Raw genomic sequence first — 54,348 nt, 5'->3', positions numbered from 1 at the left:
GTTCGCGCGCCGGCGTACCGATCGGGCACCACGTCGAAGCGGGTCACGGTGGTGCTCACGGTGCGATAAATGCGGACCGAAGGGCTCGCCTCTCCGCTAGCGTCGCGGCGTGAAGATCGCGGTAGCCGGTGGCACCGGCCTGGTCGGAAGCAGGGTGGTCGAGCGGCTGCGCGCTCGTGGCGACGAGGTCGTCGTGCTGGCACGCTCCGAGGGCGTGGACCTCGTTGCCGGGAACGGCCTCGACGCAGCGCTCGCGGGTTGTGACGTCGTCATCGACGTCACGTCGGTCGTGGCGAAGAAGCCGGAGGAGTACGTCGCGTTCTTCGGCGCCGTGGCGCGCAACCTCCAGGCGGCGGGTGCCGTCGCCGGCGTTCGGCGGATCATCACGCTCTCCATCGTCGGGATCGACGGCCTCGGCGGTGCGGCGTTCGCCCACTACGAGGGCAAGAACGCCCAGGAGGCCGCGACCGAGGCCGGTCCGGTGCCGACGGTGATCCTGCGCGCGACGCAGTTCCACGGCTTCGCCGGCCAGCTGATCGACTGGGTCGCGAAGGCAGGGGTGCTGCCGTGCCCCAAGCAACCCGTCCAGACCGTCGATGTCGACGCGGTCGCCGACGAGCTCGTCGCGCTGGCCGGCGCGGAGTTCGAGGGTGACCGCGTGCGGGTCGACATCGCCGGCCCCGAGAAGCAGCTGCTCGCCGACCTGGTCCGACGTACCGCCCAGGCACGCGGCCAGAAGCTGCGCGTGCTACCGGTGTGGCTCCCCGGCGAGGCCGGCCGCAAGGTCCGCGGCGGGGCGCTCCAGGCGCCGCCCGGCGCGCTGATCGCGGGTGGCACGTTCGACGAGTGGCTCGCCCGCGAGTACGCCGGCACCGACTGACCGCCCTACGCGCGCTCCTCCGCGCGGTGCCCGCGGTCGCCGGAACACCCGGCACCCAGCCCGTGACCGCTGACGTCGAAGCGGAGCGCGCCCACGAACGCCCGGAGCTCCGGACCGGTCGCGGCCCTGAGGTCGCCGCGGGCGCTCCACGTCCAGATCGCGACCACACCGGCGCCCGGCACGTCGACGAACGTCATGTCGCCGACCGCCGGTCCGAACCTCGCGAACGCGGTGCCGGCGCGGAGCACGGGCGGCATCCGCAGCGGCAGCTCGCCGGGGACGAAGGGGATGTCATCGGACCTCTTCAGCCGCGGGACCAGGTCGCTCGTGACGCGCCAGCCGCGCAGGTCGCCGACGGTGACCGGGTCGACGTGGGTGTCGACGAGGTAGGGCCGATGCGCCAGCCACCGCGCCATCGGCCGGGCGGTGCGTCCTGCGGTCGGATCCCGCCGTCCGGCCTCGTCCACGACCGGGACCACGTTCTCGAGGATCGTGACGCCGGCGAGGTCCTGGACCTGGTTGAACCGGGCCACCTCGCCGCCGGCACCGGGCTCCACCCGCACGAGCACGGAGGAGGCCGGGAAGGTGACCGGCACGGCGAGGTGGGGGAGCGCGCCGGCCTCCAGCCGCACGACCGCCGCCGGCCGGGGCACCGGACCAGGCGGCTCCTCGTGCTGGGTGCGTGGGCCGACGGTGGTCCAGGCCAGCGCGCCGAGGGCGAGCGCGACGGCGGCCACGCCCGCGCCGAGCCGGGTCCGGTGACGCCGCACGAGGCTGCGCTCGGACCCCTCCGGCTCCGGACGTCCGATCTGCAGGATCTCCTCGTCCCCGCTCACCGTTACCTCCCGATGCGCGTCACCCAGTACGGCGTGGTCGCGTCCGGCGTCGTCGAGAACCGGGCGTTGGGCAGGTAGAGCGACCGGCCGAAGGCAGCGACGGTCGTCGGAACGTCGAAGTCCGGACTCGTGAGGGTCCGCACCACGCGGCCGCTGCGGCCGCTCCGGTCGAGGTGGACGACGTCGACCTCGTTGTCGAAGTTCCGGACGACGTACAGCGTGCGGCCGATGCGGAGCAGGCCGTCGCCGTCGGTGACCGACGCCCCGTGGAGGTCGACGACGGTCGCCACGCCGGTCCGCGGGCTCACCCGGTAGAGCAGGCCGCTCGTCGTGTGGACGACGAGCAGCGCCCGGCCGTTCGGGGTGTCAGTGATGCCGTTGGCGCCCAGGCCGGCGCCCTGGACCCAGTCGCCGCCGAGGGGAAGGGTGAAGGCGTGCGCGGCCGGCCTGCCGTGGCGGCCCAGCCGGACGCCGTAGAGCTGGGGCTGGTCGGAGTCGGTGAACCAGGCGACCCGACGGGTGAGCAGGACGTCGTTGACGAAGCTGCTGGCGGTCGTGAACTGGTACGTCGCCTCGACCGCGCCCGTGCGGCTGTCGACGACGCGGCCGCTGCCGGTCGGGCCGCCCGCGACGAAGAGCCGGCCGCGTCGGTCGATCTTGAGCCCGACCGAGGGCGTGCCCGGGCCCTGGCTGACCACTGCTCCCGTGCCCGTGCGCAGGTCGAGCCGGTAGACGTCGCCGTCCACGAGCGACCCCAGCCAGGCGGTCGGGCCGCGGCCGATCGTGATGCCCTCCGGCTGGAACCCGTCCGGCAGGTCCAGGTGGTCGGGGAACGTGGCGCCGGCGTGGCGGTCGTGGCGTGGCTGCGGTGACTGGTGGTGCTGGGCGTCGGCCGGCGAGACCAGCGCGAGGGCGAGCAGGCCGGCCAGGCCCGCGGCGCGGACGGAGAATCCCATCATGGAAGCTCCCGGGGGTGACGCGCCGACCCCGACCGCTGCGGTGCTCCGGTCGCGCCGACGCTGTGCTGGCTGGGTCGTCCGCCACGCTAGCCCCGGCCGGCGCGGAATGTCAGCGCGTCGTCACCCCATCCGGGTATCCACCGGCCGAGGGTCCTTGGTCCTCCGGTCGGCGACCAAGCGCCCTGGCCTCAGCTCGATCGGGACCCGTGAGGATGCGGTGCGGCAGGGTGCCGCTCGCTGGCGACCACCACCGGCCGACCGCTCGAGCTCTACCGGAACGCGCAGCCCGACCGCACGCCGCAGCGCTTGAGGACGAGCGCGGCCGGGCAGAACCCGGTGACGCTCGCCTGCAGCATGTTGAGCCCTGCGAACGTCGTCAGCAGCAGCCACCACGGGGAGACGGCCACCGTGAGGACGACGCTGGCGAGCGTGACCAGGCCGGCGATGAGCAGGACGCCCCGGTCGAGGTTGTAGCCGTTCATCGTCGCGCTCACCGTCCCAGCAGGCGGCCGAGGAAGCCGCCGCTCTGCTCGGACTTCGGGTGGCCGGGGCACCACTGGTCGGCGGGCACGGCGGCCTTGACGGAGGCGACGTGCTGGCCGCAACCGGCCCACGTGGTCTTGCCGCAGGTCTTGCAGCGGACGGGTCGACACATCTCGGTGTCTCCTTTCGAGAGGCGGGTCAGGAGGGCTGCTCGCCGGCCTCGAGGGCGTCGGCGAACTCGCAGAAGGCGTCGTAGGCGCGGGCGCCGTGGATGGTGGCGGGACCGCCGTGCATGAGGAACGTGACGCCGATGGCCTCGGCGGCCTCCTGGCGGGTGGCGCCGGCGCGTGCGGCGGCCTGGCCGTGGGAGGCGACGCAGCCGTCGCAGCCCTCCACGACGCCGATCGCCAGGGCGATGAGCTCCTTGGTCTTCCGGTCGAGCGCGCCGTCGGCGAAGGCGGCCTGGGAGAGCTCGCCGAAGCCGCGGTAGACGTCCGGGATGGCGTGCCGCAGGTTGCGGTGCAGCGGCGCGACCTCGCGCAGGACGGCCTTGCCGTGCGGTGATGCGTGGGTGTCGGTCATGGGGATGACTCCTTCGGGTGTCAGTGCGAGAAGCGGATGGTGGGCAGGACCCGGCGCAGCCAGGTCGGGGCGGCCCAGGCGGCGCGGCCGGTGAGCCGGAGCAGCACCGGCAGCAGCACGAGGCGGACGAGGAAGGCATCGAGCAGCACGGCGATGCCGAGGATCACGCCCATCTCCTTGGGCGGCAGCGGGCCCGAGAGCGAGAACGTGAAGAAGACGGCGACCATCACCGCGCCCGCGGCGAAGATCACGCGGCCCGAGTGGGCCACGGCGCCGACCATGGCCTCGCGCGGATCGCCCGACCTCTCCCAGTGCTCCTTGGCCGAGGCCAGCAGGAACACGGTGTAGTCCATCGCGATCGCGAAGATCATCGCGAAGAAGAACACCGGCGCCCAGGCGTCCAGGAAGCCCTGCGGCTCGAAGCCGAACAGGCCGGACAGGTGGCCCTCCTGGAAGACCAGCCGAGCGACGCCGAACGCCGCGGCGGTCGACAGCAGGCTGGCCAGCGTGCCGAGCAGCGCGATCAACGGCGCCTGCAGGGCGACGAGGAGCAGGAGGAAGCCGAGGCCGAGGATGATGCCGATCACCCAGGGCGTCGAGCTGTCCAGCTGCGCCTTGAGGTCGAGGTTCTCCACCGCGGCTCCGCCGACGAGCGCCCCGTCGGGCAGATCGGCACGGAGCCGATCGACCGTCTGCGCGAGCTCGGGGGCGGACGGGTCGACCTTCGGCATGGCCTGGACCAGCGCGTACGCCGACCCGTCGGCTGCCGGCGCCGGCGGCATCGCGGCGGCGATTCCAGGGTCGGCGGCGGCCACCTGCTGCGCCGCGCCTGCCGTGGCCGCCGGGGCGACGATCTGGAGCATGCCGGGCGCGCCGGGGCCGAACGCCTCCTGGACGCGGTCGTAACCGACTCGGGCGGGCGCGTCGGACGGCAGCACCTTGATCGACGGCATCGCGGTGTGCAGCCCGACGATCGGCGCGGCGAGCGCGACGAGAACGATCAGCGCCGCACCGCCGTACGCGATCGGACGTTGCCAGAGCCGCCGTCCCCACGCCTCGAACCGCGGGGACCGGTGCGCGCTGGTGCGCGACCACGGCAGCGCGAGCTTGTTGATCCGGTGGTCGAGCCTGCCCAGCACCAGCGGGAGCAGCGTGAGCGTGGCGGCGAGGACGAAGACGACGGCCAGCATGATGCCGCCGGCCATGGACCGGAACGACGGCGACGGCACGATCTCGACCGCCGACAGCGAGACGAGGACGGTCAGTCCGGAGAGCAGCACGGCCTTGCCGGCGGTGTCCATCGTCTCGGCGATGGCGCGCTCGCGGGTCGTGCCGGGCACGGCGCGGGCGGCGCGGAAGCGGACGACCAGGAAGAGCGCGTAGTCGATGCCGAGCGCGAGCGCGAACATCATGGCGAAGTTCATCGCCCAGATGGAGACCGGCACGAGCTGGTTGATGAGCACCAGCGAGCCGGCGGACGCGACCAGCCCGGCCAGGGTCAGCAGGAGGGGCAGCCCGGCCGCGACCAGGGCGCCGAAGGCGAGCACCAGGATGGCCAGCGTCACCGGCCACGAGATCATCTCGGACTTCATCATCGCCTCGAGGTTCGCGGCGTTGAAGTCCGCCCAGAGCTGCGAGGCTCCGGTGGGCGTGACCTCGATGCCGTCGCCGGACAGGCCGGTGAGCGGCTTCTTGAGGTCCACGGCAGCGCGCACCATGTCGTTGGTGTCGGCGCCGGCGCCACCGAGGACCACCGCGGTGCGGCCGTCCTGGCTGAGGGTCGCCCCCGGCTGGGGGGCGATCACCCCGCTGATCCGCGGGTCGCCCTGCAGTGTCGCGGTGACGTCGTCGATCACGCGCTGACCCGCGGGGGAGGAGAGCGGTGCGTCGTCGCTGTGGACGACGACCTGGAGTGCCGAGCTGGCGTTGCCGCCGAAGTGGGCCTGCGCGAGCTCGCGAGCCTTCACCGACTCCGAGCCGCTGGCCTGCCAGCCCGCACCGGAGAGCGCGTTCTCGACCTGGGGCGCGAACGCGCCGAGGCCGATCACGACGAGCAGCCAGATCACCGTGGTCGCGCGGGCGTGCCGCAACACCGCGAGGCCGAGGCGGCCCAGCAGTCCTGGCGTCGACGTCGCCGTGGTGATGGTCGTGGTGGTGGTCATTCTCATCTCCTCTCCTAACCTCCCGGGGGGATATGTCCACGGAGCCTACGTATCCCCCCGGGGGGATGTACAATCGACACCGACGAAAGGATCGAGATGACTGACTTCACGCTGACCGCGACCGTCCCGGCGCCCTACGACGCCACCGTCGACCGGGTGCGCGCGCTGCTGGCCGACGCCGGCTTCGGCGTCCTGACCGAGGTCGACCTGCAGGCGACACTGCGCGCCAAGCTCGAGGTGGAGATCCCGCCGCAGGTGATCCTCGGCGCGTGCCGCCCGCAGCTGGCGCACCAGGCCCTGCAGGCGGACCCGCGGCTCGCGACGATGCTGCCGTGCAACGTCGTGGTCGCAGCGGAGGGGAACGCGACCCGGGTCGAGGTGCTCGATCCGGCCGTCATGACGACCTTCAGCGACGCGCCCGGGCTCGCGACCGTCGCCGCCGAGGCGCGCGACCGGCTCTCCGGGATGATGAAGGCCCTGACCGCTGGACTGGAGGACACCGATGCGGCTCGAGCCTGACGAGACCAAGGCGATCATCACCCGCCTCAAGCGCGCCAACGGCCACCTGGCCGCCGTCATCCGGATGCTCGAGGACGGCACGGAGTGCGAGGACGCGCTGACCCAGCTCGCCGCCGTCAACAAGGCGATCAGCCGTGGTGGCTACGCGCTGGTCGCGACCGGCCTGGAGCGCTGCCTCACCGAGGGCGGTCCGGACAGCGTCGACACCAAGAAGATGGAGAAGCTCTTCCTCGCCCTGGCCTGAGCACCGCGGCGCCTCGGGCTGCGGGTCATTTGAGGCCGATTTGAGGTCTCGCCGGGGGACCGCTGGCCGGCGCGCGGCAGTAGCGTGGCGGGCATGGTGCGCCTCCTGCTCGTCGAGGACGACCCCGACATCAGGCGCACCCTCGCCCGTGGACTGGGTGAGCACGGCGCGACCGTGGTGCCCGTCGCCTCGGCCGTCGAGGCGATCAAGGCCGTGTCGAGCGAACGTCCCGATGCCGTCGTGCTCGACCTGGGCCTGCCGGACCTCGACGGCTCCGACGTACTGGCGCTCATCCGGGCCGGCAGCGACCTGCCGGTCGTGGTGGCGACCGCTCGCGACGACGAGCGCGAGATCGTGCGCCTGCTCGACGCGGGGGCGGACGACTACCTCATCAAGCCGTTCTCGGCCGCGCAGGTCATGGCCCGGGTGCGGGCGGTGCTGCGCCGCGCCACGCCGGTGGCCCAGCAGGACTCCCGAGTCGTCGTCGGTGACCTGGTGGTCGACCCGGTGTCCCGGACCGCCCTCCTCGAGGATCGCGAGCTGACGCTCAACCGCAAGGAGTTCGACCTGCTCTTCGCGCTGGCCTCCCGGTCCGGAGAGGTCGTGACGAAGCGGCAGCTGCTCGCGGAGGTCTGGCAGATGCCGTGGGGCGGCGCCGATAGGACCGTGGACGTCCACCTCTCGTGGCTGCGTCGCAAGCTGGGGGAGACGGCGGCCGCGCCGCGCTACCTGGTGAGCGTTCGAGGAGTCGGCGTGAAGCTCGTCGACCCGAAGGGCTCGTGAGTGCGATGAGCCTGCGCCAGCGGATCCTCACGCTGGCCGTGGGAGCCGCTGCCAGCGTGATGGTGCTCTTCGCGATCCCGCTGTGGCTGCTGCTCGACCGGTCGGCGGCAGAGGAGAACCGTGAGGGCGCGGTCGCCGCGGCCCGGGGCGTCGCCGACTACGTGAGTGCCGGAACCGCGCAACCCCAGACCCTCGAGGCGTACGTCGACCGGCTGAACGCGCGGAGCGAGCGGGCGCGGGTCGCCGTGCTCCTGCCCGACGGCACCCGGCTCGGCGCCGATCTGCCGGCCGGCGCGCCGCACGAGTCCGACCAGCGGGTGCCCGAGGAGCATGCTGACACCGATGACGACAACGGGCTGATGCCCGTGTCCGAGCCGGAGTTCCACGAGGTCGGCGGCGGCCAGCTGGTCAGCGTGCGAGCCACGACGTCCGACGGGCCGGTCGTCGTCCTCGCCTACAGCTCCGCCGAGGAGGAGCGCAGCCGCGCCGTGGATCGCATCCTGTGGCTCGGCGTCGCGGCGGCCGTGCTGCTCCTGTTCGCGGCGGCCGCCGCCGAGGTGGTGAGCCGCCGCCTGGTCCGCGACCTGGACGAGACGGCCGCGGCGGCCGATCGGCTCGGGGAGGGCGACCTCTCGGCGCGCGCACCCGAGGACCGGGTGGCGTCCGAGGTGCGCCGCGTCTCCGCCGCGCTCAACCGGCTCGCCGGCCGGATCGGCGACCTGCTCGCCGCCGAGCGCGAGACCGTCGCGGACCTCTCCCACCGGCTCCGGACGCCGCTCACGGCGGTCCGCCTCGACGTCGAGGCGCTGCCGCCGTCGGAGCGCACGGACGAGCTCGAGCTCCATCTCGACCAGCTCGAGCGCACCCTGACCGCCGTCATCAGGGCGGCCCGCCGCCCCGAGCGCGAAGGCGTCCGACCGCGCAGCGACGCGACCGAGGTCGTCCGCGAGCAGGTCGACTTCTGGCGCCCGCTCGCGGAGGACCAGGGGCGCACGGTGACGCTCGCGCTGCCGGACCACCCGGTGCAGGTGCACTGCTCGGCCGACGACCTGCGGGCGGCCGTGGACGCCCTGCTGGAGAACTCCATGGCGCACACGCCGGAGGGCGTGTCGATCTCGGTCCTCCTCGACGAGGGCAGCGGCCGGGGAGCACCGGTCCGGCTCGAGGTGCGCGACCAGGGGCCCGGCATCCCCGACGGCGCGGTGCACCGAGGGCGCAGCGACCGGGGCTCGACCGGGCTCGGGCTCGACATCGCGCGGGCGTGTGCCGAGGCGAGCGGCGGGAGCCTCGAGGTGGGCCGTGAGGACGGCTGGACGGTGGTCCGCCTGCTCCTCGGACGTTCCTGACGGCCCCTGACGGCCCCTGACGGCCCCTGACGGCCCCTGACGGAGCCGTGCGGCCGGTGCTGACGGGTGCGGCACAGGTCGATTTGACCTCGATTTGAGAGCCCGTTCCGGAACGTCTGAGCCGGTCGGCGGCACCGTGGACGGCATGTACGACACCCCTCGCCGTCGACTCCTCCGCCGAGCCCGCGTGGCCACCGCGGGGATCGTCGTCGCGGCGGCGGCCGGCACGGCGGCGCTGACCGCCGCGGCCTCGCACGCCACCGTCACCGGCGGCTCGGGCGGCTCGGGCGGCTCGGGCGGGTCTGGTGGCACGGCTGGCAACGGCGGTCCTGGCACCGGCGGCACGTCGGGGAGCTCGCCGTCCGGCAGCTCGACCACGCCGACGCCGAGCCGGCCCCAGCACTCCCACCGGGGCTCGTCGGCCGGCGGCAGCACCGGCGTGGTCCCCGCGCCGTCGAACAGCCAGCCCCAGAGCGGGACGCACGCGTCATGAGCGAGCGCAGCTGGCGCGACTGGTCCTGCACGGTGCGCGTGCTGGTCGGGCAGGGTGAGCCGGTCACGGAAGCGGTGGTGGACGATGCCGCCGCGATCGTGGCGACCCTGATGGCCGACGTCGACCGGGCGGCGAGCCGCTTCAGGGCGGACTCCGAGGTGCAGGTCGTCAACGACGCCGCGCCGCGGCTGCTGCCGGTCGGACCACTCGCGCTGACGCTCGTCGAAGCCGCCCTCGACGCGGCCCGGAGCACCGACGGAGCCGTCGATCCGACGGTCGGTCACCAGGTCGCGGCCTGCGGATACGACGACGACATCGACGTCGTCCGCCGCCGTGGGGCATGTCCGCCGTCGGCCGGCGTCGAGGGAGCGCCGGCCGACTGGCGGCGTGTCACGGTCGACCGGAGCCTCGGTCGCGTCGGTGTCGGTCGCGGGCTGCGCCTCGACCTCGGGGCGACGGCGAAGGCGTGGACGGCCGACGAGGCCGCCCGCCGGGTGGCCGCCCGGCATCGGTACCCGGCCCTGGTCGAGATCGGGGGAGACGTCGCGGTCGCCGGACCTGCCGACGCGCCCTGGCCGGTGCGGGTCGCCGAGGTCGCGGGCGGTCCTGGCGAGGTCGTCGGGGTCACCCACGGCGGCCTCGCCACCTCCTCGACGCTCGAGCGCCGTTGGCGTACCGCATCCGGCGACGCCCACCACGTCATCGACCCGCGCACCGGACGGCCCACGGACGGCCCGCTGCGCACGGCCGCCGTCTGGGCGCGCAGCTGCGTCCTCGCCAACACCTTCAGCACGGCCGCACTGGTCTGGGGAGCGGCCGCAGCCCTGCGGCTCGAGCGCGCCGGTGTGTCCGCCCGACTGGTGGACCGCAGCGGGAGCGTGCGGAGGGTCGGCACCTGGCCGGTCGAGGAGCGTGCCGCATGACGCTGTGGTTCCTCGCCCGGGCGGCGGGGTTCATGGCCCTGCTCGGCGCGACCACCGCGGTGTGCCTGGGTGCGATCGCCTCGGGCTCCTCGCCGGCGACGCGCCTGCGGCGCCGTGACACCCGGCTCCTGCTGCAGCTCGCGCACCGCTCCGCGGCCGTGGTGACCCTGGCCCTCCTGGCGCTCCACGCCGTGCTGCTGATCCTCGACCGCCACGTCGCGATCTCGGTGCCGGGCGCGCTCGTGCCGTTCACGGCCGGCTACCGCGGCCTGGCGGTCGGGCTGGGCACCCTGGCCGTCTACTGCTTCGCCGTGGTCGCGCTCAGCGGAGCCCTGCGGGGACGGCTCGCCGGCTCGGCGTGGGCCGTGCGGCGCTGGCGGCCGGTCCACGCGCTCGCCTACGCCGCCTGGCCGCTGGCGATGGCCCACGGCCTCCTGGCCGGCACCGACACGACCACGCGTTGGGCGTGGTGGCTCTACGCCGGCTCGGCACTGGCCGTCCTGGTGGCCGTCTGGACCCGCCTCAGCGCCGAGCAGCGACACTCGGGCGGACCGCTGGCGGTCCGCCGCCAGATGCTCCGGGTGCGCCGAGCCGCCGACCGGCAGCTCACGCACACCGGGAGGAGCTCATGACCGCCCTGCAGGCCCCGGCCACCCCGACGGCGTACGGCTCGGCGCGGCTCCTGGCCGGCGTCACCCATGGCGGTCGCGCCGAGCTCGCGCTGCACCGGACCCTGCACGGCCCGCAGCAGCACCGCACCCAGGGTGTCCTCGTCTCCGAGACGGCGACCGTGCGCCTGCTCGGTCGCGGCGGAGCGGCGTTCCCCGTGTCGACCAAGCTGGCCGCCATGCGGACCGGGTCGTCGGTCGAGGTGGTCGTGAACGGCTCGGAGAGCGAGCCCGCCAGCCACAAGGACCGCACGCTGATGACCGTCGCACCCCACCTCGTCATCGACGGAGCGCTCGTCGTCGCCCGCGCGCTGGGGACCCGCCGCGTCACGATCGCGGTGCACGACGCGGCCGCGCACGCATCGCTCGCGCAGGCCCTGCAGGAGCGGCGGCGACTCGAACCCCACCCCGAGCGGGTGGTGGTGCGGCTGCAGCAGGACCGCTTCGTCGCCGGCGAGGTGAGGGCCCTGCTCAACGGCCTCGAGGGACGGGCGGCCGTGCCGCCGGGGCGCCGCACGCTCCCGTCGGACCGCGGGCTGCACGGCGCGCCGACGTTCGCCAGCAACGCCGAGACGTTCGCACAGATCGCCCTGCTGGTCTCCCTCGGTGTCCGTGGCTTCACCGGGGTCGGCGACCCGCGCGAGCCGGGGACCACCCTGCTGACCGTGGCCGGCGATGTGCCCGTTCCCGGCGTCGTCGAGGTGCCGACGGGGCTGCCGCTCGACGCACTGCTCCGCCCCGACGGCGTCCACGGTCCGGTCCTCGTGGGTGGATACCACGGCCGCTGGATCGCCGACACCAGCGGACTGAGGGCGACCCGACCGCTGCTGCGCGAGGCCGGCGTCCCGCTCAACGCGGGCGTCATCGCCCGCCTCCCCGAGGGCGGCTGCGCCCTGGCCGAGGTGGCCGCCGTCAGCTCGTGGCTGGCGGCGCAGTCGGCCGGGCAGTGCGGGCCGTGCCTCTTCGGCACGCACGCCGTGGCCCAGGACGTCGCGGCGCTCCTGCGCGGGCGCCCCGCCCCCGACGTCACGGCGCGCCTGCGCGGCCTCGTCGGTCGTGGCGCCTGCGCCCACCCCGACGGCACGGCCGCGTTCGTGGGCAGCGCCCTGGCCAGCATGACCGAGGAGCTCCTCGTCCACGCCGAGCGCGGCGGCTGCGGTCGGCCCTACCTCGGCGTCCTGCCCCTGGACGGACTCCACTCATGAGGATCGAGGTGGACTGGACCCGCTGCGACGGCCACGGCATGTGTGCCCTCCTGCTGCCGGAGAACATCGGCTCCGACGCCGGCGGCTACCCGGTGCTCCACGACCGCACGGTGCCGCGGGAGACGATGCGGCACGCCCGTCGCGCCGTCGCCACCTGTCCGGCGCTCGCGCTGCGGCTCGAGCGTGAGTAGGGGCGGCGCGCCCTGACTCTGCGGCACGCTGGGCACGACTCTGCGGCACGCTGGGCACATGGCTGACTTCACGTTCGCGCCCCTCACGCCGGCGTCGCTCCTGGACCGCTCGGCGGCCGTGTTCGGCGAGCGGGTCGCGGTGGTCGACGGAGCCGTCCGGCTGACCTACGCCGACCTCGCCGACCGCTGTGGACGGCTGGCTAGCGCGCTCGCGCGGGCGGGGATCGAGCCGGGGGACCGGGTCGCCGCCCTGTGCGCGAACAGCCACGTGATGCTCGAGCTGCACCACGCCGTGCCGGCCCGAGGCGGCGTCCTCGTCTCGGTCAACATCCGGCTGAGCCGGGCCGAGATGCGCTACGTGCTCGAGCACTCGGGCGCGCGGCTGCTGGTGGCGACCGCCGAGCTCGCCGAGACGGCGCGGGCGCTCGCCGACGACCTCGGGATCGCGCTCGTCGTCGAGGATGCCTACGACGCCTGGCTGGACGCGGCCGACGCGGACCCCGCCGACCGGGTGGACGTCGACGAGCGCGACCTGCTCGCGCTCAACTACACCTCCGGCACGACCGGGCGGCCCAAGGGCGTGATGTACCACCACCGCGGCGCCTACCTGCAGGCCGTCGCCATGGCCTACCACGCCGGTCTCGGGCCGGGCGCCCGCTACCTGTGGACGCTGCCGATGTTCCACTGCAACGGCTGGTGCTTCACCTGGGCGGTCACCGGGGCCGGGGGGACCCACCTGTGCCTGCGGGCCGTCGACGCGGGCGAGATCTGGCGGCAGCTCCGCGAGGAGCGGGTGACTCACTTCAGCGGTGCGCCCACGGTCCTCGCCATGATCGCGGCCGACCCGGCCGCCGCGCCGCTCGACCACCGGGTGCACGTCGACGTCGGCGGTGCGCCCCCGTCGCCCGCCCTGATCGGGCGGCTCGGCCCGCTCGGCCTCGACGTGACCCACCTCTACGGGCTGACCGAGACGTTCGGGCCGGTCGCCATCAACGAGTGGCAGCCCGAGTGGGACGCCCTCGGGACGTCCGAGCGCGACCGGCTGCGGGCGCGCCAGGGCATCGGCAACCTGATCGCGCGGCCGCTCCGCGTGCTGGACGCCGACGGCGACGACGTACCGGCTGACGGCGAGACGGTCGGCGAGCTCGCCGCCCGGGGCAACGACGTCATGCTCGGCTACTACCGCGACGAGGAGGCGACCGCAGCGGTCACGCGGAGCGGCTGCTTCCTCACCGGCGACCTGGCGGTGATGCACCCGGACGGCTACGTCGAGATCCGCGACCGCCGCAAGGACGTCATCATCTCGGGCGGGGAGAACGTCGCCTCCGTCGAGGTCGAGCGCGTCCTCGACGAGCACCCGGCCGTGCTGGAGTGCGCGGTCGTCGGCGCGCCCGACGAGACGTGGGGCGAGGTGCCGGTCGCCTTCGTCACGCTCCGCGACGGCGTGGTCGTGGACGCCGACGAGCTCCGGGCGTTCGTGCGGGAGCGGATCGCCGGGTTCAAGGTGCCCCGACGGATCGAGTTCGCGGACCTGCCGAAGACCTCGACGGGGAAGGTCCAGAAGAACGTGCTGCGCAGCCGGGTCCGAGACTGACGTCACGACCATGAAGGTTCGGGCAGCGGGTACCGAGTCCTCATGACGAGCGATCTCGACGCCACGACCGACGACCTCTACACGACGATCCAGGAGCTCCTCCTGCAAGCGCAGGGCAGCGCCGGCGACGACCTGCCGGCCGGCGGCTTCGGCCAGCGGATCGCCTCCGTCCCGGACACCGCCATCGCGTCGGCGACCGGCCTGGAGCTCCCGGTCGTCCGCGAGTACCTCGACAACGCCGACGGCGCCAAGCTGGTCGTCGACCGCGACGGCGAGACACGGTCGGTGAAGGGGCTGCTCTAGCGGCCGCCGACTGACCTGAGGCTCGTACGCCGGCCCCCGGACGCCCCGCGCGTCGGGGGGCCGGCCCACGATCGGATCCGTGAACTCCACCGGCGCTCATTTCGTGCAACGGACGTACGCTGGAAAGTGAAACTCGTCCCGCTAGGGAGTCGCCGTGGACGTGGTGCTGAGCATTCTGGTGATCGCGGTCCTGCTCGCAGGAGTGGCCTTCGCGGCCACCGCCCGCGTCGTCAAGCAGATCGAGCGCGGGGTCGTCTTCCGGCTCGGCCGTGTGCTGCCGGAGGTGAGGGAGCCCGGCCTCACCGCGATCATCCCGGTCGTCGACCGGCTGAAGCGGGTCAACATGCAGGTCGTGACGATGACCGTGCCCGCCCAGGACGGCATCACGCGCGACAACGTGACCGTCCGGGTCGACGCCGTCGTCTACTACCGGGTGATGGACCCCGTGAAGGCTGTCATCGAGGTCCAGGACTACGCCCAGGCCATCGCGAAGGTCGCGCAGACCTCGCTCCGGTCGATCATCGGGAAGAGCGAGCTCGACGACCTGCTGTGCAACCGCGAGCAGCTCAATCAGGGCCTGGAGCTCATGCTCGACAGCCCCGCGATGCCGTGGGGCATCATGATCGACCGGGTCGAGATCAAGGACGTGGAGCTGCCCGAGTCGATGAAGCGCTCGATGTCGCGGCAGGCCGAGGCCGAGCGCGAGCGCCGGTCGCGCATCATCACCGCCGACGGCGAGTTCCAGGCGTCCCGCAAGCTGGCCGAGGCCGCCGACACCATGTCGGGGACGCCGGCCGCGCTCCAGCTGCGGCTGCTCCAGACGATGGTCGAGGTGGCCGCAGAGAAGAACTCGACACTGGTGCTGCCCTTCCCGGTGGAGATGCTGCGGTACTTCGAGGCCGTCGCGACCGGCGAGCCGGCCCCCGTACGCCCGAGCGTGCCGAGCGCGCGTGAGCCCGACGGGGCACCGGCGACCGATGACGGAGTCCGGCGTCCTGTCGAGCGAGGTCGTCGCGCCGACGCGTGACCTGATCCGGCTCGACACCACCAACCCTCCGGGCGACGAGACGCGGGCCGCCGCCCACCTGTGCAGCTACCCCCGCGACGCCGGCGTGGACTGCGAGCTCGTCGCGTACCAGGCCGGCCGCGCGTGCGGTCGCCATGGCGCAGCTCGCGCGAACGTCCACGAGCGGGTGCACGTCGACGATCCGCTGCTCGCGACCCGCTTCCACGTGTTCCTCGCGCGCCGGCTGCTCGGCGGTCCGGAGCGGTCGGGGCTCCGCCGCTCACGTTTGTCCGCGGTCCGAAGCGGTCACGGGCGGGGGTGAAGCTGTACGCCGACCTCCCGTCCCGTCGCACGACGCAGATCGTCGGCGACCTCCTGCTGGTCGTGTGGCTGGTCGTCTGGATCTGGCTGGCGGCGCAGGTGCACCACGCGACCGAGCGGCTGGCCGTTCCCGGGCGCCGGATCGACTCCTCCGCCGGGGACCTGGCCGCCCAGCTGCACCACGCGGCCGACTCGGTCGGCGGGCTGCCGGTGGTCGGGGACGACGCGAGCCGTCCCTTCAACGGTGCCGGCGCGGCCGCGGGTCGGCTGGCGCAGGCGGGGCGGAGCCAGGTCGATGCGGTCGACACGCTCGCGTTCTGGCTGGCCCTTGCCACCGCGCTGGTGCCGATCCTGCTCGTGGTGGCGTTCTACGTCCCGGCACGTGTGCGGTTCTTCCGGCGCGCGGCGGCGGGCCAGCGGCTCGTCGACTCGGCCGCCGACCTCGACCTGTTCGCGTTGCGCGCGCTGGCCAACCAGCCGCTGCACGTGCTGGCCCGGATCAGCGACGACCCCGCGGGGCGGTGGCGCGAGCGGGACGCCGAGGTGGTGCGCAGGCTGGCCACGCTGGAGCTGGCCGACGCGGGCCTCGCGCCGCCGCCGACGGAGTGACCGGCCGGCTCGAGACTCGCCGTGCGAGGTCCCGCCTGAGCCGTCTGCCGGCGAGCATCGTGAAGGGGAAGAAGGCGAATCCTGTCCGGCTGCCGAGCACGAGAGGGGTTCCAGCGATGAGCCATCCGAAGGTTCCGTCGAAGCCGACGCCGCGCCCGGTGCGCCCGCGCCCGGCGGTGGCCACCACCAAGCCGCGCATCCCCGGGTCGCACTGAGTCCGAAACCCCTCTGGTCGACGGCCCCCTCCTGCAGGCACGCTCGGTGGTGACAAGGCGATCCCCGCCCCACCCCGAGGAGTGAGCCATGAACAGCACCGCCACCGACCCCGAGACCGGCGCCACCGCCGCCACCTCGAAGGCCGACCTCAAGCTCGAAGCCGTCGTCATCCCCGTCGCCGACGTCGACCGGTCCAAGAAGTTCTACGAGGACCTCGGCTGGCGCCTCGACGCCGACTTCGGCTTCGACAACGGCTTCCGCGTCGTCCAGCTGACCCCGCCCGGATCACCGGCGTCGATCCAGTTCGGCACCCTGATCACCGGTCAGCAGCCGGGCACCGCCGAGGGCATCTACCTCGTCGTCTCCGACATCGAGACGGCCCACGACCAGCTGGTCGGCCTCGGCGCCGAGGTCAGCGACGTCTTCCACCCGGAGTCGCCGGGAGCGCAGTTCGGCCGGCTCGACGGCGGCCAGGCCGCCGGACCCGCCGACGACGGCGCGAGCTACGGCTCCTTCGCCACCTTCCGCGACCCCGACGGCAACACGTTCCTGCTCCAGCAGGTCACCGCCCGGATCCCCGGTCGCGTCGAGACCAGCAGCACCGAGTACGCGTCGGTGAGCGACCTGGTCGGTGCGCTGAAGCGGGCCGCGGCCGCGCACGGCGAGCACGAGGCCCGCACCGGCGAGGAGGACGCGAACTGGCCCGAGTGGTACGCCGCCTACATGGTCGCCGAGAACCACGGCACCGAGCTGCCGGTCTGATCGGACGCGTCGATGACGACCATCCACCTGCACGCCAACACGCGCGTCACCCCCGAGCAGTTCATCGCCGCGCTGACCGACTTCGGCCCCGGGCGCTCCCAGATCTTCGGCAACACCGATGACAAGGACCTCCAGGTCCACAGCGTCGGCGACCACCAGGCCGACGTGACGGAGGGGTCACGGGGCATCTGGGAGCGGCTCACCTACGACTGGTCGAACCCGGGTCACGTCGTGCTGAGGACGACCGACTCCAACACCTGGGGCCGGAGCTCCAGCCACGTCTACGACCTGACGAGGCGCCCCGACGGGACCACCGACATCGACTACACGGTCGTCCGTGAGGGCAAGAACCTCCGCGGCCGGCTGCTGGGCGCCGTGGTGGCCACCGTAGGTCGCAAGGTGTTGTCGAACGCGTTCGACGGCACCGTGAAGGCGATCGAGGCGCGGAACGGCCCCGCGTCCTGAGGACGTACCCTCGGTCGCGTGCCGATCCCCGAGTACGTCGCCGCGCTGCGCTCCGTCGTCGGCCCGGAGTTCGAGCTCTGGCTGCCCGGCGTGACCGCGGTCGTCGTACGGCCGGCGGACGAGCTGCTGCTCGTCCGCCGGGCCGACGACGGCAGCTGGGCACCCGTCACCGGGATCATCGACCCGGGGGAGGAGCCCGCGGTGGCCGCGCGTCGCGAGGCGCTGGAGGAGACCGGCGTCGAGATCAGCGTCGACCGGCTGGTCTCGGTCGCCGCGGGCGAGCGGATCGTGCACGCTAACGGCGACCGAGCGGTCTACCTCGACCTCACCTTCGCCTGCACGTGGCTGTCCGGTGAGGCGTACGTCGCCGACGACGAGTCGCTGGAGGTGGGGTGGTTCCGTCGCGACGCCCTGCCGCCGATGAGGCCGCACATGGCGGAGCGGATCGCCGCCGCCCTGTCGGGCGAGGCCACCGCCGACTTCCACGGCTGAAGGACGCTGATCACGGCAGCAGCAGGGCGGCGTCGCCGAACTCGTGCCACAGGTACCCGGCGTCGACCGCGGCGTCGTACGCACGCTGGGTGAGCTCGCGGCCGGCGACCGCCTCCACCAGGAGCAGGTGGGACGCGTGCGGGTCGTGCCAGCCGGTGACCAGCCCGTCGACGATCGCCGCCGGCCGCTCGGGCGTGACCACGCGCTCGGTCCAGCCGCGTCCGGCCCGGAGGGTCGTGCCGCGGCGACCGCGGTGCACGACCGCCGACTCGAGCGCTCGGGTGACGGTCGTGCCCACCGCGACGATGCGTCCGCCCGCGAGCTTGGTCTCCCGGACGATGCGGGCCGTCGTCGCGCTGACCTCGAACCACTCGGGCGCGGGCGCCTCGCCGGCCTCCTGCGAGGAGACCCCGGTGTGGAGGGTCACCGGTGCGACCTGGATGCCGCGGGCCACCAGCCCCGTCACGAGCTCCGGGGTGAAGGGCCGTGCGGCCGACGGCATCTCGGCGCTGCCCGGCCGGACGCCGAACACCGTCTGGTAGGCGGCGAGCGGGTAGCGACGGTCGAGGTAGCCGTAGGCGATCGGACGGCCGTGGTCGCGGAGCACCCCGCCCACGTCGCCGGCGACGCTCGCGCGCCACAGCCGGTTGCCGTGACCGGTGGGCGAGGAGACGCCTCCGGGGTACGGCGCCGTCAGGGTGAGGCGCAGGCCGCCGGCGGTCACCACGTCGCCCTCGGCGGCGTCGAGCACCGACCGGTGGGCGCCCGGTGCCGTGCGCAACTCGACCGCCCACGCGCCCTGGCCCAGCCGCTGGGCGAGGTGGAGCACGACCGGACCGCGGCCGAGGAGGGTGGCGTCCAGCTCGCGCGCCTCGGTGGCGGAGTCGTTGACGACCAGGAGGTCGCCCCGGGTGAGGTGGTCGGCGATCGCCCGGAAGCTCGTGTGGACGAGGCCGTCGCGACCTGCGACGAGCAGCCGCACCTCGTCGCGGGCGTAGCCGCGCCACTCGGCCGGCGCCGGCGCTGTCGTGTCGTCAGGGGCCGGGAAGTGGATGCCCGGCTGCTCGGCCAGCAGCGTCATCGAACGACCTCCGTGAGCTGGAGAGCCGGCTCGTCGATGGCTCGGTAGCGCCCCGGAGGTCGGTCGCCGGTCACGAGCGCCAGCAGCCGCGGCACCACGGTCTCGGGGAGCGGCCGGTCGGAGATGTCCTCGCCGGGGAAGGCGCGCTGGTGCATCGCCGTCCGCAGGTCGCCTGGGTCGACGGCGTAGGCCCGCAGGTCGTTCTCGGCGCCGATGGTGAGCACGAGGTGGTCCAGGGCGGCCTTCCCCGCGGCGTACGCGCCCCATGTCGGGTAGTGCTCCACGGCCGCGTCGCTGGAGATGCCGACGAGAGCGCCTGCGGAGGCCCGCAGCACCGGGAGGACCCGCCGGGTGAGCCCGAGCGGGGCGTAGAGGTTGGTCGCGAGCACCTCGGCCAGCTGGTCGGGCGTGACGTCGGCGAGCGGGCGCATCGGGCCGAGCTCGCTCGCGTTGTGGACGAGCAGGTCGAGGCGCCCCAGCCGGCCGACGGCCGCGGCGAGGTCGTTCTGGTGCGTGGGGTCTCGCACGTCTCCGTGGATCGCCGTGACGTCGGGCAGGGGAGCGGTGGCAGCGACGAGCGCGTCGGCGTGGCGGGCGTCGGTCACGACACGCCAGCCCCCACGGCTGAGCGCGCTGACCAGGGCCAGCCCGAGGCCGGCGGACCCGCCGGTCACGAGCGCGACAGGTGTTCCGTTGGTGGATGTCATGCGGCTAGCATTCAAGTTCAAGTGAACTTGAGATCAAGCGATGACGAGGAGACTTTGCCGATGGATGCCCAGGACCGCCTCCCGATGGGCGAGGTCGCGCGCCGCAGCGGGTTCGCCGCCTCGGCACTGCGCTACTACGAGAGCCAGGGGCTGATCGCCGCGACGCGGTCGTCGGGCGGGCAGCGCACGTTCGAGCGGAGCGTGCTGCGCCGGCTGGCGTTCATCCGCGCGGCGAGCAACGTCGGCCTGTCGCTGGAGGAGATCCGCGACGAGCTCGCCGCGCTGCCCGCCGAGCGCACGCCGACGAAGTCGGACTGGCACCGCATCTCGAAGCACTGGCGGGTGCGCCTCGACGAGCAGATCGCCGCCCTCGAGCGGCTGCGCGACGGGCTCGACTCCTGCATCGGCTGCGGCTGCCTGTCCCTCAAGCAGTGCGGGATCTCCAACCCCGGCGACGTCGCCGCCGTCGGTGGCGGCGCGGGTGCCGCTTACCTGCCGCGTCTGCTGCGCCGCGACCCACCGCGCCGGGACGCCGCCCGAGGCTCATCGCCGCGCTGACCCACCGACCCGGCGGATCGCCCACCAGGCCGTCAGGCCCGTGGCACCGACCGCCGTCAGGAGGACGGCTCCGCTCAGCAGGACGTACGTCGTCAGGTCGACCGCCGGCGGCTGCCAGCCGAGGAGCCCCAGGCTGACCCCGAGCACGGCGGGCAGGACGGCGACGGTTCCGACGAGCCACGCGAGCGCTCCGGTGAGGAGCGACTCGACCATCGTCATCCGCAGGAGCTGTCGGCGCGTGGTACCCGTCCGGTGCAGCAGCGCGAGCTCGGCGCGGCGTCCCGCTGTGGTGAGGACGAGCGAGTTGGCGGCGCCCAGGCCGACGAACACGAGGAGCAGGAGCAGCAGCACGGTCGAGAGGTGCTGCAGGGCGGCGTCGCTGTCGATCACCGTGGCGACGTACGCCTCGGGCGTTCCCACGGTCAGACCGAGCGCACGCAGCCGCTCGGCGGTCGCGGCCGGCGGCTGCGATGTGCTCACCAGAGCCACGGTGGCGGCCGGTGTCCCACCGACGGGCTCGGCCGTGGCCGGTCCGATCAGGTAGTCGCCCACGCCGAGCCCGCGGTCGAACACGGCGACGACGCGGAGCCGGCGATCGGTCCCGGCGTCGCGCACCTCCACCGTGTCGCCGAGGCCACGCCCGAGCTCGAACGCCGCGTCGGAGCTGATCGCCACGGTCCCGGCCTTCGCGAGGCCGGTCAGGGCGCCCCGCGTGACGCCCGGGTCGAAGAGCGTGCGCGACGCGTCGGCGGGGACGACCCGGACCCCCGTGGTCTCCCAGGCGAGGCTGTCCGGAAGGTCGTCGTCGTCCGTGCGGACCTGGATCCGGCGGTCGGCCAGCGGCACCACGCCGGTGACGCCGCGCAGCGCGATGAGGTCCGCCAGCCGGCCGGGCAGGGCAGCGCCGGTCACGACGAGGTCGGCCGTCAGGGCCGCCCGCAGCTGCTGCCGGCCGGCCTCGGCGACGGCGCCGTCGACGCTGGTCTGGACCGTGCCGGTCGCCAGGGCGAGGGCCAGGGGCGCGACGACCGTGGTCAGTCGCCGCGAGAAGCCGCGCAGGTTGTGCAGGGCGAGCCGGGTCGGGGCCGGCCGCCGGCCGCCGGTGAGCCGTTCGGTCCGGGCGAAGGCCTGCCCGACGAGCAGCGGCCCGGCCAGCGCTGTGGCGCCGACGAGGAGGAACGCCGAGGTCGCCGCCGAAGTGCCGCCGATCGTCCCGGGCACGACAAGGGGCGCGAAGGCGGCGGCGACGCCGGCCACCGCGGTGACCAGCGCCAGCAGCCGGCGGGTGGGCCCGATGGCGGCGTCCTCGGCCGCGCTCGCCCGGAGCGCGTCGGTGGCCGCTGTCCTGACGGTCTCGCGCGCCGCGAGGCGGCCGGCGAGCAGGGCGCTCGGCAGCAGGACGACCACCGCGGCCACGGCGGGCAGCGGGGACAGGCGCAGCGCGGAACCCGACCCGAGAACCCCCGCCTCCCGGAGCAGCGGCTCGAGCCGGGTCGCGACGACGACTCCGGGGATCGCGCCCAACGGGACCGCCAGCAGGGCGACGAGCACCACCTCACGCGAGACCTGCTGCCGGATCTGGCGCCGCGTCGCACCGACGGTGCGGAGCAGCGCGAACTCCCGTCGGCGCCCGCGGAGCGCGAGCGTCACCGTCGCGGCGACGACGAGGACGACCACGACCAGGGCGGTGCCCGTGTACGAGGCCGCGAGCGTGGTGAGGGTCCCGCCGTCGATGTCGGCACCGCCGCGCAGGCCCGACTCCGCGAGCACGCCGACGGTGGACAGGACCGCACCCGCCGCGGCGAGCGTGAGGGCGGTGCCGGTCAGCGCGGCGCGATGGGCGCGGGCTCCGGCGAGGGCGAGCGTCCACATCCCGCTCACCGCCCCAGGGCGAGCATGCGGCTGGCCACCTGCTCGACGGAGGGGGCGGCGAGGTCGTCGACGACGACGCCGTCGGCGAGGAAGACGACCCGCTCGGCGGCTGCGGCGACCACGCTGTCGTGCGTCACCAGGACGACGGTCTGCCCCAGCCGCACTGCGGTGTCTCGGAGCATCGCGAGCACCTGGGCGCCGGTCCGGGAGTCGAGGGCGCCGGTCGGCTCGTCGGCGAACACCACCGTGGGCCGCGTGACGAGCGCCCGTGCGATGGCCACCCGCTGGGCCTGGCCGCCCGACAGCTCGCCAGGCAGCCGCTGCTCGAGGCCGGCCAGGCCCAGGGAGCCCACCAGCTCGGTGCGCCATGCCGGATCCGCCGCGCGGCCGCCCAGGACCAGTGGGAGGTCGATGTTGGTCGCGACGTCGAGGTGGCCGATGAGGTTGTAGGCCTGGAAGACGAAGCCGACGTGGTCCCGGCGGAAGCGGGTGAGCCGGTCGGGGGAGAGTCCGGCGATGTCGTGGCCGCCGACCACGACGCGGCCGCGCGTCGGCACGTCGAGGCCGGCCGCGATGTTGAGCAGCGTGGACTTCCCGGAGCCGGACTGGCCCATCACCGCGGTCAGCGATCCGCGGCGGAGGTCGAGGGAGACGCCTCGCAACGCGGGAACCGGCGTCGGTCCCGGGTAGGTCTTGTGGACGTCGGCGAGCCGTACGGCGGTCTCGGTGCTCGTGTCGGCGAGGGTGTCGGTGTGCATGCCCACGACGCTAGGAAGTGCGCACCGTCCGGGACGAGCGCCGCAGGAACGCAGTCCGAGGGGTTGCATCCTTCGGAGGAGCCCGGCTCAGCGACGTACGTCGACCACGCCGTTCTGGTAGGCCCACACAGCGGCGTGCAGCCGCGACCGGACGCCGAGCTTGGGCATCATGCGGGCCAGGTGTGACTTCACCGTGGTCACCTCGACGACGAGCGCACGCGCGATCTCCTCGTTCGACATGCCCTGGGCCAGGTGGAGCAGGATCTCCAGCTCCCGTGGCGTGAGCAGCTCGCTCGCCCGCGCGGCCGTCACCGGCTGGGTTCGCCGTCGGCTGACCAGCTCGGCGAGGACCCGCTTGGTGAGGCCGTCGGCGAGGGTGCCGTTGCCGGCGGCCACCGAGCGGACGGCGCCGATGATCTGCTCGGGCTCGGCGTCCTTGAGGAGGAAGCCCGAGGCGCCGGCCTCGAGCGCGCCGAACAGGTACTCGTCGATGTCGAAGGTGGTGAGCACCAGCACCGGCACCGGGTCGGGCACGTCCGGCCCGCTCAGCTGCCGCGTCGCGGTGATGCCGTCGGTGCCCGGCATCCGGATGTCGAGGCAGGCGACGTCGGGCCGCAGGCGTCGGGCGGCCTCGACCGCCTGCTGCCCGTCGGTCACGGCGGCGACCACCTCGATGTCGGGCTCGCCGTCGAGGAGGGTGACGAGCCCGGTGCGGACGAGCGGTTGGTCGTCGGCCACGAGCACACGGATCATCGCGCGTCCTCCCCGGTCGTCACGGTGTCGAGGGTGGGGATCCGGAGCGAGACGAGCCAGCCGCCGTCCGGCGCCGGGCCGACGTCCAGCGCGGCCCCGGTCAGCTCGGCGCGCTCGCGCATGCCGACCAGGCCGAAGCCGCCACTCGGCTCCGGGTGCACGGGTTGCCGGTCGGACGCGTCGTTGCGGACGCTCACCACCACCGCGTCGGCCTCGCGCGCGTCGACGACGACCTCGCACCGGGCGCCCGGGGCGTGCCGGGCGGCGTTCGCCAGGGCCTCCTGCACCGTCCGGTACGCCGACAGCTGGGCGAGCGGTCCGATCCGGCTGCCGGGCGGCCCACCGTCGGAGTGCGGGTGCACGGTCAGGGTGACCTCCGTGCCGGTGCGACCCGCCGCATCGACCAGACCGGAGATCCCCGAGAGGGACTCCTCCCGCGCCATCGTCGCCTGGCTCTCCGCTCCGTCCTCCCGCAGCAGGCCGACGAGCCTGCGCATGTCGCGCAGCATCTCAGTGCTGTGCGTGCGCACCTCGCGGACGGCGCGCTTCGCGCCCTCCGGGTCGGTGTCGATCTGCCGTCCGATCGCGCCGGTCATGACCGCGATCCCCGACAGGTGGTGAGCGGCGATGTCGTGCAGCTCGCGGGCCATCGCCGTGCGCTCCTTCGCGACCGCGGCCTCGAGCAGCGCCGCGTGCTCACCGACCAGGGCCCGCGCCTGATCGGCGCGGGCCGTGCGCGCCTCTCGCCGAGCCCGGACGACGATGCCCACCACGACGGCCAGCGCCACGGTGCCGATGCCCTGGACGAGCCCGCCACCCACCGCGGCGCCGGTCGGGGTGCCGGAGTCCGTCTCCCCGAGAGCGGTTCCGAGGGCCACGAGCGCGGTCGCCCCGACGAGCCCCGGCCACGCTCCCTCCGTCGGCTCGGACAGGACCACCAGGAACGCCGCCACGAGGACCGCCACCGACGTCGCCCCGGTCGCACCCTGGAGCCCGACGAGCGCGGCCAGCGGCGCGCCGGCCGCGACGACCAGGAGGGCGACGGGGGAGACGCGCCGACCGAGCAGCACCGCTGCCTGGAGCGTGACGACCGCGAGGCCGGCCCACCAGCTCGGGTCGCCGAGGTCGGGCGCCTCGAGCTCTGCGTCGTCCACGGCGGCGAAGGGCACCGCGACGAGCACTGCGGCCGCCGTCAGCCAGCAGCCTCCCGCCACCCTCCACCGCACCGGCCCACTCTCTCACGGTCCCGGTGCGCGGACGGGTACTGAGCGGCGCCCTGACGGCGGTCCGGGTCGCCCGCCTGGACATCGTCGGCGTGATCACGCTCGGCATGTTCACCGCGCTCGGTGGGGGGATGATCCGTGACATCCTGCTCGATGCCCTGCCGCCGGCGACGTTCAGCGACTCGCGCTCCCGGGCGGTGGCAGCACTGGGCCCGGTGGCCTTCGTCTTCGGTCGCGGCTCGACCGGCTGGCCACTCCGATCCTGGGCCTCGACGCCGCCGGGCTCAGCCTGTTCGCCGTCAGCGGCGTGCTGAAGGGTCTCGACTTCGGTGTGGGGCCAGCCCAGGCCGTCATTCGCCGCGCTGGCGTGGCTCGGCCGGACCTGAGCGCGTGGTGCCGGGACCCTCCCGCCTGCGCACCCGTGGACATCGCGCTCGCGGTGGTGTGAGATCGGCACGGGACACCCGCTGTGGACTTGAGGAGCCGGGCATGACGCTTGGACTCGGAGGCCGACGGGCCGTCGTCACCGGCGCCAGCCGTCGGATCGGCCTGGCCGTCGCGTGCGCCAGCGTCACGCTCGACCTGTCCTCTCCCGTCGATCCGGCGGAGCGCATCGACGGCGACATGGTCACCACGTGGTGACCGGTGACGACCGCCCGTCCTATGTCGTCACCGGCGGCGCGCGCGGCGTCGGCCGCGCGATCGTCGACGTGCTGGCGCGGACGGGCCACGTGGTCGTTCTCGACCTGGCCGATGGGGTCGTGGGGGAGCGGGTCAGCCTCGTCAGCGGGGACGCCGGCGATCCTGCGGTCGCGGTGGCCGCCGCCGAGGCGGCCGAGGCGGTCGGGCCGCTGGCCGGCTGGGTCAACAACGCGGCCCTGTTCGGCGACGCGTCGCTGGATGCTGCGGACGCTCCTGAGGTCCTCCGGCTGATCACCTCCAACCTGGCCCTGGCCGTCACCGGCTGCCACGTGGCGGTCAACCACTACCTGGCGCACGGGCGGCCGGGGGCGATCGTCAACGTCTCCTCGCACCAGGCGCAGCGGCCGGTGCGAGGCGCGCTGCCCTACGCGACCGCCAAGGCGGCCGTCGAGGGGTTGACCCGTGCGGTCGCGGTCGACCACGGGCCGCAGGGGATCCGCACGAACGCGGTCGCGCTGGGGTCGATCGGCACCGAGCGGTACGACGCCTACCGCGCCGCCCACCCCGACGTCGATCGGCAGATGGCGGCCCTGCACCCGATCGGTCGGGTCGGAACGAGCGCCGAGGTGGCGGACGTGGTCGCGTTCCTGCTGTCACCCGAGGCGGGGTTCGTCAACGGCGCGGTGCTGCCCGTCGACGGCGGCCGGTCGGTCAACGGCGCTGACCCCGAGGCGATCTGAGGACGAGCCGTTCAGGCCTCGTCCGCCCAGTCGCCCAGGGACCAGTCCCGCACCTCGGGCATGTCCTGGAGGTGCTCGACGACGTACTGCTCGTGCCGGAGGAGCTGCTGCTCGCACCACGCCCTGAGCTCGCCCGCCCCGGCCGGGGTCCGCTGCGCCCGGTCGAGCGCGTCGATGACCAGGTGGTAGCGCGACGCGCGGTTGCGCACCACCATGTCGAACGGCGTCGTCGTCGTGCCCTCCTCGATGAACCCGCGCACGTGGAACCGGTCGGCGTCCGGGCGGCCGTGCACGAGCTGGTGGATGGCGCCGGGGTACCCGTGGAACGCGAACAGCACGTCGACGTGGTCGGTGAACAGCTCGCGGAACTGGGTGTCGTCCAGGCCGTGCGGGTGGATCTCGGGCCGCGGCAGCGACATGAGGTTGACCACGTTGACCACACGGGTGGAGAAGAGCGGCAGCCGCTCGCGGAGGATGTTGGCGGCCGCGACCGTCTCCATGGTGACGACGTCGCCGGCGCACGCGAGCACGATGTCGGGGTCCGAGCGCCCGTCCTCGGTGCCCGCCCACGACCAGACGCCGGCCCCCTGGGCGCAGTGCTCGACGGCCTCGTCGATCGTCAGCCACTGCAGCTGCGGCTGCTTGTCGATGACGACCAGGTTGACGCACGACCGCGACCGCATGCAGCGGTCGGAGACCGCCAGCAGCGTGTTGGCGTCCGGCGGCAGGTAGACCCGGCTGACCGTGCCGCGGTGGGTGATCACGTTCTGGATCAGGCCCGGGCCCTGGTGGCTGAACCCGTTGTGGTCCTGGCGCCACGCGGTCGAGGTCAGGAGGATGTTGAGGCTCGGCACCGGCGCCCGCCAGGGCAGGTGGTGCGCCTCCTGCAGCCACTTCGCGTGCTGGACGGTCTGTGACGCCGACACCATCGCGAAGGCCTCGTACGTCGCGAACCAGCCGTGCCGGCCGGTGAGGTTGTAGCCCTCGAGCCAGCCGTGGCAGGCGTGCTCCGAGAGCACCTCCATCACGCGCCCGTCCCGCGAGATCGCGACGTCCTCGTCCGTCACCCTCTCGAGGAACGCCCGGTCGGACACCTCGAAGACCGCGCCGAGGCGGTTGCTGTTGGTCTCGTCGGGACAGAACAGCCGGAACCGGTCGGGGTTGCGGGCATAGGTGTCGCGCATGAGCTCACCGAGCTTGCGCGTCGACTCCAGCCGCGTCCGGGCCGGCGCCTTCACCGATACCGCGTAGTCGCGGAAGTCCGGCAGGTCCAGGTCGGTCGCGAGCCGGCCCCCGTTTGCGTGCGGGCTGCCGCTCATCCGCAGGTCGCCGTCCGGGTTGATCGAGAGGACCTGCGCCACGGGCGCGCCGTTGTCGTCGAAGAGCTCCTCGGGCCGGTAGGAGCGCATCCAGTCCTCGAGGATCCGCAAGTGCTCCTTGTCGCCCTTGACCTTGGACACGGGAACCTGGTGGGACCGGAACGTGCCCGAGACCTGCACCCCGTCCACCACCTCCGGGCCGGTCCAGCCCTTCGGCGTGCGCAGGATGATCATCGGCCAGCGCGGGCGGGTGCCGTCCCAGTCACCACCGCGGGCGGCCGCCTGGATCGACCTGATCGACGCCCACGCCCGCGCGAGGGCCTCGGCGAAGCGGTGGTGCATGCCGGGCGTGTCGTCCCCCTCGACCTCGAGGACCTCGTAGCCGTGCCCCTCCATCAGCGCGCGGACCTCGGCCGGGTCCTTGCGGGCCAGCACCGTCGGGCCGGCGATCTTGGCCCCGTTGAGGTGGAGCACGGGCAGCACCGCACCGTCGTGGACCGGGCTCAGGAACGAGATCTGCTTCCACGACCCCTCGAGAGGCCCCGTCTCCGCCTCGCCGTCCCCGACCACGGCCAGCGCGATCAGGTCGGGGTTGTCCATCACCGCCCCGGCCGCGTGGATCAGGACGTAGCCGAGCTCACCGCCCTCGTGGATCGAGCCGGGGATCGGCACCGACACGTGGCTGGGGATCCCGCCCGGCGAGGAGAACTGGCGGAACAGCCGCTGCAGCCCGTCCTCGTCGACGGTGACGTCCGGGTACGTCTCCGTGTAGGTGCCTTCCAGATAGCTGGCGCCGACGAGGGTCGGCCCGCCGTGCCCGGGACCGGTCAGGTAGATCATCTGCTGACCGGTGTGCCGGATCAGCCGCGACGCGTGCGCGTAGATCAGTGCCAGCCCCGGGCTGGTGCCCCAGTGGCCGAGCAGTCGTGGCTTGATGTGGTCGGCGCTCAGCGGCTCGCGCAGCAGCGGGTTGGCCATCAGGTAGATCTGGCCCACGGTGAGGTAGTTGTTGGCCCGCCACCAGGCGTCGACCGCTGCGACGTCCTCGTCGGTGGGATGGGCGAGCCGGTCCACCACGTCCGCTTCGGCGTGTCCGGATGCACTGGTGTCGATGATTGCCACGAGGGTCTCCTCCACCCGAGAAGGACGGGCCCGACGGCCCACCTGCACGGTACGCCCGTGCCACCGGTGCGCGTCCAGACCTACCTTCCGGCGCCGGGACGCGGGAGCCTGGGGGCATGTCCTCGGACCTGACTCGGGCCACCGACCCCTTCTCGCCGGCCGAAGCAACGGTCGACACCCCGTGGTCGAGACCCCCGGACGACGTGCTCGTCGCTCTCGACAGCCGCCCGGACGGCCTGACCGAGGAGGAGGCGTCACGGCGCCGGGAGCGGTTCGGTCCCAATCGGCTGGCACCGCCCCAGCGCTCACCGTGGTGGCGACGCGCGCTCGCGCAGTTCGACGACGTCCTCATCTACATCCTGCTGGTGGCGGCCGCGGCCAAGGCGGTCCTGGCTGAGTGGGTCGACTTCTCGGTCATCCTGGGCGTCGCGGTGATCAACGCGGTCATCGGCCTGGTGCAGGAGGGCCGCGCGGAGCGGGCGCTGGACGCCATCAAGGACATGCTCTCGGTCCAGGCCCACGCGGTGCGGTCGGGCTCGGTGGCCGATGTGGACGCCGACGCGCTGGTGCCGGGCGACGTCGTGCGGCTGCGCGCGGGCGACCGCGTGCCGGCCGACGTACGGCTGCTGGAGGCCAACGGCCTCCAGGCCGAGGAGTCGGCGCTGACCGGTGAGTCCGTCCCGACGGCGAAGGACGCCGGCGTCGTCCCTGCGGACGCGGGGGTGGGCGACCGGAGGAGCATGGTCCACTCCGGGACGCTCATCGTCGCCGGCACCGGGTCCGGCGTGGTGGTCGCCACCGGGCAGGAGACCCAGATCGGCCGGATCCAGACGATGATCTCGCGGGTCGAGGCCGTCGAGACACCGCTCACCCGGTCGCTCGACGCGCTCGGCAAGAAGCTCGCGGTCCTGATCCTCGTGATGGCCCTCGTGATGATCCTCATCGGTCGATGGCTCCACCGCTTCACCGTGCCCGACCTGCTCAGCGCGGCGATCGGGTTCGCCGTGGCCGCGGTGCCGGAAGGGCTTCCGGCCCTGGTCACGATCACGCTGGCGCTCGGGGTGCAGCAGATGGCGCGCCGGCGGGCGATCACGCGCCGACTCCCCTCGGTGGAGACGCTGGGTGCCGTCTCGACCATCTGCTCCGACAAGACCGGCACGCTGACGAGGAACGAGATGACCGCCCGGATGGTGCGCACCGCCGGCTCCCGGTTCGAGGTCAGCGGACTCGGCTACGCGCCGATCGGCGAGGTCACGCTGGACGCCGACGTGGTGACGGTCGCGGACCGTCCGGACCTCGCACGGCTGGTCGAGGACATGGCCATCTGCAACGACGCCGCGGTGGTGGAGGACGGGTCGCAGTGGCGCCTCGTGGGCGAGCCGACCGAAGGTGCCGTCAGCCTGCTGGGCCCCAAGGCAGGGTTCGTCACCGACGGCTGGCGACGGGTCGCGGTGGTGCCGTTCGACCCGGCTCACAAGTACATGGGCGTGCTGGCGCGTGACCCGGACGGCGCGCTCCACGTGCTCGTCAAGGGCGCCCCCGACCGGATCCTGGAGCGCTGTGCCACGCAGACCGGGCCGACCGGTGCGGCGGAGCCGATCGACGTGGCGTTCTGGGAGACCCAGATCGACGAGATCGGCGCCGGCGGGCTGCGGGTGCTCGCGGCCGCGCACGCCCGCCCGGACCCCGGCGCCTCGACGCTGTCGCACGCCGACCTCGAGCGCGGGCTCGAGCTGGCCGGCCTGGTCGGCATCGTCGACCCACCCCGTCCCGAGGCGGTCGACGCGATCGCGCTGTGCGCGACCGCCGGGGTGCGGGTCAAGATGATCACCGGCGACCACGCCGGGACGGCGCTCGCGATCGGCCGGGAGATGGGCATCGTGGAGAGCACCGCCAGCCCGGTCCTCACCGGCGCCGAGCTGGAGTCGATGTCGGTCGAGGCGCTCCGTGCCGTCGTACGCGACGTCGACATCTATGCCCGGACCAGTCCGGAGCACAAGCTGCGGATCGTGGCGGCGCTCCAGGCGCACGGCGAGGTGGTCGCGATGACGGGCGACGGCGTCAACGACGCCCCCGCGCTGACGCGGGCCGACGTCGGGGTGGCCATGGGCATCAAGGGCACGGAGGCGACCAAGGAGGCCGCCGACATCGTCCTCGCCGACGACAACTTCGCGACCATCGAGCGCGCCGTCGAGGAGGGCCGGCGCATCTACGACAACGTGCGCCGCTCGCTGCTGTTCCTGCTGCCCACCAACGGTGCCCAGTCGCTGGTGATCCTGGTGGCCGTCCTCTTCGGCCTCACGTTGCCGCTCGCGCCCGTGCAGGTGCTGTGGATCAACATGGTGACCTCGGTGACGCTGGCGCTCGCGCTGTCCAACGAGCGGGCCGAGCGCGGGATCATGACCCGTCCACCCCGGCGGTCGGGGGAGGCGATCGTCCCGCCCTCCGCCGTACGCCGGATCGCGCTGGTCGGCCTCCTGATCGGCGGCGCGACCATGGGCGTCTTCTACTACGACCACCACCGCGGCATCGCGCTCGACGAGGCCCAGACCACGGCGGTGACGATGCTCGCCCTGGGGCAGCTGGCCTATCTGTTCAACTGCCGCTTCCTGGACCGCTCCAGCCTCACTCCGGACGTGCTGCGCGGCAATCGGCTCGTGTGGTGGAGCGCGGCCGCGATGATCGGGCTGCAGCTGCTCTACTGCTACCTGCCGATCGCCAACACCGCCTTCGGCTCCGCGCCGATCGGCCCGCGGGAGTGGCTGCTGACCGCCGTCCTCGCGGTGGTGATCTTCCTGCTGACCGAGGTCGCCAAGTGGGTCACCCGGTTGCGGGCTCGGGCCGGCTGAGGCGCGGTCGCGTCGGGGGACAAGCCGTCGCGGGTCGGCGTACGGTGCCCGCATGCGATTTGGTCTGGTCGGCACGGGTCCATGGGCGACGATGACGCATGGTCCGGGCCTCGTGGCTGCCCCCGGTGCGGACCTCGTCGGCGTGTGGGGCCGCGACCCGCACAAGGCGCGGTCGCTCGCCGAGGAGCTCGGCACGACCGCCTACGAGAGCTATGACGCCCTGCTCAGCGACGTCGAGGCGGTCGCGTTCGCGGTCCCGCCAGGGACGCAGGCGGAGCTCGCGCTCGAGGCCGCGCGGGCTGGGAAGCACCTGCTGCTCGACAAGCCGGTCGCCGCCGACGTCGAGTCGGCACGGCGGCTGCGGGACGCCGCCGCCGAGGCGGGGGTGGCGTCGGTGGTCTTCTTCACCGACCGCTTCGTCGAGGAGTCCCGCGCCTGGTTCGACCAGGTGCGTTCGACCGACGGCTGGAAGGGCGGCTGGGTCAGGTGGTTCAGCGCCCTGCAGGAGCCGGGCAACCCGTTCGGGGCCTCGGCGTGGCGCCACGAGCGCGGGGCCCTCTGGGACATCGCACCGCACGCGTTGTCGACCCTCGACGCGTGTCTCGGGCCCGTGACGTCCCTGAGCGCGGTGGGCGGGCGAGGAGACCTGGTGAACCTGACGCTTCGGCACGGGTCGGGCGCGCTGAGCACCGTCACGCTGACCCAGTTCGCGCCGCCCGCTGCAGAGGGCTTCGAGGCCGCCGTCTGGGGCGAGACCGGCGTGTCACTCATGCCACGACGGCCCGACGCCTTCGTCGACGCTCTCGCGACCGCCGCCGAGGAGCTGGTCGCCGCCGCAGAAGGCGCGTCCCATCCGCTCGACGTCGGCTTCGGCACTCGCGTCGTGGAGCTGATCGCGGAGGCGCAGGCGCAGCTCGAGGGCGAGCCGACGCGATGAGCACGGGGGCGACCGACCGGCGCTGGCCCCGGTGGTCGGAGCTGTCGCCCCTGCTGCGTCCCCGCCTGCGGGTGACCCGCGCTGAGCGCGTGTCGCACGCCGCCTCGATCCGCGACCTGCGGACGTTGGCCCGACGCCGGGCGCCGCGCGCCGTCTTCGACTACACCGACGGGGCGGCGGGGGACGAGATCGGGCTGGGCCGATCGCGAGCGGCGTACGCGCGCGTCGAGCTCGTGCCCCAGGTGCTGCGCGACGTGTCGTCGGTGGACACCTCGACGACGATCCTCGGGCGGCCGTCGGCGGCGCCGCTCGTCCTCGCCCCGACCGGGTTCACCCGGATGATGCACACGGAGGGTGAGCCAGCGGTCGCGCGCGTGGCCGCCCGCGTCGGCATCCCCTACGCGCTCTCCACGATGGGCACCACGTCGGTCGAGCGGCTCGCGGCCGACGTACCGACGGCGAGGCTGTGGTTCCAGCTCTACCTGTGGCGCGACCGGGAGGCCAGCCGCGGCCTGGTGGAGCGAGCGCGGGAGGCGGGGTACGAGGCGCTCGTGCTCACCGTCGACACGCCGGTGCCCGGTCGGCGCCTGCGCGACGAGCGCAACGGGCTGACCATCCCGCCCACGCTGTCAGCACGAACGCTCGTCGACGGTGCCCTGCACCCCGCGTGGTGGTTCGACCTGCTCACCACGGAACCCCTGGAGTTCGCCTCGCTCCACTCGTTCGACGGCACGGTGGCGGAGCTGGTGGGGCAGATGTTCGACCCTTCGGCCACCCTGGCCGACCTGTCGTGGATCCGGTCCGCGTGGCCGGGGCCGATGGTGGTCAAGGGCATCCAGACGACCGCCGACGCGATGGCTGTCGTCGACGCCGGGGCCGACGCCGTCGTGGTCTCCAACCACGGCGGACGCCAGCTCGACCGCGCGCCGACGCCGCTCGAGGTGCTGCCCGGCATCGTCGACGCGATCGGCGACCGGGCGGAGGTCTACGTCGACGGCGGGATCCTCTCGGGCAGCGACGTCGCTGCCGCGGTCGCCTTCGGAGCCCGCGCGGCCCTGGTCGGCCGGGCCTACCTCTACGGGCTGATGGCCGGCGGGGAACGCGGCGTGCAGCGGGCCGCCGACATCCTCCGGACCGAGCTCGCGAGCACCCTGGCCCTGCTGGGCGTGACGCAGGTCGGCGACCTCACGCGTGACCATGTACGGCTGCGTGCCGCCTGAGTAGGTTGCCCGCATGGACGTCGTCGAGTACACGCCGACCCGCGAGCAGTACGCCTACACGTTCGGCGGCGTCGCGCCCACCATGCGGGTCGCGCCGGGCACCGCGCTGCGACTCTGGTCCGACGACGCGTTCGGCGGGGTGCTGCGCAGCGTCGACGACCTGTCGACCGCCAAGGTGGACCTCCGGTTCGTCAACCCGCAGACCGGCCCGTTCCACGTCGAGGGTGCCGAGCCCGGCGACACCCTCGTCCTCCACCTGGTCGACCTGACGCCAGCGCGCGACTGGGGCGCCTCGGCCGCGATCCCGTTCTTCGGCGGCATGACCAGCACCGACCGCGTCGTCACGTTGCAGGAGCCGCTGCCCGACACGACGTGGATCTACGAGCTCGACGGGGACCGCAACACGGTCTCGTTCGCCGCGCGGCACAGCGACCACCGCATCGACCTGCCGGTCGAGCCGATGCTCGGCACCGTCGGCGTCGCACCGGCCGGGGGAGAGGCCCGCTCGTCGCTGGTCCCCGACCGCTTCGGCGGCAACATGGACACGCCCCAGATGCGGGCCGGGTCGACGGTCTTCCTCGGCGTCAACGTCGAGGGCGCCCTGTTCTCCATCGGTGACGGCCACTACCGGCAGGGCGAGGGCGAGGCGTGCGGTACGGCGGTCGAGGGCGCGATGACGACCACGCTGATCGTCGACCTGATCAACGGTGGCGCACCGGCCTGGCCCCGCATCGAGGACGACACCCACTGGATGGCGATCGGCTCCAGCCGTCCGCTCGAGGACTCCTGGCGGATCGCGAACGCCGAGGTCGTGCACTGGGTGGCGGAGCTCTACGGCCTGCACACGATGGACGCCTACCAACTGTGCTCGCAGATCGCCCAGGTCCCCGTCGCCAACGTGGTCGACGCCAACTACAGCGTCGTCGTGAAGGTGGCGAAGGCGCTCCTCCCGAGGGCCGACGGCCTACGGCGGCATCCACGCCGACCTGCGCGCACGCGCACGGTCTCTCGGGTCCCTCTGAAGATCGGGGCCTCGGCCCCCCAGCTGAAAGGCCGCTCATGGATCTGCAGCTCAACGGCACCCGCGTCCTGGTCACCGGCGGCACGCGCGGGATCGGCCGAGCCATCGTCGCAGCCTTCCTCGACGAGGGCGCCACCGTCGGGTTCTGCGCGCGCAAGCCCGACGAGGTCGCGGCGACGCAGGACGCGCTGACGAGTCTCGGCGACGTCACCGGCAGTGTGGTTGACGTCGGCGACGCGGCGGCCCTGGCGGCCTGGGTCGAGGAATCGGCGCGGGCCTTCGGCGGGCTCGACGTGGTGGTCGCCAACGTCAGCGCGCTCGCCATCCCCGACACCGAGGAGAACTGGCAGACCAGCCTCAACGTCGACCTGATGCACACGGTCCGGCTGGTCCGCGCCGCGCTGCCCCACCTCGAGCGCAGCGAGGCACCTTCGATCATCGCGATCTCGAGCGTGTCCGGACGCGAGTCCGACTTCGCCTCGGGCCCGTACGGGACCGCGAAGACGGCCATCATCGGCTACATCAACGGTCTCGCGATGCAGCTGGCGGACAAGGGCATCCGTGCCAACACCGTGTCACCGGGCAACACCTACTTCGAGGGCGGTGTCTGGCAGAGCATCGAGACGGGCGACCGAGAGCTCTTCGACACCGCCGTCGGGCTCAACCCCACCGGTCACATGGGGACGCCAGAGGAGATCGCCGGACCGGTCGTGTTCCTCGCGAGCCGGGTCGCCCGCCGGGTCAGCGGCACCAACCTCGTCGTCGACGGTGCGCTCACGCGGGGGATCCAGCTCTAGCCGGAGCGGCCGGCAGCCGCACCGTCACGCGCAGCCCGCCCTCGGGGCGGGCGACGAGCGTGAGGGTCCCGTCGTGCGCCAGGGCGATGCTCTTGACGATGGCCAGCCCGAGGCCGACACCCGCATGGTCGCCGTGGATGCGCTCGCTGCCCCGTTGGAAGGGCTCCGTGAGGGTCGGGACGAGTCGTGGAGCGAGCCTCTCGCCGGTGTTCTCGACCGCCAGGACGACGTACGACTGGTCGGTGTGGGTGCTGACCCACACCGATCCGTCGGCCGGCAGGTTGTGGACGATCGCGTTGTGGACGAGGTTCGTGGTCATCTGCAGCAGGAGCGCCGGCGAGCCGATGGCGGGCGCCGGGTCGCCCGAGGTCTCGATGGCGATGCCGCGCTTCTCCGCGAGGGGGAGGAGCGTCTCGGTTGCCTCCTCGGCCGCCAGGGACAGGTCGACGGGCTCGCGGGCGAACGAGCGCTGGTCCGCGCGACTGAGCAGCAGCAGCGCCTCGGTGAGGTCGATCGCCCGGCTGTTGACGGCGTGGAGGACGCGGACGAGCTCCGCGGTGTCGCGATCGGGGTCGTTGCGCGCCACGTCGAGGAGCGTCTGGGTGATCGCCAGCGGGGTGCGCAGCTCGTGGGAGGCGTTGGCGGCGAACCGCTTCTGCTCCTCGACGTGCGCCTCGAGCTGGGCGAGCATCGTGTCGAAGGCGTCGGCGAGCTCTCGGAACTCGTCGCTGGGGCCCTCCATCTCGATCCGGTGGCTGAGCGACCCGTTCGCCGCGCGGCGGGTCGCGTCGGTGATCCGCGTCAGCGGAGCGAGCATCCGGCCGGCGAGGATCCAGCCGCCGACGAGGCCGAAGACCAGGAGGAACGCCATGGCCTGGACGGCCCGCGGCGTGAACGCGCGCTGGAGGTCGGTGCGGTTCGGTGACGCGGGCCCGCGCGTCACGAGGACGCCGTCGGGGACGTAGCGCAGGAGGAAGACCCACACGACGGCGAGCAGCAGGGCACCGGCGATCATGAGGAACCCGGCATAGCTGAGGGTGAGCTTGAGGCGGACGCTCAGCCCCGGCGGTCTAGCCACGGTCGGCGCCCTCGGGTGCGGCGCCGATCCGGTAGCCGACACCGGGAACGGTGGCGATCAGCGAGGGCTCGCCGAGTCGCTTGCGCAGCGCGGAGACGGTGATGCGGACGGCGTTGGTGAACGGGTCGGCGTTCTCGTCCCACGCCCGCTCGAGGAGCTCCTCGGCGCTGACGACGCCACCTTCCGCGCCCACAAGGACCTCGAGCACCGCGAACTGCTTGCGGGTGAGCGCGAGGTACCGTCCGTCGCGGTAGACCTCCCGTCGGAACGGGTCGAGTCGGAGTCCTGCGATCTCCCGGACCGGCGGCCGGCTGTGAGCGCGTCGTCGGTCGAGCGCGCGGAGCCGGAGGACGAGCTCGCGCAGCTCGAACGGCTTGGTGAGGTAGTCGTCCGCGCCGAGCCCGAACCCCGACGCCTTGTCGTCGAGCCGGTCGGCCGCCGTGAGCATGAGGATGGGCATGCCGTTGCCGGAGGCGACGATGCGCCGGGCGACCTCGTCCCCGGAGGGTCCGGGGATGTCGCGGTCGAGGACGGCGATGTCGTAGGCGTTGACGCTCAGCAGCTCGAGAGCGGTGTCGCCGTCGCCGGCGAGGTCGGCGGCGATCGCCTCCAGACGCAGGCCGTCACGGATGGCCGCGGCCATGAGGGGCTCGTCCTCGACGACCAACACGCGCATGGGTGAATGCTAGAGAGCCACCACCTATCGCCGGCATATCGAAAAGTGCATACGCCCTGGCAACGCCGCGCTGTCTTGACTCGGGGACGTGTCCTCCAGCCACTCCCTCCCCAGCCCAGCCCGCAGCCCCATCCCCAGGCCGCGGCGCCGCGTGCGGCCGGCCCTCGTCGCCACCCTCGTCGCTGCCCCCGTCATCGTCGGGGCGGCCGCCGCAGGCGTCCTCGGCCACCAGTCGCTCGGTACGTCGCTCTCGACGGCGTCGTCGCCGATCGCCTCGGCGCCGCTCCCGATCGCCCCGGCGCCGATCGTCGAGCGCCATCGGACGGTGGGGATCGCCGACGGGGTGGTCCCCGACGGCACGACGGTCTTCGGCGACGTGCCCGCCGTGGCGAGGCTCGAGCCGGCTCTCCTCGATGCCCTCCGCGCTGCCGCGGCGGACGCCCGCGAGGACGGCGTGACCTTCCACGTCAACAGCGGCTGGCGCGACCGCGCCTACCAGGAGCAGCTGTTCCGCGAGGCGGTGGCGAAGTACGGCTCGAAGGACGAGGCCGCGCGATGGGTCGCCCGCCCAGGGACATCGGTCCACGAAGCGGGGGAGGCGGTCGACATCGGCCCTTCCGATGCCACGGCCTGGCTGTCCCGGCACGGCGCCGCATACGGGCTGTGCGAGGTCTACCGCAACGAGCCCTGGCACTTCGAGCGCCGCCGGGACGCGGTCGACAACGGTTGCCCGGCGACGTACGCCGACCCGACGCACGACCCGCGGATGCAGCGGTGACCGGGCACCCCCGGAGCCCCGGAGGCGGGATGCCCATCGGCACCTGGCACGCCTGGCTCGGGACGTACGTCGGCATCGTCCACGTGACGATGGCTGCGCTGCCCGTGGCGCTGCTGGTGGTGGGGGCGCTGGCCCGCTGGCGGCGGGCGAGCGGGTCGCCGGCGGCATGGGCATGGCGCGCCTCGGCGGCCGAGGTCGGACTGGTCTACGGCACCCTGCCGTGGGTCTGGCTCACCATGCTGCCCGGCAGCGAGGCCGGCGAGGTCTCCGGCCGGGTGAGCCTGGTGCCGTTGCGCGACCTGGCCACCATGCCGGCGTTCCAGGTCGTCGGGAACCTGCTCGTCCTCGCCGCGCTCGGGTTCCTCGGCCCCGTGCGCTTCGCGTCCCTCGCCTCGCTCCGGCGGGTGCTCGTCCTCGCCGCCACCTCCTCGGCGCTGATCGAGACCGCGCAGTACGTGCTTCGCCTGGACCGGGTGTCGTCGGTCGATGACGTGCTGCTCAACACCGCCGGCGCCGGGCTGGCCGCGCTGGCCTCGCGCCGCTGGTGGCGACGGCGTCAGCCACCGGGGACGAGGTTCGCCTGTGCGCCGACGACCGGCCCGGGTGCCGGGGGGAGCTGGCCGACCGAGCGGAGCTGGTCGTAGTTGCGCGCAGCCCAGACGGTCAGCGCGCGCGTGCCCTTGGTCGAGTAGCCGCCGGGCGCTCCGAGGGTGGCGACGCCGATCCGGTGCACCGCGCCCGCGGGCGTTCGCACCGGTGTGGCGACGACGAGCGTGTTGCGGGCCGGGGTGGTGTAGCCCGACTTGCCCTGGGCGCTCGGGTAGGTGTTGACGTAGTCGGTGGCGCGGTAGACGACGTGGCCGCGGCCGTGGAGCGGTCCGATCCGCCCGGATGCCATCTCGAGGAACGGCTCGACGGTCACGTTCGCCTGGGCGGCACGCAGGAACACCAGCAGGTCACGCGCCGAGGAGTGGGCTCGCGGGGCGGCGAGGCCGGACGGCGTGACGACGCGGGTGTCGGTGGCGCCGAGGCGGCGTGCCGCGGTGTTCATCGCGGCGATGAAGGCGGCCCGTCCGCGCGGGTCGGAGCCGGCGAGCGCTTCGGCGGCGTCGTTGCCCGACGGCAGGAGCATGCCCGTCATCAGTGCGGCCCGGGTGTAGCGCCGGCCGACGCGCAGGCCCGCGCAGGTGCAGAACCGCGGGTGCGCCTCGGCGCGGGTGACGCGGTGTCGGGGCACGGCCGGGACGCGGGCCGCTGCGGTGACCGCGGTGAGCAGCTTGATGGTCGAGGCCTGCGGGAGCTGGCGGCGGTGGTCGTGGACCGCGAGGACGACACCGGTGTCCAGGTCGGCGACGGCCCAGGCGCGCATCCTGACCTTCGGGGGCGCGGAGACCGGGGCCTCCGAGCGGAACGTGGTGCGGTGGACGACCTGGACCACGGGCGAGCTCGCGCGCATCGCCGCCGAGGCAGGGGAGGCCGCCGAGGCAGGGGAGGCCGCGTAGGTCGGGGAGCTCGAGGAGGAGGTCGGCAGGGCGGAGCCCGCCGGCGTCTGGGCGGCCACGACCGCGCCCACGCCGCTCGCGACCGCGAGGAGACTCCCGGCGGCGAGGAGCTTGGTCGTTCTGCGGGTGATGTGGGCGGGCACGGATCCTCCGAGGGCATGACTGGCCCGGGCAATGTACCTGCCGTTCGCGCATTTCGGGTACGCCTCGCGGAACGGTCGACAGCCGGTCCTCGGCGTACGACGCTGGTGACCGATGGCAACCGTGGTCTCCGTCAACGTCGGCATGCCCCAGGACGTGGCATGGCGGGGACGCACCGTGCACACGGGCGTGTGGAAGCGCCCGGTCGCCGGCCGGCAGATGGTCAGGCGCCTCAACATCGACGGCGACGGGCAGGGCGACCTCGCGGGACACGGCGGTGAGCAGCGTGCGGTCCTCGTCTACCAGGTGGAGTCCTACCGCCACTGGCAGGACTTCTTCGGCATCGACGAGCTGGAGCTCGGGGCCTTCGGCGAGAACCTCACCGTCGAGGGGCTCGCCGACGACGACGTGTGCATCGGGGACCGCTTCCGGATCGGCGGGGCCGAGTTCGAGGTCACCCAGCCGCGGGTGACGTGCTTCCGGGTCGGGATGCGGTTGGGGCAGCCGCAGCTTCCGGCGCTGCTGGTGGCCCACCACCGGCCCGGCTACTACCTGCGGGTGCTCACCGAGGGGTACGTCGAGGCCGGCGACGAGATCGTCCGCCTCGACCGCGGCCGGCACCGGATCACCGTCGCCGCGATCGACGCCCTCCTCTACCTCCCGGACGCCGACCGGAGCCTGCTCCGTCGTGCGGTCGATCTCCCGGCGCTGAGCCCGGGTTGGCAGGGATCCTTCCGCGCGATGCTCGAGACGGACGGCGACACCCGCTCACCCGGCGGGGTGCCGACCGGCCCGCCGCCGGCCTGGGACGGCTTCCGGGAGCTCCTCGTCACCGACGTGGTCGAGGAGAGCGAGGCCGTGCACTCCTACTACCTGGCCGCCGAGGACGGCGGGACGCTGCCGGCGGCGCGTCCGGGTCAGTACCTCACGCTTCGCGTCCCTGCCGCCGGCGACCCGCCCCCGTGCGGACCTACTCGCTGTCGGCCGGACGGGACCGGGCGACGTACCGGATCAGCGTCAAGCGGGAGCCGCGCGGCCGGGTCAGCACCTACCTGCACGAGCACGTGCGCCGTGGTGACCGGATCGAGGTGGCCGCTCCGCGCGGCGACTTCGTGCTCGACGCCGGGACGGCGCCGGTGCTGCTGGTCTCGGCCGGGATCGGCGTGACGCCGGTGCTGGCGATGCTCCACCAGCTCGCCGACAGCGGCAGCACCCGCCGGGCGTGGTGGCTGCACACGAGCCACGACGCCACGACGTTCGTGTTCGCCGAGGAGGCCGCCCGGCTGGTCGCGGCACTGCCCTCGGCCCGGTCGCAGGTCTACCTCACGGCCGGCACCGACCCGCTCCCGTCCGGGGCGGTCGCCGGGCGTGTCACGGCCGAGCTCATCGCGGGGCTGGGCGTCCCGCCCGAGACGGTCGCCTACGTCTGCGGGCCCGCGGCCTTCATGGACCAGATGACGGCCGCGCTCGCCGATGCCGGCATCAGCCCGGCCAACATCCACACCGAGCGGTTCGGCTCGCGGGCCGCGATCAACCCCGGTGTCGTCCGTGCCGACCTCCCGCCGGCGCACCAGCCGCCGGGTCCTGCGGGCACTGGGCCGGCCGTCACCTTCGCCCGCACCGGCCTGACCGTGCGGTGGTCGGACGACTACCCGTCCCTCCTCGAGCTGGCCGAGGCGTGCGACGTACCCACCCAGTGGTCGTGCCGGACCGGTGTCTGCCACACCTGCGTGACCGACGTGCTGTCCGGACGCACCTCCTACACCACGCAGCCGCTCGAGCGGCCCGGCCCCGACGAGACGCTCCTGTGCTGCTCACGGGCCGACGCCGACGTGGTCCTGGACCTGTAGGCCGCGAGCCTTCCGCAGACCGGTCAGAACGGGCATGGTGTTGCCGTGCCCTGGTTTCCGGACTTCGCCAACGCCGCGGAGCTCGCGCGGAGGTCGACCCGTGCGGCCGGCCACGGCGACCCGGTCGCGCAGTACCTCGCGGCCCTGGCGGACGGCGATCCCGGTGACCTGGCGACCACCTGGCCGGGCGGGGTGGTGGTCCACGACCCCCGAGCCGGCGACGTCCACGGCCACCACCACCTGCGGCGCTTCGTCAAGCAGAGCAGGCGGTGGCTCGACGAGCACGGCGCCCGGATCGAGACGGTGGCCTCGACCGTCGCAGCAAACCGCGCGGTGGTCGAGCTGGTGGCACACCTGACCGAGGACGGCCACGCGGCCACCTGGCCGGTCGCCGTCGTGGCCGAGGCGACCGACGAGACGTCCGTCGTGTTCCGCACCTACTGCAGCCAGGTCCCGGTAGACGGTCGGCGCCACGTGCGGCCGCCCCTGCTGGCGCCCGGAGTGGCGACGCCCGAGGGTGCCGTCGGCCGGCATCTCGCGGCACTCGCGGCGGGGGACGTCGACGCGCTGGTGAGCGCGTTCGCGCCCGGCGGCTACGTCCGCGAAGCGATCGGCTCACCCGGCCTCCACCGCGGACCCGACGAGATCCGGTCCTTCTACTCCGCCTGGTTCGGCGAGGGCGGTGGCCTCGGCCTGCGCTGCTGCCTGGTGACCGACGACGGGGTCCGGTGCGCGGTGGAGTACACCTGCGACTCGTGGGGCGGCCACCGCCTGCCCCCGCAGGCGGGGATCCTGGTCTACGAGCGCGACCCGGGTGGCCGGCTCGCCGCCGTCCGGGCGTACGACGACCTCGAAGCGCCCGTCCGCACCTCCTGAGGCAGGTCAGCCGCTGCGGGTCAGTGCGCGCCCGCCGCGAGCGCTGCCTCGTCGAGCGTGGCGATCGCTCGAGTGTCCTGGAAGGCGCGGACGCCCTCGATGCCCTGCTCGCGGCCCATGCCCGACGGCTTCATGCCACCGAACGGGGCGCGGAGGTCGAGCCGGGTCGCGCCGTGGTCGTTGACCCAGACGTAGCCGCAGACGAGCCGGGAGGCGATCCGCTGGGCGGTCTCCTAGTCGGCGGTCCAGACGGATCCGCACAGCCCGCCCCAGCTGTCGTTGGCGGCCGCGATCGCCTCCTCCTCGGTGTCGAAGGGGAGGACGGGGACCACCGGGCCGAACTGCTCCTGGGTGACGATCCGGAGGTTCGGGTCGGGGTCGACGACGATCGCCGGGCGGACGAAGTTGCCGCCCGCGAGCTCGCCGCCGGGCAGGTCGCCGTACTCACGCACGTCGGCGCCGGCGTCCTTGGCCTCCTGGACGATCTCGTCCACGAAGGCCTTCTGTGCGCCCTGGTGGAGCGGGCCCATGGTGGTGCCCTCGTCGAGGCCGCGGCCCAGCCGCACCCGACGCAGCCGCTCCTCCAGCCCGGCCACCAGCTCGGTGAGGCGGGACCGGTGGACGTAGACCCGCTTGGCGTTCATGCAGATCTGGCCGGTGGTGTCGTAGACCGCGGCGAACAGCCGGTCGAGGTGGGCGTCGTCGAGGATGGCGTCCTCGGTGAAGATCGCGGCGTCGTTGCCGCCGAGCTCGAGCGTGACGCGGGTGAGCGTCCTGGCCGCCAGCTCCATGATCCGCTTGCCGCCGTTGACGCTGCCGGTGAAGCACACCTTGGCGACGTCGGGGTTCTGGATGAGACCCACCATGTCCTCGTCCCGGCCGTTGACCACGTTCAGCACGCCGGCCGGCAGCCGCTCGGCGACGCGCTGCACCACCCGGCTGGTCGCCAGCGGCGCCGACGGCGGCGGCTTGACGATCACGGTGTTGCCGGCGAGGAGCGCGTGCGGCAGGGACGCACCGAGGATGGCGATCGGCCAGTTGAACGGCACGATGATCGTGACCACGCCGATCGGCTGGTAGCCCACCTGCGTCGTCACCGGGATGCCGGGGGCCGGCTCGAGGACGGTGCCGGTGTCGACCTGATCGGCGAGCGCGAGGGCGAGCCGCCACCGGATCTCGAAGACCAGCGCGTCGACCCAGGCCTCCATGCGGATCTTGCCGTTCTCCTGGGACAGGATGGCGGCGTCGGTGTCGCGGTCGTCCGCGATCTCGGCGATCGCGGTGGTCATGGCCTCCGCCCGCTCCTGGGCGGACAACCCCGCCCAGGCCGGGAACGCCCGCCTCGCGGAGGCGACGGCATCCGCCACCTCGCGCGGGGACGCGGCGGCCGCCTCGCCCACGACCACGCCCGGCCGGGCGGGATCGGCGATCTCCAGGACGTCGTCGGTGAAGCGCTCCTGGCCTCCGATGAAGAGGGCTGCTCGCACGGTGCTGTCGGTCGGTGCGCTGGTCATGGCGCGTCCTCTCGCAGGAGTGCCGGCTCGTTGCTCGGTCTACCGAGCGTAGGGCGCTCGAGCCGCCTTGGGGAGGGCCGTCACAGCCCAGGATTTTTCGGAGAGGCGTCACGTCCCGTCCGGCCCTAGGCTGCAGGGGTGGAAGGCGACCCCGCGATCATTCTCGTGTCCGGCGACCACGGCGACGTGCTGCTGGAGGAGTTCCGAAGTCGCTACGAGCGCGACTACGACCTGCGGCTCGCCGGCAGCGCCGGCGAGGCGGAGGCCCTCGCCCGGGAGATCTGCGGCCGCGGCGGCATGATCGCGCTCTTCGTCAGCGACTCGCGGCTGTCCGACGTCGACCACATCTTCGAGGCGATCCACCGGTGGCGGCAGGTCATCCCGACCGCGCGCAAGGTGATCACCGCACACTGGGACCACTTCGTCGAGGACGGGCCGCCGCTGCGGGTCGGGCTGGCGAAGGGGAAGTACGACGCCTACCTCCTGATGCCGCGCGGCCGCCGTGACGAGGAGTTCCACAACGCGATCACCGACCTTCTGTCGGACTGGGGCTCGACCGTGCCGCAGCCCGAGGTGGTCAGCGCCAAGATCATCTCGCCGCACCACGACGCGCTCACCATGGCGATCCGGGACTTCCTGGACCGGATGGGCATGCAGAACAAGGTCTGGGACCCCGCCGACCCGGCGATCCAGGACTACCTCGCGATGATCAGGCAGCAGCTGGGTGTCGAGGAGCTGCGCTACCCCGTCGTCTACGCCGCCAACCGGGTGCCGATCCAGGCCACCACCGTCCGCGACGTCGCCGTCTCGATCTACGGCCGCCCCGGCGACTTCCAGGTCGACGGCGTCGTCGACCTGGCGATCGTCGGCGGCGGCCCGGCCGGTCTCGCCGCGGCGGTCTACGGCGCCTCCGAGGGTCTCTCGGTGGTGGTGCTGGAGGCCGAGGCGATCGGTGGCCAGGCCGGCACCAGCTCGATGATCCGCAACTACCTGGGCTTCCCGCGGGGCATCTCCGGCATGCGGCTGGCCCAGCGTGCCCGCAACCAGGCGCTCCGCTTCGGCACCGACTTCTTCACCGGCTGGGAGGTCAACGAGCTGATCCCCGGCGCCGACGGCGAGCCGCACCGGCTGTGCACCGACGGCGGGGACGTCCGGGCGCGCACCGTGCTCGTGGCCAACGGCGTGGCCTACCGCAAGCTCGGCGTACCCGCGCTCGAGGAGCTGGTCGGTGCCGGGGTCAACTACGGCGCCGCGATGACCGCCGCCCGCGAGATGGAGGGCTACGACGTCGTCGTGGTCGGGGGCGGCAACTCGGCCGGCCAGGCGGCCCTGCACCTGGCGAGGTTCGCCAGCTCGGTCACGATCGTCGTACGCCGGCCGGGTCTCGAGGAGACGATGTCGAGGTACCTGATCGACGAGATCGGCTACAACGAGCGGATCCAGGTCCTCCCGTGCACCCGCGTGATCGACGGCGGCGGCGAGGGTGAGCTCGAGTGGGTGTGCCTGGAGGACACCGAGACCGGGCGGCGCACCACCAAGGCGGCGCGCGGCCTCTTCCTGCTGCTGGGCGCCGAGCCGCGCTGCGACTGGCTGCCGCCAGAGCTGGCCCGAGACGGCAACAGCTTCATCCTCACCGGGCGCGACGTCCCGCGGGAGCAGTGGGTTGACGGGCTGCCGCCCGCCAACCTGGCCACCACCGTGCCCGGGATCTTCGCCGCCGGTGACATCCGGTCGGGATCGATGAAGCGGGTCGCAGCGGCCAGCGGTGAGGGCGCGTCGGTCGTTCCGCTCGTGCACGCCTACCTGGCTCCTGTTCCGGAGGACGAGGTCGCCGCGGCCCCGGTGTCCTGAGGTGGTGGTTCGCGCTTCCCGCGGTCGTCCGGTGCCGCCGCGATGGGTGGTGAGTGGTCAACGGTTCGGGGGATCTGATCGGTTGATGAGTCACCGCTGAGGAGAGGGCGGGACCGTGGGCGGTGAGCCACCGACCGTTGGCGGTGGACGGATGGTTGATGGCTCACCGGGTCGGCCGCATCACCGAGGCGAGTCGCATCGTTGCCGCGCGACTGGCCTCAGCCGCGCCGACCCGGTTGCCCGGGTCCCGTTCGGCACGGCCGTGGCGACTACGGCCGGGCGCCCCGAGCCGATAGGAGCACCGGGACGCCGACCGGCCGCCGTACGTCCTCTTCGTGGTGCTCGCGGGGGAGTCGCGGTGGCAGCCGTGGTCACGCTCCTCTGAGGCGGAGTCCGGCGCGCTCAGCTCGTGACGTCCTTGCCCGCGAAGCGGGCCCAGGCGGCCAGGAAGAACACCAGCCCGTAGGACGCCGCCAGGTAGAGCCCGTGGACGACGCCGTCCCAGGCGATCGGGGCACGGAGCAGGTCGCCGAACGACATCCAGTGGTGGGTCAGCAGGTAGGGGTGCAGCCAGTGGACCTGGGGGATCGAGTCGAGGATGAAGCTGGCGGTCGAGAAGACGACGGTCGCGATGGTGGCCGCGATCGGCTGCTCGGTCAGGGTGGAGATGAAGAGCCCGACGGCACCGAGGGAGGCGAGGGCGAGGGACAGGTACACGGCCGCGAGCGCGACCCGGCCCAGGCCGGCGGCGAACGAGATCTGCGTCCCGGACAGGGTGGTGACGTCGCCGCCGCCGAAGAGGATGAGCCCGATCGCCATCCCGACGATGGCGATGAGGAACGTCGCCAGGAAGCTGAAGATCACGATCGCGGCGTACTTGATGCCGAGCAGCCGGAGCCGTGCGACGGGCACGGTGAGCAGGTAGCGCAGGGTTCCCAGGTTCGCCTCGCCGGCGATCGCGTCGCCCGAGATCGCCGCCACCGCGAGCGGCAGGAACAGGCCGAGCTCGATGGTGAGCGCCGCGAGGGAGACGAACAGCCCGTTCTCGGTGATCGACTGGAAGAAGGCGGGCGCGTCGGACCCCGGCTGCGAGGCGGTCGACTTCACCGCGACGGCGATGAAGATCGGCACGGCCGCCAGGACCACGAGGCCGGCCATGTTGCGGCGTCGCCGCAGCACCAGGCGCAGCTCGGAGGCCAGGAACCGCGGCGAGGGGCGGCGCATCGCGACCCTCGGCACGGGGGTGGTCAGATCAGCCGCTGACATCGAAGCCCTCCCCGGTCAGGCCCACGAAGATCTCCTCGAGCGTGGGTGCGTCCACCACGAACCGCGTGACGGCGAGCCCGGCGTGGACGCAGGCGGTGACGACCTTCTCGGGCGCGACCTCGCCGAGCCGCCCGACCGCGCCGTGCGGGGTGATGCGTACGTCGCTGAGGCCGAGCTCGCGCATGACGCGGGCGGCCTGCTCCGGTTGGTCGGTGTCGACCCATGCCTCGGCCTCCTGCTGGCGGCGGATCTCCGCGGCGGAGCCCTGCGTGACGAGCCGGCCCACGTGCATGACGCCGATGTGGGTGCAGACCTGCTCGACCTCCGAGAGCAGGTGGCTCGAGACGAGCACGGTGGTGCCGTCATCGGCCAGGGAGGCGATCAACGAGCGGACCTCGCGGGTGCCTTGAGGGTCGAGGCCGTTGGTGGGCTCGTCGAGGACCATGAGGTCCTTGGGCGTGAGCAGCGCGGCGGCGATGGCGAGCCGCTGCCGCATGCCCAGTGAGTAGGCGCGGTAGCGCTTGCCGGCGGCCGCGGCGAGCCCCACCCGGTCCAACGCCTCCCCGAGGCGACGACCAGACGTCGCCGGGTCGGCGGTGCGGTCGGCGGCGTCGAGCCGGCGCAGGTTGTCGATCCCGGAGAGGTAGGGGTGGAACGCCGGCCCCTCGACGAGCGCCCCGACCCGGGGCAGGGCGTCGACGACCCGGCTGGGTACCGGGTGGCCGAGGAGCTCGATCTCACCGTGGGTCGGCGTGATCAGGCCGAGCAACATCCGGATGGTCGTCGTCTTCCCGGAGCCGTTGGGGCCGAGGAAGCCGTAGACCGAGCCCGCCGGGACGACGAGGTCGATGCCGTCGACGGCCGCGTGGGAGCCGAACCGCTTGGTGAGCCCGACCGTCCGGACCGCGTCTGGCGGAGTCACGTCGCCGTCACTTCGCGGCCAGCGCCGCGTAGAGGCGCTCGGGTGCGACAGCGCCGGCGACGACGTGACCGTCGTCGGTCACCAGGACGGAGAAGAGCGTGCCGCGGAGCAGGTGCCCGGAGCCCCAGGCGCCGGAGACCGCCGGAAGCTTCTGCACCATCGCGTCGAGGTTGCCCAGCGGGGAGGCGCCGTCGGCGTGCTCGCCGGAACGGCGCCCGGTGCTGCCCTCGGTCGACTGCGGGAGGGTCGCCTTGACGACGGTGGTCCAGCCCTCGCCGACAAGCTGCGGCTTCGTGCCCGCGTCCTGGGGTCGCGCCGCGGGGGAGTGGTCGGCACCGCCGACCATGCCCTGGGTCACCTTGGCACCCGGGGGCGGGTTGAACCGGAAGACCGACGACGACGGCGTCGACGGGTTGAAGGAGGTGAACCCGACCTCGAAGGCCGGCTTCTTCGCGCCGCGGGCGAAGACCTGCACCCGGGTCGGGATGTGCGTGGCGCCGTCGACCGCGATCCTGACCTGCCCGACGAGGGTGGCCGCGTCGCGCGGCGTCAGGACCAGCTCGTACGCCGACCGGCCGGCGACCTCAGCCGTCCGGGCGGTGCTGACGCGGGTGGTCGGGGTGATCGCCCGCAGGGCGGCGTCCGCGGCCTGCTGCGGTGTGGTCGGCTGCCCGGGCGTGGGGGTGTCGGCCCGCGAGTGCCCGGCGTCAGCCGGGATCTTCAGGTGGCGCGCGGAGTTGTCGCGGCTGGACCAGATCCACACGTCGGACCCATTGCGGACGACGTCGGACTCGCCGAGCTGACCCAGGAGCGCGATGCGGGCCTGCTCCGGGCCCGCGGCCCACACGCGCAGCGTGTGGGAACCGGACACGAGGGAGCTGAGGTTCGAGCTCTGGTCGCCGGACGGTCCGGGCAGGGCGGGCAGGCCCAGCGAGGCCGACTGCACGACCGTGCCGGAGAGACCGTCGACGCGGGCGTTCTGCACGTCGACGAGCAGCTGTGCGGCGCTGCGCGCCGGAAGCGGGTCGCGCGCGCTGGCGGTGATCGTGGCGGCCACCGATCCGGCCGAGGCCAGGACGGCCACGGCGATTAGGGGGACGAGCCAGCGCAGCTGGGGACGGCGGGCGAAGAGCGTCATGCCCTCATCCTCACCGCCGGGTGCTGTGAAACCGCTGAGAACCTGTGGGCGCTCTTCGGTGGGCCCTGTCAGGATGACGGCGTGCGGCTGCTGGTGGTCGAGGACGAGGTGCGCCTCGCGCGCGCCCTGCGGCGCGGCCTGATGGCCGACGGGTTCGCCGTCGACATCGCGCTCACCGGCCCGGCCGGGCTCCAGGCCGCGCGGGACGGCGACTACGACGCCGTACTGCTCGACGTGATGCTGCCCGGCATGTCCGGCTACGACGTCGTCCGCACGCTCCGGGCCGAGGGCAACCCGGTCGCGGTGCTCATGTTGTCGGCCAAGGACGGCGCCCACGACCAGGCCGACGGGCTGGACTCCGGCGCCGACGACTACCTGGTCAAGCCGGTCTCCTACGTCGTCCTCCTCGCCCACCTGCGAGCCGTGCTCCGCCGGCACCACGACACCCTGCCGCCCGTCCTCACGTGGGGGGACGTGCGTCTCGACCCTGCTGCCCACCAGGTCACCCTGGCGGGCGAGCCGGTCGAGGTGACACCGCGTGAGTACGCGCTGCTCGAGTTCTTCCTCGGGCACCCGGGCCAGGTCATCACGAAGTTCGAGCTGCTCGACCGCGTCTGGGACCTCGGCGACCGGGGCACCAACACCGTCGAGGTCTACGTCGGCTACCTGCGGCGCAAGCTGGGCGCCGACGTGATCGAGACGGTACGAGGGGCGGGCTACCGCCTCGGCGGATCGGCGATCGTCGGCTCATGAACGGCGTGTGGTGGCGCTGGACGCTGCGCACCCGGTTGCTGACGATCGGCCTGCTCGGCCTCGCCCTCGCGCTCGCTCTCGGCAGCATCGGGCTCTATGCGGCGCTGCGCGTCGAGGGCCTGCGCCGCGTCGACCGGGCCGCCGAGGCGAGCGCCCACGAGGTGGCCGAGCTCATCAGCGCCGGGCGCCTGCCCCAGACGATCCCGGTCACCGGCGTGGAGATCATCCAGGTCCTGGACAGCAGCGGGCGCGTCCTCAGCGCCTCGGCGAACGCCGACCGGCTCACGTCGATCCTGCGTCCCGACGAGCTGGCGGACGCCCGGCGGGGGCCGGTGACGGCGTCGGGGTCCCGCCTCGGGATCACCTCCCGGCTCCGCGTCCACGCGACCGACGTCGGCTCGGGGGCCGATCGCGCCACCGTGGTGGTCGCGGAGCCCGTGGACGACCTGGTGGGGGACAGCGACGTCCTGCGGCTGGTGCTGCTCATCGGGTACCCGGTGCTCCTGCTGGCGCTCGGCCTGGTGGCCTGGCGGGTGATCGGGGCGGCGCTGCGCCCGGTGGAGGCGCTGCGCGCGGCCGCCGACAACATCTCCGGCTCGGGGCGAGAGGACCGGCTGCCCGTGCCGCCGTCGGACGACGAGATCCACGCGCTCGCCGTGACGCTGAACTCGATGCTCGACCGCCTCGACGGCGCCCGCGAGCGGGAGGCCCAGTTCGTCGCCGACGCGGCCCACGAGCTCCGCAGTCCGCTCGCCTCGCTGCGGATGCAGGTCGACGTCGCGCGCCGGCTCGGCGAGGACGCCGAGCTGCTGGACGAGCTCGACCTCGAGATCGACCGGATGTCGGCGCTCGTCGAGGACCTGCTCGAGCTGGCGCGCACGGAGGCGGGCGCGGTCTCGGACGAGGCGGTCGTGGCCGACGTACGCGACGTGCTGGAGGAGGTCGTCGCCCGGTCGGTCCCCGGCGTGGACGTCGAGGTCGATCGGGGACCGGCCGCGGTCGTCGCCGCGCGTCCGGAGGAGCTCGCGCGGGTGTTCGGCAACGTCGTCGCGAATGCGGCCCGCTACTCGCCGGTCGTCCGCATCTCGGTGAGCCGGCGCGGCGAGGCGGTCGTCGTCCACGTCGATGACGCGGGGCCGGGGATCGCACCGGCTGACCGGGAGCGCGCCTTCGAGCGCTTCACGCGGTTCGACGAGGCTCGCGACCGGGAGTCGGGCGGGACGGGTTTGGGCCTGGCGCTCGTCCGCGCGACCGTCCGTGCGCGCGGCGGCGACGTCCGGCTGGCCGACTCGCCGCTCGGCGGGCTCCGGGTGGAGGTGGAGCTCCCTCCGGCGCGGCCGAGTCCGGTCAGTCAGCGGGCCCGTCGAGCCGATCCGCCCAGCGATGCGCCCACTGGTTCATCGTCTCGAGCGAGCCCACGAGGGCCTGGCCCTCGTCGGTGAGCCGGTAGCCGCGTCCGTCCCGCTCGACGATGCCTGCCCCGGTGAGCTCGGCGAGCCGGGCGGTCAGGCCGCTCGAGGAGATCCCGCCGCACTGCGCCTGGAGCGCCCGGAAGGGTCGGCGCCGGCTCGGTCACGACGCCGCCGGCTCGCTCGGCAGCGGGGGAGTGCCCGGCGCCTGGGGAGACGCGTGACACGGGTGAGGAGGCTGATCGCGTGACACCACCCGCACAGCAGGAGGAGGTCGAGCGCCGCCCGCGACTGCATCTGATTTCGAAGCCTCTGTCCACGGTAGTCGCGGTGCTTCGGAAGGGAAGCGAGGTCCATCCAGTGGGGTGCAACAGATGGCGCCGACGTGCACGACGTCGTCGGGACCCACTGTGCCGGGGCCACGGACGCGCGACGAGGCCCGGCGCGAGGCCAGCCGAGAGGAGCAGCGGCGCCGCTGGACCGGGCGGTCGCTCGTTGACGCTCGAGCGAGGCGGGTGCAGCCTCTGAACATGGGCAGGAGGGCCCTGCACAGCCGGGCGTCCACGAAAGCCATCGCCGCGGGTGCGGGAGCCGTGCCGCGGATCGTCCCGCTGCTCGTGTCGGTCGCTGTCGCGGCAGCCTGTGCCGGCCACGTGGCGATCGCTCCGATGCCGGAGGCTGACCCGTCCACGTCGGTCGCGACCCCGAGGGCCTTGACGACGCCGGCCGGCTCCGTTGGTTCCCCCGTTCACGCCGCATCCCGGCGACCACGCGGCTCCGACCGGTGGCGGGTCCGCCAGCCGGTGGCAGGGGTGATCGAGGGCTACACCACCGTGGCCAGCGGTCCGCCCGGCACGGCGGTCGGCCTCAGGGTGTCGACCATCCGTCCGCACTTCCGGGTGCTGGCCTTCCGGATCGGGGCCTACCGCGGCGGCACCGGGCGGCTGGTGTGGCGCTCCGGCTCCGTCCGCGGCCGGGAGCAGCCGGGGCCGACCTTCGCCCCGTACGCGACCCGTACGGTGGTGGCGCCGTGGCGGACGAGCCTGACGCTGCCGACGGCCGGCTGGCGGCCGGGCTTCTACGTGCTGCGGCTGACCACCTCCGGCGCCGCGGCGCAGGTGCCGTACGTGGTGACGTCGCCGTCGACCGCCGGGACGGTGGCGCTGATGGTGCCGATGGCGACATGGCAGGCCTACAACCGGTGGGGCGGCTACAGCCTCTACGAGGGTCCCGCCGGCGACCGCCATGCCTGGGCGGTCAGCTTCGACCGGCCCTTCGAAGGCGTCGACGGGATGAACGACTTCCGCACAGCGGTGGTCCCCGTGGTCCTCGAGGCTGAGCACACCGGCGTCCCGCTGTCCTACGCGACCGATGTCGAGCTGTCCACCACGGCCGGCGTGCTGAGCGGCGCGAGGGGCTACGTGCAGGTTGGGCACTCGGAGTACTGGACGCCGCAGATGCGAGCCGCTGTCCTCGGGGCTCGCGACCAGGGCACCAACCTCGCGTTCCTCGGCGCCAACACGGCGTACTGGCGGATCCGCCTCAGCGCTCGCGGGGGCCGCCCGGCCCGTCTGGAGACCGGCTACCGTGACGCCGCGCTGCTCGATCCCGCGCAGCGCACCCGTCCTGCGCTGACCACCGCCCGCTTCCGCGACCCGCCGGCGGCGCAGCCCGAGAGCGCCTTGGTCGGGATGCTCTACGAGTGCTTCCCCGTGGACGCTGACTACCGCATCGTCAGCCCGGAGTGGTGGGGCTTCGCGGGCACCGGGGTCGATGCCGGAGGAGTGGTGTCCGGACTCGTGGGTGGCGAGGCCGACCGGGTCTACCCGAGTCGCTGGACTCCCCGGCCCCTGCAGATCCTGAGCAACACGTCCTACAGCTGCCGCGGGGTGCGGACGACCAGCCAGGCCGTCTACTACACGGTGCCCTCGGGTGCCGGCGTCTTCGCCGCCGGCACGCTGAGGTGGGGCTGCGCGCTGGCGGACCATTGCGACGTACCGCTGCGTCGAGCCACCACGCGGTTCGTGCGCGTGGTCACCGACAACCTCCTGCGCGCGTACGCCGCCGGACCGGTCGGGAGGAGTCATCCGGCCCAGGACAATCTCGACCGGTTCCACCTGCCGCGGGCCAACAGCGTGCCCGCGAGCTGATGGCTGCCCTCGGACGTTGTGGCGGTCACGGTGACGGGTGATGATCGACCGATGGACCCTGCCGCTCGGCTGCACGCCTACCTGAGCTACCGCGATGCCAGTGCCGGTCTACGCTGGCTCGAGAGCGTCGGGTTCCAGGTGGTCTCTCGCCAGGACGGCCTCGACGGGACCGTCCAGCACGCGGAGGTGCGCCTCGGAGAAGCCGTGCTCATGGTGGCGAGTGCGGATGCTGCCTATGACGTCCCTCGTCTCATCGGACGTAGCAGTGGTGGCGGGCTCTACCTGTGGCTCCCGCGGTCTTCCGACGTGGACGCCTGGCACGGACGGGCCGTGGGGGCGGGTGCGGTCGAGGTGATCGCACCCGAGGACACGGAATGGGGGACTCGGCGATCTCGCGTCCTCGATCCGGAGGGCCACGAGTGGAGCGTCGGGACGTACGGTCCGGGAAGCAGTTGGTGACGAGAGTGCCCGCGGCGAGCTGGTGGCATCCGAGCCAGCCGGTCGGGTACTTCCGGTTATGACGACAACGCCGAGCGAACCCAGCCCTGACCCGACCGTCGTGCCCAGCGGTGATCCCGGACCCGAGTCGACCCCGGATCCCGAGCCCGAGCACGACCCCGAAGCCGAGCGTCGAGAGATCGGCGAGGTCGATGACGAGCTCGACGCTCAGTCGGACGGTGACGGGCTGGCCGCAGAGGCCGGCCGGAGCGAGGAGACGGGACTCGCCGAGGGCTGAGCCCGCAGGCGACTGAACGAGCCGCGGCGCTACCGTGATCCGGTGCTGCCCCGGTCGACGACACGGC

General features: G+C 73.5%; 59 protein-coding genes and 2 pseudogenes (1 of these 61 only partly in view). 40 read left to right on the top strand and 21 right to left on the bottom strand.

The genetic code is table 11. The features are described from left to right. Window positions 1–109 precede the first annotated feature (109 nt). Window positions 110–880 carry an NAD(P)H-binding protein gene (locus QDS12_RS17685; RefSeq protein WP_279881403.1) on the top strand — a complete coding sequence of 257 codons (771 nt, stop codon included), beginning with the start codon at window positions 110–112 and terminating at the stop codon, window positions 878–880. A 5-nt stretch (window positions 881–885) separates the two neighbouring features. Here QDS12_RS17685 and QDS12_RS17680 read toward each other — a convergent pair whose 3' ends face one another. From QDS12_RS17680 to QDS12_RS17655, 6 genes are all read right to left on the bottom strand, one after another. Then, window positions 886–1,716, bottom strand: a complete 831-nt coding sequence (locus QDS12_RS17680) for a hypothetical protein (protein ID WP_279881401.1) — start codon at window positions 1,714–1,716, stop codon at window positions 886–888. 2 nt (window positions 1,717–1,718) lie between these two features. Further along, complete coding sequence (locus tag QDS12_RS17675) at window positions 1,719–2,675, bottom strand: superoxide dismutase (RefSeq protein ID WP_279881399.1); 957 nt, start codon at window positions 2,673–2,675, stop codon at window positions 1,719–1,721. 269 nt (window positions 2,676–2,944) lie between these two features. After that, window positions 2,945–3,169, bottom strand: coding sequence for a DUF2892 domain-containing protein (locus QDS12_RS17670; protein WP_279881397.1), 225 nt, complete (start codon window positions 3,167–3,169; stop codon window positions 2,945–2,947). After that, complete coding sequence (locus QDS12_RS17665) at window positions 3,166–3,330, bottom strand: hypothetical protein (RefSeq protein WP_279881395.1); 165 nt, start codon at window positions 3,328–3,330, stop codon at window positions 3,166–3,168. The genes QDS12_RS17670 and QDS12_RS17665 overlap by 4 nt, the downstream gene beginning before the upstream one ends. A 26-nt stretch (window positions 3,331–3,356) precedes the next feature. Further along, entirely contained in the window at window positions 3,357–3,740 is a 384-nt protein-coding gene (locus QDS12_RS17660) for a carboxymuconolactone decarboxylase family protein (RefSeq protein WP_279881394.1), read from the bottom strand. A 20-nt stretch (window positions 3,741–3,760) separates the two neighbouring features. Next, on the bottom strand, window positions 3,761–5,902 hold the full coding sequence (locus QDS12_RS17655) for an MMPL family transporter (RefSeq protein ID WP_279881393.1): 2,142 nt from the start codon (window positions 5,900–5,902) through the stop codon (window positions 3,761–3,763). 96 nt (window positions 5,903–5,998) lie between these two features. Between QDS12_RS17655 and QDS12_RS17650 the strand changes: the two genes are divergently transcribed. The 17 genes from QDS12_RS17650 to QDS12_RS17570 all read left to right on the top strand — a co-directional run bounded on the left by QDS12_RS17650 (window position 5,999) and on the right by QDS12_RS17570 (window position 18,042). Next, window positions 5,999–6,421, top strand: coding sequence for a DUF302 domain-containing protein (locus QDS12_RS17650; RefSeq protein ID WP_279881390.1), 423 nt, complete (start codon window positions 5,999–6,001; stop codon window positions 6,419–6,421). Then, window positions 6,405–6,665 carry a metal-sensitive transcriptional regulator gene (locus tag QDS12_RS17645; protein WP_279881387.1) on the top strand — a complete coding sequence of 87 codons (261 nt, stop codon included), beginning with the start codon at window positions 6,405–6,407 and terminating at the stop codon, window positions 6,663–6,665. Before QDS12_RS17650 ends, QDS12_RS17645 begins: the two co-directional genes overlap by 17 nt. A gap of 93 nt (window positions 6,666–6,758) precedes the next feature. Then, the gene (locus QDS12_RS17640; protein ID WP_279881385.1) at window positions 6,759–7,448 is read left to right on the top strand and encodes a response regulator transcription factor; all 690 of its coding nucleotides are present in this window, start codon (window positions 6,759–6,761) and stop codon (window positions 7,446–7,448) included. Between the two features lie 5 nt (window positions 7,449–7,453). Beyond that, window positions 7,454–8,794, top strand: a complete 1,341-nt coding sequence (locus tag QDS12_RS17635; protein WP_279882199.1) for a HAMP domain-containing sensor histidine kinase — start codon at window positions 7,454–7,456, stop codon at window positions 8,792–8,794. A 145-nt stretch (window positions 8,795–8,939) separates the two neighbouring features. Beyond that, the gene (locus QDS12_RS17630; RefSeq protein WP_279881382.1) at window positions 8,940–9,287 is read left to right on the top strand and encodes a hypothetical protein; all 348 of its coding nucleotides are present in this window, start codon (window positions 8,940–8,942) and stop codon (window positions 9,285–9,287) included. Next, window positions 9,284–10,210, top strand: a complete 927-nt coding sequence (locus QDS12_RS17625; RefSeq protein ID WP_279881380.1) for an FAD:protein FMN transferase — start codon at window positions 9,284–9,286, stop codon at window positions 10,208–10,210. Before QDS12_RS17630 ends, QDS12_RS17625 begins: the two co-directional genes overlap by 4 nt. Then, the gene (locus tag QDS12_RS17620) at window positions 10,207–10,842 is read left to right on the top strand and encodes a hypothetical protein (RefSeq protein ID WP_279881377.1); all 636 of its coding nucleotides are present in this window, start codon (window positions 10,207–10,209) and stop codon (window positions 10,840–10,842) included. Before QDS12_RS17625 ends, QDS12_RS17620 begins: the two co-directional genes overlap by 4 nt. Next, the gene (locus QDS12_RS17615; RefSeq protein WP_279881374.1) at window positions 10,839–12,083 is read left to right on the top strand and encodes an NADH-ubiquinone oxidoreductase-F iron-sulfur binding region domain-containing protein; all 1,245 of its coding nucleotides are present in this window, start codon (window positions 10,839–10,841) and stop codon (window positions 12,081–12,083) included. The genes QDS12_RS17620 and QDS12_RS17615 overlap by 4 nt, the downstream gene beginning before the upstream one ends. Next, a complete protein-coding gene (locus tag QDS12_RS17610; protein WP_279881372.1) occupies window positions 12,080–12,274 on the top strand; it encodes a ferredoxin in 195 nt (64 codons plus the stop codon). Before QDS12_RS17615 ends, QDS12_RS17610 begins: the two co-directional genes overlap by 4 nt. 58 nt (window positions 12,275–12,332) lie before the next feature. After that, complete coding sequence (locus QDS12_RS17605) at window positions 12,333–13,868, top strand: acyl--CoA ligase family protein (protein ID WP_279881370.1); 1,536 nt, start codon at window positions 12,333–12,335, stop codon at window positions 13,866–13,868. Between the two features lie 42 nt (window positions 13,869–13,910). Continuing rightward, window positions 13,911–14,171, top strand: coding sequence for a hypothetical protein (locus QDS12_RS17600; protein ID WP_279881368.1), 261 nt, complete (start codon window positions 13,911–13,913; stop codon window positions 14,169–14,171). A 154-nt stretch (window positions 14,172–14,325) separates the two neighbouring features. Beyond that, the gene (locus QDS12_RS17595) at window positions 14,326–15,198 is read left to right on the top strand and encodes a slipin family protein (RefSeq protein WP_279881366.1); all 873 of its coding nucleotides are present in this window, start codon (window positions 14,326–14,328) and stop codon (window positions 15,196–15,198) included. Then, window positions 15,149–15,499 carry a hypothetical protein gene (locus QDS12_RS17590; RefSeq protein ID WP_279881363.1) on the top strand — a complete coding sequence of 117 codons (351 nt, stop codon included), beginning with the start codon at window positions 15,149–15,151 and terminating at the stop codon, window positions 15,497–15,499. The genes QDS12_RS17595 and QDS12_RS17590 overlap by 50 nt, the downstream gene beginning before the upstream one ends. Further along, window positions 15,496–16,107, top strand: coding sequence for a hypothetical protein (locus QDS12_RS17585; protein ID WP_279881360.1), 612 nt, complete (start codon window positions 15,496–15,498; stop codon window positions 16,105–16,107). The genes QDS12_RS17590 and QDS12_RS17585 overlap by 4 nt, the downstream gene beginning before the upstream one ends. A gap of 303 nt (window positions 16,108–16,410) precedes the next feature. Then, window positions 16,411–17,085, top strand: coding sequence for a VOC family protein (locus QDS12_RS17580; protein WP_279881358.1), 675 nt, complete (start codon window positions 16,411–16,413; stop codon window positions 17,083–17,085). A gap of 12 nt (window positions 17,086–17,097) precedes the next feature. Further along, window positions 17,098–17,550 carry a hypothetical protein gene (locus QDS12_RS17575; RefSeq protein ID WP_279881356.1) on the top strand — a complete coding sequence of 151 codons (453 nt, stop codon included), beginning with the start codon at window positions 17,098–17,100 and terminating at the stop codon, window positions 17,548–17,550. A gap of 18 nt (window positions 17,551–17,568) precedes the next feature. Then, complete coding sequence (locus QDS12_RS17570) at window positions 17,569–18,042, top strand: NUDIX domain-containing protein (protein WP_279881354.1); 474 nt, start codon at window positions 17,569–17,571, stop codon at window positions 18,040–18,042. A 10-nt stretch (window positions 18,043–18,052) separates the two neighbouring features. Here the strand turns inward: QDS12_RS17570 and QDS12_RS17565 are convergent, their stop codons facing one another. Further along, window positions 18,053–19,123: an S-adenosylmethionine:tRNA ribosyltransferase-isomerase gene (locus QDS12_RS17565; protein ID WP_279881352.1), complete on the bottom strand. Its 1,071-nt coding sequence runs from the start codon at window positions 19,121–19,123 to the stop codon at window positions 18,053–18,055. Continuing rightward, window positions 19,120–19,830, bottom strand: coding sequence for an SDR family NAD(P)-dependent oxidoreductase (locus tag QDS12_RS17560; RefSeq protein ID WP_279881350.1), 711 nt, complete (start codon window positions 19,828–19,830; stop codon window positions 19,120–19,122). Before QDS12_RS17560 ends, QDS12_RS17565 begins: the two co-directional genes overlap by 4 nt. Before the next feature lie 60 nt (window positions 19,831–19,890). Here QDS12_RS17560 and soxR point away from each other — a divergent pair, with 60 nt between their 5' ends. Further along, the gene (gene soxR, locus QDS12_RS17555; protein ID WP_279881347.1) at window positions 19,891–20,388 is read left to right on the top strand and encodes a redox-sensitive transcriptional activator SoxR; all 498 of its coding nucleotides are present in this window, start codon (window positions 19,891–19,893) and stop codon (window positions 20,386–20,388) included. On the opposite strand, the gene QDS12_RS17550 is transcribed toward soxR, so the two are convergent. From QDS12_RS17550 to QDS12_RS17535, 4 genes are all read right to left on the bottom strand, one after another. After that, window positions 20,374–22,260, bottom strand: coding sequence for an ABC transporter permease (locus QDS12_RS17550; RefSeq protein ID WP_279882196.1), 1,887 nt, complete (start codon window positions 22,258–22,260; stop codon window positions 20,374–20,376). The two genes, soxR and QDS12_RS17550, sit on opposite strands and share 15 nt — an antisense overlap. 5 nt (window positions 22,261–22,265) lie before the next feature. Continuing rightward, the gene (locus QDS12_RS17545; RefSeq protein WP_279881345.1) at window positions 22,266–23,018 is read right to left on the bottom strand and encodes an ABC transporter ATP-binding protein; all 753 of its coding nucleotides are present in this window, start codon (window positions 23,016–23,018) and stop codon (window positions 22,266–22,268) included. Window positions 23,019–23,105: 87 nt separating this feature from the next. After that, window positions 23,106–23,771: a response regulator transcription factor gene (locus QDS12_RS17540; RefSeq protein WP_279881343.1), complete on the bottom strand. Its 666-nt coding sequence runs from the start codon at window positions 23,769–23,771 to the stop codon at window positions 23,106–23,108. Beyond that, window positions 23,768–24,997: a histidine kinase gene (locus tag QDS12_RS17535; protein ID WP_279881340.1), complete on the bottom strand. Its 1,230-nt coding sequence runs from the start codon at window positions 24,995–24,997 to the stop codon at window positions 23,768–23,770. The genes QDS12_RS17540 and QDS12_RS17535 overlap by 4 nt, the downstream gene beginning before the upstream one ends. A gap of 23 nt (window positions 24,998–25,020) precedes the next feature. Here QDS12_RS17535 and QDS12_RS17530 point away from each other — a divergent pair, with 23 nt between their 5' ends. The 3 genes from QDS12_RS17530 (at window position 25,021) to QDS12_RS17520 (ending at window position 26,376) form a co-directional block, all read left to right on the top strand. After that, window positions 25,021–25,308, top strand: a complete 288-nt coding sequence (locus QDS12_RS17530) for a TRIC cation channel family protein (protein WP_279881338.1) — start codon at window positions 25,021–25,023, stop codon at window positions 25,306–25,308. A gap of 175 nt (window positions 25,309–25,483) precedes the next feature. After that, window positions 25,484–25,636, top strand: coding sequence for a hypothetical protein (locus QDS12_RS17525; protein ID WP_279881336.1), 153 nt, complete (start codon window positions 25,484–25,486; stop codon window positions 25,634–25,636). Continuing rightward, entirely contained in the window at window positions 25,630–26,376 is a 747-nt protein-coding gene (locus tag QDS12_RS17520; protein WP_279881334.1) for an SDR family oxidoreductase, read from the top strand. The genes QDS12_RS17525 and QDS12_RS17520 overlap by 7 nt, the downstream gene beginning before the upstream one ends. An 11-nt stretch (window positions 26,377–26,387) precedes the next feature. Here the strand turns inward: QDS12_RS17520 and QDS12_RS17515 are convergent, their stop codons facing one another. After that, window positions 26,388–28,817, bottom strand: coding sequence for a phosphoketolase family protein (locus QDS12_RS17515; RefSeq protein WP_279881331.1), 2,430 nt, complete (start codon window positions 28,815–28,817; stop codon window positions 26,388–26,390). A gap of 116 nt (window positions 28,818–28,933) precedes the next feature. On the opposite strand from QDS12_RS17515, the gene QDS12_RS17510 reads away from it, so the two are divergent. The 5 genes from QDS12_RS17510 to QDS12_RS17490 are packed head-to-tail and all read left to right on the top strand — an operon-like array spanning window position 28,934 to window position 35,641. Further along, window positions 28,934–31,666 carry an HAD-IC family P-type ATPase gene (locus QDS12_RS17510; RefSeq protein WP_279881329.1) on the top strand — a complete coding sequence of 911 codons (2,733 nt, stop codon included), beginning with the start codon at window positions 28,934–28,936 and terminating at the stop codon, window positions 31,664–31,666. A 52-nt stretch (window positions 31,667–31,718) separates the two neighbouring features. Next, window positions 31,719–32,603, top strand: a complete 885-nt coding sequence (locus QDS12_RS17505; RefSeq protein WP_279881327.1) for a Gfo/Idh/MocA family oxidoreductase — start codon at window positions 31,719–31,721, stop codon at window positions 32,601–32,603. Beyond that, window positions 32,600–33,823, top strand: coding sequence for an alpha-hydroxy acid oxidase (locus tag QDS12_RS17500; protein WP_279881324.1), 1,224 nt, complete (start codon window positions 32,600–32,602; stop codon window positions 33,821–33,823). Before QDS12_RS17505 ends, QDS12_RS17500 begins: the two co-directional genes overlap by 4 nt. Window positions 33,824–33,836: 13 nt before the next feature. Continuing rightward, entirely contained in the window at window positions 33,837–35,036 is a 1,200-nt protein-coding gene (locus tag QDS12_RS17495; protein WP_279881322.1) for an acetamidase/formamidase family protein, read from the top strand. After that, window positions 34,937–35,641 (top strand): SDR family oxidoreductase, encoded by a 705-nt coding sequence (locus QDS12_RS17490; protein ID WP_279882194.1) that lies wholly within the window; start codon window positions 34,937–34,939, stop codon window positions 35,639–35,641. Before QDS12_RS17495 ends, QDS12_RS17490 begins: the two co-directional genes overlap by 100 nt. Here QDS12_RS17490 and QDS12_RS17485 read toward each other — a convergent pair. Together QDS12_RS17485 and QDS12_RS17480 are read right to left on the bottom strand one after the other, a co-directional pair. Beyond that, the gene (locus tag QDS12_RS17485; protein ID WP_279881320.1) at window positions 35,619–36,719 is read right to left on the bottom strand and encodes a HAMP domain-containing sensor histidine kinase; all 1,101 of its coding nucleotides are present in this window, start codon (window positions 36,717–36,719) and stop codon (window positions 35,619–35,621) included. The two genes, QDS12_RS17490 and QDS12_RS17485, sit on opposite strands and share 23 nt — an antisense overlap. Beyond that, window positions 36,712–37,395: a response regulator transcription factor gene (locus QDS12_RS17480; protein WP_279881318.1), complete on the bottom strand. Its 684-nt coding sequence runs from the start codon at window positions 37,393–37,395 to the stop codon at window positions 36,712–36,714. Before QDS12_RS17480 ends, QDS12_RS17485 begins: the two co-directional genes overlap by 8 nt. 88 nt (window positions 37,396–37,483) lie before the next feature. Between QDS12_RS17480 and QDS12_RS17475 the strand changes: the two genes are divergently transcribed. Both QDS12_RS17475 and QDS12_RS17470 read left to right on the top strand, forming a co-directional pair. After that, the gene (locus QDS12_RS17475) at window positions 37,484–38,173 is read left to right on the top strand and encodes a D-alanyl-D-alanine carboxypeptidase family protein (protein WP_279881316.1); all 690 of its coding nucleotides are present in this window, start codon (window positions 37,484–37,486) and stop codon (window positions 38,171–38,173) included. 29 nt (window positions 38,174–38,202) lie between these two features. After that, window positions 38,203–38,817 (top strand): VanZ family protein, encoded by a 615-nt coding sequence (locus tag QDS12_RS17470; RefSeq protein WP_279881313.1) that lies wholly within the window; start codon window positions 38,203–38,205, stop codon window positions 38,815–38,817. Here QDS12_RS17470 and QDS12_RS17465 read toward each other — a convergent pair. Further along, window positions 38,730–39,818 carry a serine hydrolase gene (locus QDS12_RS17465; protein WP_279881311.1) on the bottom strand — a complete coding sequence of 363 codons (1,089 nt, stop codon included), beginning with the start codon at window positions 39,816–39,818 and terminating at the stop codon, window positions 38,730–38,732. The genes QDS12_RS17470 and QDS12_RS17465 overlap by 88 nt on opposite strands. A gap of 112 nt (window positions 39,819–39,930) precedes the next feature. Here QDS12_RS17465 and QDS12_RS17460 point away from each other — a divergent pair, with 112 nt between their 5' ends. The 3 genes from QDS12_RS17460 to QDS12_RS17450 are packed head-to-tail and all read left to right on the top strand — an operon-like array spanning window position 39,931 to window position 42,542. Beyond that, window positions 39,931–40,983, top strand: a complete 1,053-nt coding sequence (locus QDS12_RS17460) for an MOSC domain-containing protein (protein WP_279881309.1) — start codon at window positions 39,931–39,933, stop codon at window positions 40,981–40,983. Continuing rightward, window positions 40,905–41,666: a 2Fe-2S iron-sulfur cluster-binding protein gene (locus tag QDS12_RS17455; protein ID WP_279881307.1), complete on the top strand. Its 762-nt coding sequence runs from the start codon at window positions 40,905–40,907 to the stop codon at window positions 41,664–41,666. The genes QDS12_RS17460 and QDS12_RS17455 overlap by 79 nt, the downstream gene beginning before the upstream one ends. A gap of 45 nt (window positions 41,667–41,711) precedes the next feature. Next, entirely contained in the window at window positions 41,712–42,542 is an 831-nt protein-coding gene (locus tag QDS12_RS17450; RefSeq protein ID WP_279881305.1) for a nuclear transport factor 2 family protein, read from the top strand. 20 nt (window positions 42,543–42,562) lie between these two features. Here QDS12_RS17450 and QDS12_RS17445 read toward each other — a convergent pair. After that, window positions 42,563–44,056, bottom strand: a pseudogene (locus tag QDS12_RS17445) (aldehyde dehydrogenase family protein). 138 nt (window positions 44,057–44,194) lie between these two features. On the opposite strand from QDS12_RS17445, the gene QDS12_RS17440 reads away from it, so the two are divergent. Beyond that, a complete protein-coding gene (locus QDS12_RS17440) occupies window positions 44,195–45,907 on the top strand; it encodes an FAD-dependent oxidoreductase (RefSeq protein ID WP_279881303.1) in 1,713 nt (570 codons plus the stop codon). A 402-nt stretch (window positions 45,908–46,309) separates the two neighbouring features. On the opposite strand, the gene QDS12_RS17435 is transcribed toward QDS12_RS17440, so the two are convergent. The 3 genes from QDS12_RS17435 to QDS12_RS17425 are packed head-to-tail and all read right to left on the bottom strand — an operon-like array spanning window position 46,310 to window position 49,233. Next, complete coding sequence (locus tag QDS12_RS17435; RefSeq protein ID WP_279881301.1) at window positions 46,310–47,173, bottom strand: ABC transporter permease; 864 nt, start codon at window positions 47,171–47,173, stop codon at window positions 46,310–46,312. Next, complete coding sequence (locus QDS12_RS17430; protein WP_279881299.1) at window positions 47,160–48,095, bottom strand: ATP-binding cassette domain-containing protein; 936 nt, start codon at window positions 48,093–48,095, stop codon at window positions 47,160–47,162. The genes QDS12_RS17435 and QDS12_RS17430 overlap by 14 nt, the downstream gene beginning before the upstream one ends. 7 nt (window positions 48,096–48,102) lie before the next feature. After that, the gene (locus QDS12_RS17425; protein ID WP_279881296.1) at window positions 48,103–49,233 is read right to left on the bottom strand and encodes a hypothetical protein; all 1,131 of its coding nucleotides are present in this window, start codon (window positions 49,231–49,233) and stop codon (window positions 48,103–48,105) included. 81 nt (window positions 49,234–49,314) lie between these two features. Here QDS12_RS17425 and QDS12_RS17420 point away from each other — a divergent pair, with 81 nt between their 5' ends. Next, complete coding sequence (locus QDS12_RS17420) at window positions 49,315–49,986, top strand: response regulator transcription factor (protein WP_279881294.1); 672 nt, start codon at window positions 49,315–49,317, stop codon at window positions 49,984–49,986. Further along, a pseudogene (locus tag QDS12_RS17415) lies at window positions 49,983–51,308 on the top strand (ATP-binding protein); the annotation flags it as partial. The gene QDS12_RS17420 and the pseudogene QDS12_RS17415, both read left to right, overlap by 4 nt. 25 nt (window positions 51,309–51,333) lie before the next feature. On the opposite strand, the gene QDS12_RS17410 reads toward QDS12_RS17415, so the two are convergent. After that, a complete protein-coding gene (locus QDS12_RS17410) occupies window positions 51,334–51,495 on the bottom strand; it encodes a winged helix-turn-helix transcriptional regulator (protein ID WP_279882192.1) in 162 nt (53 codons plus the stop codon). On the opposite strand from QDS12_RS17410, the gene QDS12_RS17405 reads away from it, so the two are divergent. From QDS12_RS17405 to QDS12_RS17385, 5 genes are all read left to right on the top strand, one after another. Further along, complete coding sequence (locus QDS12_RS17405) at window positions 51,470–51,619, top strand: hypothetical protein (protein WP_279881292.1); 150 nt, start codon at window positions 51,470–51,472, stop codon at window positions 51,617–51,619. The two genes, QDS12_RS17410 and QDS12_RS17405, sit on opposite strands and share 26 nt — an antisense overlap. 306 nt (window positions 51,620–51,925) lie before the next feature. Further along, entirely contained in the window at window positions 51,926–53,545 is a 1,620-nt protein-coding gene (locus QDS12_RS17400; protein WP_279881290.1) for a N,N-dimethylformamidase beta subunit family domain-containing protein, read from the top strand. A 51-nt stretch (window positions 53,546–53,596) separates the two neighbouring features. Further along, a complete protein-coding gene (locus QDS12_RS17395; RefSeq protein WP_279881289.1) occupies window positions 53,597–54,004 on the top strand; it encodes a VOC family protein in 408 nt (135 codons plus the stop codon). A 58-nt stretch (window positions 54,005–54,062) separates the two neighbouring features. After that, window positions 54,063–54,281, top strand: coding sequence for a hypothetical protein (locus QDS12_RS17390; protein ID WP_279881286.1), 219 nt, complete (start codon window positions 54,063–54,065; stop codon window positions 54,279–54,281). A 42-nt stretch (window positions 54,282–54,323) separates the two neighbouring features. After that, window positions 54,324–54,348, top strand: partial view of a GNAT family N-acetyltransferase gene (locus QDS12_RS17385; protein WP_279881284.1) — the start only. 443 nt of this gene lie beyond the right edge of the window; only the first 25 of its 468 coding nucleotides appear in the window; it begins with the start codon at window positions 54,324–54,326; its stop codon lies beyond the right edge, outside the window.

It is taken from the genome of Nocardioides sp. CER19 (genome assembly GCF_029846275.1).
GTDB lineage: Bacteria > Actinomycetota > Actinomycetes > Propionibacteriales > Nocardioidaceae > Nocardioides.
The sequence above is the reverse complement of the archived record's forward strand: the minus strand, read 5'-3'. Positions and strand labels throughout refer to the sequence as shown.

What these genes read in the sequence shown, in the direction of transcription:
- QDS12_RS17675 (WP_279881399.1), bottom strand. Translation starts at nt 2,675, where the DNA reads ATGATGGGATTCTCCGTCCGCGCCGCGGGCCTGGCCGGCCTGCTCGCC.
- QDS12_RS17590 (WP_279881363.1), top strand. Translation starts at nt 15,149, where the DNA reads ATGACGGAGTCCGGCGTCCTGTCGAGCGAGGTCGTCGCGCCGACGCGT.
- QDS12_RS17560 (WP_279881350.1), bottom strand. Translation starts at nt 19,830, where the DNA reads ATGACATCCACCAACGGAACACCTGTCGCGCTCGTGACCGGCGGGTCC.
- QDS12_RS17495 (WP_279881322.1), top strand. Translation starts at nt 33,837, where the DNA reads ATGGACGTCGTCGAGTACACGCCGACCCGCGAGCAGTACGCCTACACG.
- QDS12_RS17550 (WP_279882196.1), bottom strand. Translation starts at nt 22,260, where the DNA reads ATGTGGACGCTCGCCCTCGCCGGAGCCCGCGCCCATCGCGCCGCGCTG.
- QDS12_RS17615 (WP_279881374.1), top strand. Translation starts at nt 10,839, where the DNA reads ATGACCGCCCTGCAGGCCCCGGCCACCCCGACGGCGTACGGCTCGGCG.
- QDS12_RS17645 (WP_279881387.1), top strand. Translation starts at nt 6,405, where the DNA reads ATGCGGCTCGAGCCTGACGAGACCAAGGCGATCATCACCCGCCTCAAG.
- QDS12_RS17395 (WP_279881289.1), top strand. Translation starts at nt 53,597, where the DNA reads ATGGACCCTGCCGCTCGGCTGCACGCCTACCTGAGCTACCGCGATGCC.
- QDS12_RS17460 (WP_279881309.1), top strand. Translation starts at nt 39,931, where the DNA reads ATGGCAACCGTGGTCTCCGTCAACGTCGGCATGCCCCAGGACGTGGCA.
- QDS12_RS17525 (WP_279881336.1), top strand. Translation starts at nt 25,484, where the DNA reads ATGACGCTTGGACTCGGAGGCCGACGGGCCGTCGTCACCGGCGCCAGC.
- QDS12_RS17625 (WP_279881380.1), top strand. Translation starts at nt 9,284, where the DNA reads ATGAGCGAGCGCAGCTGGCGCGACTGGTCCTGCACGGTGCGCGTGCTG.
- QDS12_RS17610 (WP_279881372.1), top strand. Translation starts at nt 12,080, where the DNA reads ATGAGGATCGAGGTGGACTGGACCCGCTGCGACGGCCACGGCATGTGT.
- QDS12_RS17425 (WP_279881296.1), bottom strand. Translation starts at nt 49,233, where the DNA reads ATGACGCTCTTCGCCCGCCGTCCCCAGCTGCGCTGGCTCGTCCCCCTA.
- QDS12_RS17435 (WP_279881301.1), bottom strand. Translation starts at nt 47,173, where the DNA reads ATGTCAGCGGCTGATCTGACCACCCCCGTGCCGAGGGTCGCGATGCGC.
- QDS12_RS17400 (WP_279881290.1), top strand. Translation starts at nt 51,926, where the DNA reads ATGGGCAGGAGGGCCCTGCACAGCCGGGCGTCCACGAAAGCCATCGCC.
- QDS12_RS17505 (WP_279881327.1), top strand. Translation starts at nt 31,719, where the DNA reads ATGCGATTTGGTCTGGTCGGCACGGGTCCATGGGCGACGATGACGCAT.
- QDS12_RS17565 (WP_279881352.1), bottom strand. Translation starts at nt 19,123, where the DNA reads ATGACGCTGCTGGCCGAGCAGCCGGGCATCCACTTCCCGGCCCCTGAC.
- QDS12_RS17650 (WP_279881390.1), top strand. Translation starts at nt 5,999, where the DNA reads ATGACTGACTTCACGCTGACCGCGACCGTCCCGGCGCCCTACGACGCC.
- QDS12_RS17640 (WP_279881385.1), top strand. Translation starts at nt 6,759, where the DNA reads ATGGTGCGCCTCCTGCTCGTCGAGGACGACCCCGACATCAGGCGCACC.
- QDS12_RS17665 (WP_279881395.1), bottom strand. Translation starts at nt 3,330, where the DNA reads ATGTGTCGACCCGTCCGCTGCAAGACCTGCGGCAAGACCACGTGGGCC.
- QDS12_RS17545 (WP_279881345.1), bottom strand. Translation starts at nt 23,018, where the DNA reads ATGCACACCGACACCCTCGCCGACACGAGCACCGAGACCGCCGTACGG.
- QDS12_RS17605 (WP_279881370.1), top strand. Translation starts at nt 12,333, where the DNA reads ATGGCTGACTTCACGTTCGCGCCCCTCACGCCGGCGTCGCTCCTGGAC.
- QDS12_RS17635 (WP_279882199.1), top strand. Translation starts at nt 7,454, where the DNA reads ATGAGCCTGCGCCAGCGGATCCTCACGCTGGCCGTGGGAGCCGCTGCC.
- QDS12_RS17500 (WP_279881324.1), top strand. Translation starts at nt 32,600, where the DNA reads ATGAGCACGGGGGCGACCGACCGGCGCTGGCCCCGGTGGTCGGAGCTG.
- QDS12_RS17580 (WP_279881358.1), top strand. Translation starts at nt 16,411, where the DNA reads ATGAACAGCACCGCCACCGACCCCGAGACCGGCGCCACCGCCGCCACC.
- QDS12_RS17510 (WP_279881329.1), top strand. Translation starts at nt 28,934, where the DNA reads ATGTCCTCGGACCTGACTCGGGCCACCGACCCCTTCTCGCCGGCCGAA.
- QDS12_RS17575 (WP_279881356.1), top strand. Translation starts at nt 17,098, where the DNA reads ATGACGACCATCCACCTGCACGCCAACACGCGCGTCACCCCCGAGCAG.
- QDS12_RS17620 (WP_279881377.1), top strand. Translation starts at nt 10,207, where the DNA reads ATGACGCTGTGGTTCCTCGCCCGGGCGGCGGGGTTCATGGCCCTGCTC.
- QDS12_RS17540 (WP_279881343.1), bottom strand. Translation starts at nt 23,771, where the DNA reads ATGATCCGTGTGCTCGTGGCCGACGACCAACCGCTCGTCCGCACCGGG.
- QDS12_RS17390 (WP_279881286.1), top strand. Translation starts at nt 54,063, where the DNA reads ATGACGACAACGCCGAGCGAACCCAGCCCTGACCCGACCGTCGTGCCC.
- QDS12_RS17470 (WP_279881313.1), top strand. Translation starts at nt 38,203, where the DNA reads ATGCCCATCGGCACCTGGCACGCCTGGCTCGGGACGTACGTCGGCATC.
- QDS12_RS17480 (WP_279881318.1), bottom strand. Translation starts at nt 37,395, where the DNA reads ATGCGCGTGTTGGTCGTCGAGGACGAGCCCCTCATGGCCGCGGCCATC.
- QDS12_RS17660 (WP_279881394.1), bottom strand. Translation starts at nt 3,740, where the DNA reads ATGACCGACACCCACGCATCACCGCACGGCAAGGCCGTCCTGCGCGAG.
- QDS12_RS17655 (WP_279881393.1), bottom strand. Translation starts at nt 5,902, where the DNA reads ATGACCACCACCACGACCATCACCACGGCGACGTCGACGCCAGGACTG.
- QDS12_RS17600 (WP_279881368.1), top strand. Translation starts at nt 13,911, where the DNA reads ATGACGAGCGATCTCGACGCCACGACCGACGACCTCTACACGACGATC.
- QDS12_RS17630 (WP_279881382.1), top strand. Translation starts at nt 8,940, where the DNA reads ATGTACGACACCCCTCGCCGTCGACTCCTCCGCCGAGCCCGCGTGGCC.
- soxR (WP_279881347.1), top strand. Translation starts at nt 19,891, where the DNA reads ATGGATGCCCAGGACCGCCTCCCGATGGGCGAGGTCGCGCGCCGCAGC.